This window comes from Rhodanobacter thiooxydans LCS2 (assembly GCF_000264375.1).
Classification (GTDB): Bacteria; Pseudomonadota; Gammaproteobacteria; order Xanthomonadales; family Rhodanobacteraceae; genus Rhodanobacter; species Rhodanobacter thiooxydans.
In genome coordinates, this window is the sequence record NZ_AJXW01000037.1 from 1 (window position 1) to 57671 (window position 57671).

Genomic DNA, 57671 nt, shown 5'->3' on the forward strand with positions numbered 1-57671 from the left:
CAACTGCGCTATCTGGTAGCCATCGCCGATTCCGGCCTCAACATCACCCTGGCCGCCGCGCGCGTCCATGCCACCCAGCCCGGCCTGAGCAAACGGCTCAAGCAGCTTGAGGACGAGCTGGGTTTCCAGCTGTTCGTGCGCAAGGGCAAGAGCCTGGACGCGGTGACCCACGCCGGCCAGCACGTGCTGGAACGCGCCCGCATCATCCTCGCCGAAACGGTCAACATCCGCGCGATCGCCGCCAACCTGCGCAACGAGGCGCGCGGCGAACTGCGCATCGCCACCACCCACACCCAGGCCCGCTTCGCCCTGCCCGCCGCGATCGGCGCGCTGAGCCGGAGCTATCCGCAGGTCAGCGTGCACCTGCAGCCGGGCCGCGACAGCGAAGTACTGGCTCAGCTGGAGGCCGGCCGCGTCGACCTGGCGGTGATCAGCACCGCCGGCGCGCCCCCGGCCACGGGCATCGCGCTGCCGGCCTACCGCTGGCACCGGGTAATCGTGGTACCGCAAGGACATCCGCTGGGCGCGGGCGGGCAACCGCCCACGCTCGACCAACTGGCCGCGTTGCCGCTGGTCAGCTACGACTCCTCGCTGAAGCCCGACTCGTCGCTGCGCCGTGCGTTCGAAGCCGTCGACCTGCATCCGCAGATCGCGATGACCGCCGGCGACGCCGACCTGATCAAGACCTACGTGCGCGCGGGCCTGGGCATCGGCGTGCTGGCCGAGATGGCGATGCTGGAAAGCGACACCGACCTGCGCGCGCTGCCGGCCGACCATCTGTTTCCCCAGTGCACGACCTGGATCGTGCTGCGCCGTGAAAGCGTGCTGCGCGAATACGTGCTGGAGTTCATCGCGCAGTTCGCGCCGCACCTGGATCGCCGCGACGTGGTGCGCGCCCTCGCCGCCGACGCCGCGGCAACCGAGTGGCCAGCCGTGCCGCACTGGCGGGAGCGCCCGACCTCCACGCCGCCAGACGCCGCCTGAACCGGCGCGTGTCACGTAGGGCGGGCACCCCCCGCCGCCCTTTCGGCAGCTTTCGACGAAGTGCGGGGAGAGCGGCGGGCGGTGCCCACCCTACGGCCTTAAGCCGGCCTTGGGGGAATGGCGCGGAGAGAACCTACGCGATGCTGTGCAATCCGCATTCGCGCTTGAGCCCGAAGAAGCGGGTGTCCTCGGCGTCCATGCCCGGCTCCCAGCGACGGGTGGTGTGGCTGTCGCCGATCGAGACATAGCCCTGCTGCCATAGCGGGTGGTACGGCAGGCCGTGGCGTGCGAGGTACTGGCCGATGTCGCGGTCGCTCCAGTCGGCCAGCGGGTAAAATTTCCAGTGGTCCTGGCGGTGCTCGGCGAAAGCGATCGCCGCCCGGCTGCGCGACTGCCCGCGGCGCAGGCCGGCGAACCATCCGACGGCGTGCAGTTCGGCCAGCGCACGCTGCATCGGCTCGACCTTGCGCAGCCGGTTGTAGTGGTCCAGCCCGGTCACGCCCTGCTCCCACAGTCGCCCGTGGCGCGCTTCCATCCAGGCGGGGCTGAGCGGTGCGCTGTAGACCTTGAGGTTCAGCGCGAGCCGTTCGGTCAGTTCGTCGACGAAACGGTACGTCTCGGGGAACAGGTAGCCGGTGTCGATCAGCACCACCGGAATGTCCGGCCGCTGGCGGGTCACGAGGTGCAGCGACACCGCCGACTGCGCGCCGAAGCTGGACGACAGCACGTGCTCGCCGGCGATATGTTCCAGCGCCCACGCCACCCGGCGCTCGGCACTGAACCGGGACAGCATGGCGTTCAGTTCGGCCAGCGCCCGCGGCTCGTGCGGCGCCTGTTCGAACAGCGCGGCGCTCATGCCACCAGCTCCGAGGGAATGCGCCGCGACGGCAGCGGCACAAGAATGCCGCCGCGCAGCAAGAAATCGCCGAAGCCCTCGCCGTCCGCACGTTCGGCGGCGTAGCGCGCGAACAGCGGATCGAGCGCGGCGAGGATCGCCGCTTCATCCACGTTCTCGCGCCAGACCTGGTTCAGCCGCTGGCCGCTGAAGTCGGCGCCCAGGCGCAGGTCGTAGCGGCCCGGCCCGCGGCCGACCAGCGCGATCTCGCCCAGGTACGGCCGCGAGCAGCCATTCGGGCAACCAGACAGGCGCAGCAGGATCGGCGCGTCGGCGAGGCCGTGCCGATCGAGCAACGCCTCCAGCTTCGGCAGCAGCGCCGGCAGGTAGCGCTCGCTTTCAGCCATCGCCAGCCCGCAGGTGGGCAGCGCCACGCAGGCGATCGCGTGGCGGCGGATCGCGCTCTGCTTGCGGTAGCCGTCCAGCCCATGCTCGCGCACGATCGCGTCGATGCGCCCGCGCTCGTCCGTCGCGACGTTCGCCACGATCACGTTCTGGTTGCAGGTCAGGCGAAAATCGCCGGTATGCGCCTTCGCCAGCTCGCGCAGGCCGCTGAGCCAGCGCCGTTCGCCCACGTCGGCGAGCCGGCCCGATTCGATGTGCAGGGTGAGATGCCAGCGGCCGTCGTGGCCTTCGACCCAGCCGTAGCGGTCGCCGTTGTGTTCGAAGCGGTACGCGCGCGGCGCGGCCAGCGCGTAGCCCAGGCGCGCCTCCAGCTCGGCCTTGAATGCGTCGAGGCCGCGCCGGTCGAGCGTGTATTTCAGCCGTGCGTGCTGGCGTTCGGTGCGATCGCCCCAGTCGCGCTGGATGCCGATCACCGCCTCGGCCACGCCGAACAATTGTTCCGGCGTGGCGAAGCCGATCACGCTGGCCAGCCGCGGGTAGGTGCTGGCGTCGCCATGGGTGGCGCCCATGCCGCCGCCGACGGCAAGGTTGAAGCCGCGCAGCGTGCCCTGCTCGACGATTGCGATCAGGCCCAGATCCTGCGCGAACACGTCGATGTCGTTGAGCGGCGGAATCGCCAGGCCGATCTTGAACTTGCGCGGCAGGTAGGTGGCGCCGTACAGCGGCTCGCTCTCTTCCACGGGATCGCCGTGCAGCTTCTCGCCGTCCAGCCAGATCTCGTGATAGGCGCGCGTCTTCGGTGCCAGTTCAGTCGAGAGCCGCGTGGCCCAGGCATACGCCTCGGCATGCGCGGCCGATTCCACCGGGTTCGCCGTGCTCACCACGTTGCGCACCACGTCGCCGCAGGCGGCGATGGTGGTGGCCAGCGCCTCATGGATCGCCGCGATGGTCGGCTTCAGCTTGCGCTTGATGATGCCGTGCCACTGGAAGGTTTGTCGCGTGGTGATGCGCAGCGTGCCGCTGGCATGCTCGCGGGCGATGCGGTCGAACACCAGCCACTGCGCCGGCGTCACCACGCCACTGGGCAGGCGCGCGCGCAGCATGAAGGCGTAGGCCGGTTCCAGTTTCTGCTTGCGGCGCTCCTCGCGCAGGTCGCGGTCGTCCTGCTGGTAGCTGCCGTGGAACTTCAGCAGCTTGTTGTCGTCGTCGCCGATCGCGCCGGTGACCGGGTCGGCCAGGCCCTCGGCGATCGTGCCGCGCAAGTGGCGGCTGGCTGACTTGATGTGTTCGAGATGAGAGGGTTTCGTACTCATATCAATAAACATCGCGGGCGTAGCGGCCCTGTTGCAGAAGTTCGCCGAGCCAGGCGTTCGCTTCGTCGGGCGACTGGTTGCCATGGGCCACGATCACGTCGACCAGTGCGGCGTGCACGTCGCGGGCCATGTGTTTCGCATCGCCGCAGACATAGAGATGCGCGCCGTTCTTCAGCCACGCATGCAGTTCGGCGCCGTGCTCATGCAGGCGATCCTGTACATAGGTTTTGTGTTCCGCGTCCCGCGAGAACGCCAGGTCGAGCCGGTGCAGCGAACCGTCCTGCAACGCCTGCTGCCACTCCACCTGATAGAGGAAATCGCTGGCAAAGTGGCGGTTGCCGAAGAACAGCCAGTTGCGGCCCGTGGCACCGCTTTCGCGCCGTTCCTGCAGGAACGCGCGGAACGGCGCCACCCCGGTGCCCGGCCCGATCATGATGATGTCGCGCGAACCGTCGGCCGGCAGGCGGAAGCGCTCGTTCGACTCGATGAATACCGGCAGCTTGCTGTCCTCGTCGGTCGCGGCAAGCAACGAGGAGGCGGCGCCCCAGTGCGTGCTGCCGTGCGCTTGGTAATCCACCACGGCCACGGTCAGGTGCACCTCCTCGCCCACCGCCTTCGTGCTGGAGGCAATCGAGTACAGCCGCGGCGCCAGTGGCCGCAGCGTCGCGAGCAGCGTCTCGGGTTGCCATGTCGCCGGGTAGCGGCGCAGCAGGTCGATCGGCTGCTCGTCGGCCAGCACCGCCGCGAACTGCGCCGATTGCTCCGGCTGCAGCAGCCGGGCCAGTTCGTCGTGGCCGCCGGCGGTCGCCAGCGCACTGATGAAGCCGCGGTGCAGCCGGGTGATCTCGCGCTCGCGGCCCAGCCACTGCCGCAGCGGCAACGCGCGCTGCTGATGGGTCACCGGCTGCGCGCCGTCCAGCTGCAGTGCTTCCAGCCATTGCTCGACCAGTGCCGACGGATTGTGCGGCCACACGCCCAGCGCATCGCCCGGCTGGTAGTGCAGGCCGGAGCCTTCCAGCGACAGCTCGACATGGCGCACGTCGCGCGCGCTGTCGCGCGCCACGATGCGCTGGTTGGCCAGCACGGTCGCGGCGAACGGCTGTTCGCGCGACCAGGCGCTGCGGCTCGGCACCACGTGCAGCGGGGTCGCCCGCGCCGGCGCGCCGGCCTGCCGCAGCCGCTCCCGCGCCTGCTCCAGCGCCTGCTCCACCCACGGCGCGGCGACGGCCTCGATCTCCACGTCCGCTTCGCCGAAGGAAGCGAGGCGGCTGCCGCCCAGCTCGGCCAGGCGGGCGTCGAGCTGGCGCCCGATCGTGCAGAACTGCGGGTAGCTCGAATCGCCCAGCCCCAGCACGGCGAACTGCAGCGCGGGCAGTTTCGGCGCGCGTTTGCCGCTGATGAACTCGAACAGGCCGCGCGCGTCGTCTGGCGGCTCACCGTCGCCCTGGGTGCTGATCACCAGCAGCAGATGGCGCTCCTGCGCCAGCTCGCGCTGCGGGTAGGCATCGGCACGCAGTAGCCGCACCGGCAGGCCAGCTGCCTCGCCACGACTGGCCAGCTGCTCGGCGATGCGCTTCGCATTGCCGGTCTGGCTGCCATAGACGATCGTCAGCCGACTGGCCGGTTGCCCCGCCGGTGCGGGAGTCGCCACGCCGCCGCGTTGCACCTGCTCGGCCTGCGCCGCACTCCACGCGGCGATCCAGTACAGCTGGGCGGCAGTCAGGCTTTCCAGCTCCCAGGTCAGCCTGGCCAGCTTGTCCGCATCGAGGCTTGGCGCTGGAAGGTTCGGCACGACGACGGTATTCACGGTGACTCCATCTGGACGTCTATACTTCTCGACGTCCAAATTATTTTTTAACCGCAGGATCCGGAAAGGATATGTCGACATGTACTTATGCCGAGGGCTTATTTCCGCGCAATGAGCCCGTTCCCGATACTTGCTACACTTCCGTATCGCGCACGGATGCCCCACCGCCCATGCCACCGTTGTCCGAATTCCTCACCTTCGCCGCCGTGGGCGCACTCGCCCAGCTGGTCGATGGTGCGTTGGGTATGGCTTACGGCGTCGTCTCCGCGGCGATGCTGCTGGGGCTGGGCCTGCCGCCGGCAGTGGCCAGCGCGAGCGTGCATTACGCGGAGACTTTCACTTGCGGCGCCTCCGGCCTCAGCCATCTCGCGGCCGGCAACGTGCGACGACAGCTGTTCTGGACGCTGGCCATTCCCGGCGCCATCGGTGCGGTGATCGGCGCCTATGTGGTCATCCACGTCCCGGCCGACGGGATGCGGCTGGCGCTCACCATCTACATGCTGGGCATGGGCGTATTCCTGCTGTGGCGGGCGACCCGGCCCGACCGTGGCCACGACGACGTGGTGCCGCGCGCCACTCGCCCGCTGGGGCTGGTCGCCGGCTTTGCCGATGCCGTGGCCGGCGGCGGCTGGAGCGCGCTGACCGTGACTACTCTGGTCGCCCGCGGCGCCACGCCGCGCACGGTGATCGGCACCGTGCACCTGGCCAAGTGCGTGGTCAGCGCCGCCGCCAGCGTCAGCTTCCTGCTGCATCTTGGCGCCGCCCATGGCACGGCCGTGCTGGGCCTGATCGTTGGTGGTATGGCCGCCGCCCCGCTGGGCGCCCTGCTGGTCCGGCGCATGCCGGCCCGGGCCGCGACCCTGCTGGCCGCCACCGCCGTGCTCGCGCTGGGGCTCAGCAACGTGGTGAAGGCGTTGCACTGACGTCGCCGGCAGCGGTCACCGCTACAATGCGCGCATGACCAAGCCAGCCTCCTTTCCGATCGAAGTCCGCGGCTCCGCGAAGCAGCCGCTGGGCATGCCGCCTGCCCGCTTCCTGCGCGACTACTGGCAGAAGCGCCCGCTGCTGGTCCGCCACGCCTTCCCCGGCTTCCAGCCGCCGCTGCAGCCGGACGACCTGGCCGGCCTGGCCTGCGAGCCGACGGCGCTGGCGCGGCTGATCGTGCGCGACACGAAGCGCGACCGCTGGCAGGTCAAGTCCGGCCCGCTCGACGAAGCCGACTTCGCCCGCACGCCCGACCATGACTGGACCTTGCTGGTGCAGGACGTCGACAAGTGGGACGCGGACGTGGCGCAGCTGCTGGAGCACTTCCGCTTCCTGCCGAGCTGGCGGGTGGACGACGTGATGGTGTCCTACGCCGAGCCGGGCGGCGGGGTCGGCGCCCACATCGACCAGTACGATGTGTTCCTGATCCAGGGCCTGGGCCAGCGCCACTGGGCGATCAGCGACGATCCGCTGGCGCCGAAGGCGTTCCGCCACGACGTGGAACTGAAGCAGCTGGTGCAGTTCGAGCCGACCCACGAATGGCTGCTGGAACCGGGCGACATGCTGTACCTGCCGCCCGGCGTGCCGCACGACGGGGTAGCCTTCGGCGGACCGTGCATGACCTTCTCCGTCGGCATGCGCGCGCCGTCGCAGGCCGAGCTGACCGGCGACCTCGCCGACTACATCGCCGAACACCTGCCGGAGGAACTGCGCTACGCCGACCCGGACCTGAAGCCGGCCACCGCGGGCGGCGAGATCGACCGCGCCGCGATCGAGCGCCTGAAGGATGCGCTGCCGTTTGCCGCCGCCCTGCGCGACGACCTGCTGCGCGACTGGTTCGGCCGCTTCATCACCCGCTACCGCAGCGCACAGGCACCCGCTGCACCCGACAAGCGGCTGAGCGAGGCCGCGCTGGCCAGGCAGCTCGATGCCGGTGCGCGGCTGCTGCGCCATCCATGGTCGCGGCTGGCGTGGAGTCGCGGCAAGTCCGGCTGCACGTTGTACGCCAACGGCCAGGCCTATCCGGCCACGCCGGCGCTGGCGCAGCGGCTGTGCGAACAGCGCACGCTCAGCGTCGAGCGCAAGCCCGACGCCGTCGAACGCGCCCTGCTGCTGGCCCTGGTCAACGATGGTCACCTGCTGCCGCGCAAACACCGCCGCCGATGAAGCTGCAGGACTTCCACGTCGAGATCGCCGACTGGTCGCGCGCCGAGCAGCGCAGCGCCCTGCTCGACCTGCGCGAGGTGGTGTTCATCCGCGAACAGGGCGTGTCCGAACAGCGCGAGCGCGACGGGCTGGACGCGGACTGCTGGCACGTGCTGGCACGCGACGAGGCCGGCCAGCCGATCGGCTGCGGCCGGCTCACCCCGGCGCACAAGATCGGCCGCATGGCCGTGCTGCGGGAATGGCGCGGCCGCGGCGTCGGCGTGGTGCTGCTGCGTGAACTGGTGGCCCGCGCCCGCGCGCAGGGCTGGCCGGAAGTGGCGCTGGACGCCCAGGTCAGCGCGCTCGGTTTCTACCAGCGCGAGGGTTTCGTAGCGCACGGCGAGGAGTTCGAGGACGCCGGGCTGATGCACCGGGCGATGCGCCTGTCGCTGTCCGCAGCGGCGGAGGAAGCCGCCCCGCCGCGCGACATCGACGCGCTGCCGGCCGGCACCCGCAGCGAGACCGCCGCCGCCCGCCTGCAACTGCTGGCCGACGCACGCCACCAGCTGTCCATCCACCTGCCGCTGCTGGGCAGCGACAGCTACGCCAGCGCGGAAGAACTGGCCGAGCTGCGCCGCATCGCGACTTCCGGCCGCGGTGCGCTGATCCGTATCCTGCTGCACGATCCGGCCGCCGCCCTGCGCAACGACCACCGACTGGTCGCGCTGGCGCAGCGCCTGCCCAGCTCGATCCAGGTGCGCACACCGGTGGAGGAAGCCGACCGCGCCAGCATCTCGGCCTGCCTGCTCAACGATGCCGGCGGCTATCTGTTCCTGCCCGAGGCAGACCGCCCGCAGGGCCGCGCCGCGCGCCGCGACCGCGCCAGCCAGGCGCCGCTGCAGCAGCACTTCGACGAGCTGTGGGAGCGCGCCGAACGGGCCAGCGAGTTGCAGGCGCTGGGCCTTTAGCCGGGCCGGTCGAGCGGACGTTCAGCCGGCTGCCATGGCGCCGGACGCCGCAAATCGCGGGAAACCGCCGGGTGCGACAAAACACGCCTTAGACCATCGTCGGAGATGCCTGCCGAAAGGGCGTTCCCGGCAGCCCGCAGCTTGCCGCGTCGCAGCAGCCAAAGGCTATAATCGTCAGGATTCTCCCCAGCCATCCGTATGGGCGACCGGTCGGGCTTGAAAACCGGACGGAAGCCGCGACCTCAAAGGTCACACGGATGGCCGCAAGCCTCCCTTCCCTGCCGGTGGTGATGTGACTACAAACCTGATTCGCGAGTTCTTCGAATCCTCCCAACTCGCTGGCGGCAACGCCGATTACGTCGAATCCCTCTACGACACCTGGCTGGCCGACGCCTCGTCGGTACCGGCCGAATGGGCCAGTTACTTTGCCTCCTTCAAGGGCCGCGAAGCGGGAGACGTCTCCCACGCCGCGGCCATCGCGCGCATCGAGGCGGCGCAGAAGCGGCGCCACAACGGCGTCGCCGCCGTGCCGGTGAGCGACGAGCACGCGCGCAAGCAGGCCGGCGTGCTGCGCCTGCTCACCGCCTACCGCTCGCGCGGCCACCTCGCCGCCGACCTCGACCCGCTCGGCCTGACCGAGAAGATGCCGGCGCCGGACCTCGGCCTCGCCTTCCACGGCCTCGCCGACGCCGACCTCGACACCGAATTCGATACCGGCAACTACGCCGGCGGCGGCCAGCGCCTGAAACTGCGCGAGCTACTCGGCCGCCTGCAGAAGACCTACGCCAGCACCATCGGCGCCGAGTTCATGCACATCAGCAACCACGAGCAGCGCAACTGGATCTACAGCCGGCTCGAGCAGGCCACCGGCCGCAGCGGCCTGGACAAGGCCGGCAAGCAGCGCGTGCTGGACGGCCTCACCGCCGCCGAGGGCCTGGAGCGCTACCTGCACACCAAGTACGTCGGCCAGAAGCGCTTCTCGCTGGAAGGCGGCGACAGCCTGATCCCGATGCTCGACGACGTGGTGCGTGCCGCCGGCGACAACGGCATCAAGGAGCTGGTGATCGGCATGGCCCACCGCGGCCGCCTCAACGTGCTGGTCAACATCCTGGGCAAGCCGCCGAAGACGTTGTTCGACGAGTTCGAGGGCCGCTTCGACCACCCCGACGATCCGGCCCACTCCGGCGACGTGAAGTACCACATGGGCTTCTCCGCCGACGTCAAGACGCCCAAGGGCGGCGTGCACGTGGCGCTGGCGTTCAATCCCTCGCACCTGGAAATCGTCAACCCGGTGGTGACCGGCTCGGTGCATGCGCGCCAGACCCGTCGCCGCGACACCGCGCACACGCAGTCGATGGCCGTGCTGATCCACGGCGATGCCGCGCTGGCCGGCCAGGGCGTGAACATGGAACTGTTCAACATGTCGCAGGCGCGCGGCTTCAAGATCGGCGGCAGCCTGCACATCGTCATTAACAACCAGGTCGGCTTCACCACCTCCAACCCGCAGGACGCGCGCTCAACCATGTACTGCACCGACCTGGCCAAGATGGTCAATGCGCCGGTGCTGCATGTAAATGGCGACGACCCGGAGGCGGTGATCCTGGTGACCCGGCTTGCCTACGAGTTCCGCAAGCAGTTCCGCAAGGACGTGGTGATCGACTTGGTCTGCTACCGCCGCCACGGCCACAACGAGGCCGACGAGCCGGCGGCCACCCAGCCGGTGATGTACCAGATCATCAAGAAGCGCCCGACTGCGCGCGACCTGTACCAGCAGCAGCTGGTGAAGGAAGGCGTGCTCGCCGAGGGCGAGGCCGCCAAGCAGTTCGACGCCTACCGCGCACGCCTGGAAGCCGGCGCACCGATGACCGAGCTGGACCTGGCGCCCAAGCGCGACGGCCACGTCGACTGGGCCCGCTTCCTCGGTGGCAAGCTGTCGATGCCGGCCGACACCACGGTGCCGAAGCCGAAGCTGCTGGAGCTGGCCGGCAAGATCCTCACCGTGCCGGCCGACGTCACTCTGCAGGCGCGCGTGGCGAAGATCTACGACGACCGCCGCAAGATGGCCGCAGGCGAGCTGCCGGCCGACTGGGGCTTCGCCGAGAACCTCGCCTACGCCACCCTGGTCGAGGACGGCTACGACATGCGCCTGGTCGGCCAGGACTCCGGCCGCGGCACCTTCTTCCACCGCCATGCGGTGCTGCACGACCAGAAGGACGGTCACACCTGGATGCCGCTGGCCACCGTGCGCGGGGGCGCCGACGTCGAGGTGATCGACTCGCTGCTCAGCGAGGAAGCGGTGATGGCGTTCGAGTACGGCCACTCCACCACCGACCCCGACACGCTCAACATCTGGGAAGCCCAGTTCGGCGACTTCGCCAACGGCGCACAGGTGGTGATCGATCAGTTCATCAGCTCCGGCGAGGCGAAGTGGAACCGCCTGTGTGGCCTGGTGCTGCTGCTGCCACACGGCTACGAAGGCCAGGGCCCGGAGCACTCCTCCGCGCGCCTGGAGCGCTTCCTGCAGCTGTGCGCGATGGACAACATGCAGGTCTGCGTGCCGACCACGCCGGCGCAGGATTTCCACATGATCCGCCGGCAGATGCTGCGCGCGGCGCGCAAGCCGCTGATCGTGATGACGCCGAAGTCGCTGCTGCGCCACAAGCTGGCGGTATCCACGCTGGACGAGCTGGCCAACGGCAGCTTCCAGCTGGTGATCGGCGAGCATCGTGAGCTGCCCGCGAAGAAGGTCAAGCGCGTGGTGCTGTGTTCCGGCAAGGTCTACTACGACCTGCTGGAGGAAGCGGAGAAGCGCGGGCTGGCCGACGTGGCGATCGCGCGCGTCGAGCAGCTGTACCCGTTCCCGCGCGAGGAAGTGACGGCAGAACTGGACAAATATCCTTCCGCCAAGGAAGTAATCTGGTGCCAGGAGGAACCGATGAACCAGGGCGCCTGGTTCCAGATCCGCCACCACCTGCAGGCTTGCATCGGCAGCAAGCACAGTCTCTCCTACGCGGGGCGTGCGCGCTCGCCGGCACCAGCCGCCGGCCACCACAACACCCACGTTGCGGAACAGACGGCGCTCGTCGAGCAGGCGCTGGCCGCCCCGGTGGGCACCGACCACGCCGCGGAATAAAGCAGCTGCCCTGAACAGTGCGGCCAGGATGGCCGCTTCTTGATCTCCGCGATCATGGATGAGCGCACCAACTCAAGGATTCCCATGTCCATCGAACTCAAAGTCCCCGTCCTGCCCGAGTCCGTCTCCGACGCCACCATCGCCAGCTGGCACAAGCAGGCCGGCGACGCGGTGAAGCGCGACGAGAACCTGGTCGACCTCGAAACCGACAAGGTGGTGCTGGAGGTGCCTTCGCCGGTCGACGGCGTGCTGAAGGAAATCCGCCACCAGGTCGGCGACACGGTGAACAGCGAGCAGATCATCGCGATCATCGAGGAAGGCGCCGTGGCCGCCGCGCCGGCACCGGCACCGGCAGCGGCTGCCGCCGCTCCGGCCCCGGCCGCCGCAGCTCCCGCCCCGGCCGCGCCGAAGGCCGCCGCCACGCTTTCGCCCGCCGCGCAGCGCGTCGCCACCGAGAACAAGGTCGACACCTCCACCGTCGCCGGCACTGGCCGCGACGGCCGCATCATCAAGGAAGACGTGGTCAACGCCGGTTCGCGCCCTGCCGCAGTCCCCGCCGCCGCACCGGCAGCGAAGCCGACCCCGGGCGCGCGCCCGGAAGAGCGCGTGCCGATGACCCGCATGCGCGCGCGCATCGCCGAACGCCTGATGCAGTCGAAGAACTCGATCGCCATGCTCACCTCGTTCAACGAAGTGAACCTGGCCGAGGTGGTGAAGATGCGCAAGGCGCTGGGCGACGCGTTCCAGAAGGAACACGGCATCAAGCTCGGCTTCATGAGCTTCTTCGTCAAGGCCGCCGCCGAGGCGCTCAAGCGCTACCCGTACGTCAACGCCTCGGTCGACGGCAACGACGTGATCTACCACGGCTACCAGGACATCTCGATCGCGGTGTCCACCGACAAGGGCCTGGTCACGCCGGTGCTGCGCGACGTGCAGGACATGAGCTTCGCCGACGTCGAGAAGGCCATTGCCGATTACGCCACCAAGGCGCGCAACAACAAGCTCACCCTGGACGACCTGCAGGGCGGCACCTTCACCATCACCAACGGCGGCACCTTCGGCTCGCTGTTCTCCACCCCGATCGTCAACCCGCCGCAGAGCGCCATCCTCGGCATGCACACGATCAAGGAACGCGCCATCGTCGAGAACGGCCAGATCATCGCCGCGCCGATGATGTACATCGCGATCAGCTACGACCATCGCATCATCGACGGCAAGGACGCGGTGCTGTTCCTGGTCGACATCAAGAACCAGCTGGAGAATCCGCAGCGCATGCTGCTGGGCCTGTAACCGCCTGAGCCCCTCTCCCGCGGGGAGAGGGGCCGGGGTGAGGGTCCGCTGATACCACAACGCCTCACCCCATCCGAACCCTCATCCGGCGCTTCGCGCCACCTTCTCCCGGCGGGAGAAGGAAAGAGCAAAGAGGAAAACCATGAGCGACAAATTCGACGTCATCATCATCGGTGCTGGCCCGGCCGGCTACGTGGCCGCGATCCGCGCCGCGCAGCTGGGCCTGAAGACCGCCTGCGTGGACGCCTTCACCGGCAAGGACGGCAAGCAGGCACTGGGCGGCACCTGCCTCAACGTGGGCTGCATCCCGTCCAAGGCGCTGCTGGATTCCTCGCGGCAGTACTGGAACATTGCGCACAACCTGCCGGCGCACGGCATCAGCGTCGACAATCCGAAGGTCGACATGGCCACCTTCATCGGCCGCAAGGACAAGATCGTCAAGCAGTTCACCGGCGGCATCGGCCAGCTGTTCAAGGCGAACAAGGTCACCCCGTACTTCGGCACCGGCAAGCTGCTGAAGGGCAACAGCGTCGAGGTCACCGCCGCCGACGGCAGCAAGCAGACGATCAGCGCCACCAACGTGATCCTCGCCTCGGGTTCCATTCCGATCGAACTGCCGTTCGCGAAGTTCGACGGCAAGACCATCGTCGACAACGCCGGCGCGCTGGACTTCACCGCAGTGCCGAAGCGCCTGGGCGTGATCGGCGCCGGCGTGATCGGCCTCGAACTCGGCAGCGTGTGGCGCCGCATGGGCGCGGAAGTGACGATCATCGAGGCGCTGCCGGACTTCCTCTCGGTGGCCGATGCCGACATCGCCAAGATTGCGGCGAAGGAGTTCGCCAAGCAGGGCCTGGACATCAAGCTCGACGCCAAGCTCAACAAGGCCGAGGTGAAGAAAGACGGCGTGCACCTCACCTACACCGACAAGAGCGGCGAGCAGAAGCTCGTCGTCGACAAGCTGCTGGTAGCCGTGGGCCGCCGCGCCTACACCAAGGACCTGCTAGCCGACGACACCGGCGTGAAGCTGGACGAGCGCGGCCGCATCCTGGTCGACGAGCACTGCCACACCGGCGTGGACGGCGTGTGGGCGATCGGCGACGCGGTGCGCGGCCCGATGCTGGCGCACAAGGGTTCCGAGGAGGGCGTGGCGGTGGCCGAGTGGATCGCCGGCAAGGCCGGCCACGTCAACTACGACACCATCCCGTTCGTGATCTACACCGAGCCGGAAGTGGCCTGGGCCGGCAAGACCGAGAAGGAACTGAAGGACGCCGGCATCCCGTACAGGGTCGGCACCTTCCCGTTCGCCGCCATCGGCCGCGCCGTGGCGATGAACGAGGCGGTGGGCCAGGTGAAGATGCTTGCCCACGCCGAGACCGACCGCATCCTCGGCGTGCACATGGTCGGCCCGGGCGTGTCCGAGCTGATCGCCGAGTGCGTGGTGGCGATGGAGTTCAAGGGTTCGTCGGAGGATCTGGCGCGCATCGTCCACGCGCACCCGACCTTGTCCGAGGCCGTGCACGAGGCCGCGTTGTCGGTCGACAAGCGCGCCATCCACAAGGGCAACTGAGGTCAGGATGGCCTCATCCCGGACAGCACATGGATGTGCGTCGATCCGGGATCCAGAGAGCCCCCGGCCAGGTACAACGGTCCGCTCGTGGCAACATGGGCGGGCCGTTTCGTCTGCCATCACCCGTAGGAGCCCGCTTGCGGGCGATGCTTTGAAAGCCGGGATTCGGAATTCGGGATGGCAAAAGCATCGCCCGCAAGCGGGCTCCTACAAAAAGGAACACGCATGCCACAACCCACCGCCATCTGCGTCTACTGCGGCTCCAACAGCGGCCGGCATCCCGAATACGCCGAACAGGCCCACGCCTTTGGCACCGAAATGGCCCGGCGCGGCATCGCGCTGATCTATGGAGGCGGCAACGTCGGCCTGATGGGTGTGGTGGCCGACGCGGTGCTGGCCGGTGGCGGCAGGGTGGTTGGCGTGATTCCGCGCCAGCTGGTGGAACTGGAAGTGGCCCACCCTGGCCTCACCGAACTGGTGGTGGTCGAGACCATGCACCAGCGCAAGACGCGCATGTACGAACTGTCAGACGCCTTCGTCGCCCTGCCCGGCGGCTTCGGCACCATGGACGAGATGTTCGAGATGCTGACCTGGGCCCAGCTCGGCCTGCACCGCTACCCCTGCGCCTTCCTCGATGTGCGCGGCTACTACCGCGACCTGCGCACGCTGATGGAGCACATGGTCGACGAGGCCTTCGTGAAGGCGGCGCAGCGCGACAGCATATGGTTCGGCGACGACATCGCCGCGTTGTTCGACTGGATGCGGGACTACGAAGGCAGCTACACGCCCAAGTGGATTTCCTCCCGCAGCGTCCACGCCTGATTCTGCAGGAGGTCGAGATGCCCCGTTTCCGTGCTTTCCGCATCCACAACGACGGCGCCGGCTACCGCGCCAACATCGACACCATGGACACCAGCGCGCTGTCGTCCGGCGAAGTGCTGGTCGAGGTCGCGTATTCCTCGGTCAACTACAAGGATGCGCTGGCCGGCACCGGCAAGGGCCGCATCCTGCGCCAGTACCCGCTCAACGGCGGCATCGACGTGGCCGGCCACGTGGTCGCCTCCACCGACCCCGCCTTCAAGGAAGGCGACGCCGTGTTGTGCACCGGCAGCGGGCTGTCCGAGACGCGCGACGGCGGCTACGGCGGGTACGCGCGCCTCGACGCACGCTGGACGATCCCGCTGCCGGCCGGCTTGAGTCTGCGCGAAAGCATGATCATCGGCACCGCCGGATTCACCGCCGCACTGGCCCTGCTGCGCATGCAGGACAACCGGCAGTCGCCGACGCTGGGCCCGATCGCGGTGACCGGCGCGAGCGGTGGCGTCGGCATGCTGGCGATCGACATCTTCAGCCGCGCCGGTTACGAGGTGCATGCGATCAGCGGCAAGGCCGACCACTTCGACTTCCTGCGCGGCCTCGGCGCCAGCGCGTGCATCGACCGCCACCAGTTCGCCTTCAGCGGCAAGCCGATGGACTCCGCCCGCTTCGGCGGCGCGCTGGACAACGTCGGCGGCAGCATGCTCGGCGGCCTGTTGCCGCTGATCGCGCCGTACGGCAACGTGGCGATCTGCGGTAACGCCGGCGGCATCGCCATCGACAGCACGGTGATGCCGTTCATCATCCGCGGCGTGAGCCTGCTCGGGATCGCCTCGGCTGGCACCGCCCGCCATCTGCGCGACCGGATCTGGCAACACCTTGCCGGCGACTGGAAGCCGCGGCACCTGGAGCGCATCGTCACCCGCGAGACGAGCCTCGAGGAGCTGCCCGAGGTGTTTGCGCACATGCTCGCGGGCGAGTCGTTCGGTCGCACCCTGGTGCACGTCGACGGTGCCGTTTGACGAAACCGCGCTTGGAAGTCACGCCACCACGGCTTAGAATCAACGAAACTCGCAGGGGATTATCACCTTATGGCACGCATCCTGATCGTCGACGACTCTCCGTCGCAACTGCTTGGCATCAAGCGGATCGTCGAAAAACTCGGGCATGAGACCCTCTCGGCCGAAGACGGCGCCGCGGGCGTGGAAGTGGCCAAGGCGGAGAAGCCCGACCTGATCCTGATGGACGTGGTCATGCCCAATCTCAACGGCTTCCAGGCCACCCGCACGATCAGCAAGAACGCGGAGACCGCGCACATTCCGATCATCCTGGTAACCACCAAGGACCAGGAGACCGACCGCGTCTGGGGCATGCGCCAGGGCGCCAAGGCCTACGTGACCAAGCCGATCAAGGAAGAGGAGCTGCTCAAGGCGCTGCAGGAGTTCCTGCCGGGTTGATCCCCGCCACGCTTCGTGAAAAACGGCGCCCGCAGGCGCCGTTTTTGTTTATGCCGCCCGCAGCTCAGCGGCGCGGATCGAAGTTCGCGAATGCCTCGTGCAGCGCTTCGTACGCAGCGCGCTGTTTGTCGCTCTCCGCCGCCGGCGCACGGATCGACAGCTCCACCAGCTGATCGCCCGGATTCGCGCCCGGCATGCCACGCCCCTTCAGGCGCAGCTTGCGCCCCGATTGCGAGCCCGCCGGGATGCGCAGGTCGACCGTACCGGCCAGCGTCGGTACCGGCACGGTGGCACCCAGTGCGGCTTCCCACGGTGCGATCGGCAACACGTGCACCACATTGCGACCGTCCAGCCGGAAACGCGCGTCGTCGCGAACACCCACCTCCAGCAGCAGGTCGCCATTCGGCCCGCCGGCCGTGCCGGGATGCCCCTGGCCGGACAAGCGGATCACCTGGCCCGGCTGGATGCCCGCCGGAATCTTCACCTCCAGCACGCGCTCGCCACCCACCTGATCCTGCATGGCCAGCCGCGTGCGGCCACCGTCGAACGCCGTCTGCAGGTCGATCTGCACCGATGCCTGCACATCCCGGCCGCGACGCGACCGCGGCTGGCCATGATGGCTGCCGGCGGCACCGCGGCCGAACAGGCTCTCGAAGAAATCGCTGAAGTCGCTGTCGCCACCACCGAAACCCTGCTGCCCCTGCCAGCCCGGCGGCGGCCGGAACTGCTCGCCCTGCCGGTAGCCGCCGGCACGCAGCTGGTCATAGGAACGCCGCTTCTCGGCGTCCTTGAGCACCTCGTTGGCCTCGTTGACCGCCTTGAATTTCTCCTCGGCGCCGGCTTCCTTGTTCTTGTCCGGATGGTATTTGCGCGCCAGCTTGCGATACGCGGCCTTGATCTCGGCCTCGCTCGCCTCGGGCTTCACACCCAGAATGTCGTAATAGTCTTTGAATTCCACGCACCGCTCCCGCCGGTTCGATCTCTTCCACACGCAACGACCTGCCGCGGATCATGGTCCGCGGCAGGTCGCCCGCGCAATACTCGCGGAAATGTTTCAGCTGCCGGTATTGATGGTGATGCGGCGTGGTGTGGTTTCCGCCTTCTTCGGAATGACGATTTCCAGCACGCCATCCTTGCCATGTGCGGTGACGCCGTCGGCATCGGCACTGTCGGGCAGCGCGAAGCGCCGGTAGAACACGCCGTGCGAACGCTCCAGCCGGGTGAACTTGCCGTTCTGCTCGCGGTTCTCCACGGTGCGTTCGCCCTTGATGGTGAGGATGCCCTTCTCCATGCTCACCTCGATCTTCTCCGGGTCCACGCCAGGAATGTCAGCGTAGATCACGAAACGCTTGTCCTCTTCCTTGATGTCCACGCGCGGCGCCCACTGGCTGGTCACCACGTTGGACTGGTCCGCCTCGGCCGGGTTGCCCAGCAGGCGATCGAACGCCTCGCGGATGTCGCCGATGTTGGCCGTGCCGGCCGGATTCCATGAAAAATTGCGACTCAGATTCATGTTCGTATCTCCTCGTCGATAAAGGTCTGCGGCTCGATGCCGCCCGCCCAGGAAGTGGGTTTGCAGGGTTCCCGATTCAAGGCGACAAGCTTCGTTCCGCGGCGCTAGCATGGCGTGGTTGCCAACGAAGGAAGCCCGCACCATGACCATCCAGATCGGCCAGTCGCTGCCGGATATCGAGCTGTCGGTGGTCGGCGAGGAGATCCGCCCCTGCCGGACCGGCGAACTGTTTGCCGGAAGCCGCGTGGTGCTGTTCGCCGTCCCTGGCGCCTTCACGCCGACCTGTTCCAGCCGGCACCTTCCCGGCTACGCACAACGCTACGCCGACTTCCAGGAAACCGGGGTGAAGGTGATGTGCCTGGCAGTCAACGACGCCTACGTGATGCAGGCCTGGGCCCGCGCCCAGCAGGTTCCCCCGGGCCTGTTGATGCTCGCCGACGGCAACGCCAGCTTCACCCGCGCGCTGGGCCTGGAACTGGACGGCAGCGCCTTCGGCATGGGCCTGCGCGCACGCCGCTTCGCGCTGTATGTGGAGGGCGGCGTGGTGCGCCTGTTGCGGGTGGAGGCGCCGGGCGAACTGCGCGTTTCCAGTGCCGAGGCGATGCTGGCCGCTATCGGCGGGTGACTTGCAGATGCATCACTTGATCGGCGATGCATGAAACGAGTGGCGAGATGAGGTAAACCGGCAGGTCGTTTACTCATATGTAACCCATAGGTTTCTTAATGGAACCCATAGGTTCTATTCTTGCCACTGAGCACCATGGCTCACAACGTTCCCGGGAAAAACAACCATGCAAGACACGGATAACCAGATAGACAAGCTGGTGAGGAATGAGCGCCACGGTGTGTTGTTCGCCCTGCTGGTTGTCCTCGCTCTGGCAGCGGTACTGGTGCTGGGCAGCGACACCCGACGTGCGTTGTTGCTGGCGCTGGCCATCGGCATCGTGTTTGTCGTCGCCTGGCTGGGCCAGCAGCGCACGCCTGGCCCGAAAGACGCCATAGCGAAAAGCGTGACGCCGTGATGCACGATGAATTGCGGCAGGCCGCGATCGCACACGCCTACAAGTGGGCGTTCTTTACGGTAATAGGGGCATTGGCAGCGTTCTGCCTGTCAAGCATCTTCGTAACCATCAGCATCTCTGGCCAGATGATGGCGGCGCTCACCATTGCGCTGGCCGCAACCGTTTTTCTTGCCATCTTTCTGCTGCTCGACCGAGCTTGACCCATGCAAGGAGAGCGCCTGGCCAACCGCCTGAAAGTCCTGCGCGCCGAGAAGGATCTCACCCAGCAGGCGTTGGCAGAGCTGATCGGAACCACCCGCAAGTCGATCAACGCGATCGAAATGGAGCGAATGGTTCCTTCGACCCTGCTCGCGCTCAAACTGGCGCGTGCCTTGGATACCTCAGTCGAGAAACTGTTCCACCTGGCGGAGCCACACCACAAGCGAGAGCATCGCCAGGTCGCACGGTAACCGGCACTGCATGGTCCAAAGAAAATCCCCGGCACGCCGGGGATTTTTTCGTTTCAAGCCGGACTCACTCGTCAGTTGCCGATGGCTCGATGGCCACGGAGCCGTCATCATCGGATGGACTTGCGACACCGACGACCTCGGCATCCTCGCCGTTGTCCTCGTCCGCCTCCAGCCGCATCACGCTGACCAGCGTTTCGTCTGCCGGCAGGCGGATCAGGGTGACACCCTGGGTATTGCGGCCCAGCTGCGAGACTTCGGCCACGCGGGTACGCACCAGGGTGCCCTTGTCGGAAATCAGCATCAGCTCGTGCGCCTCGCTGACCTGCACCGCGGCGACCAGCGCGCCGTTGCGCTCGGAGCACTGGATGCCGATCACGCCCTGGGTACCGCGGCCTTTCTTGGTGAACTCGGCCAGTTGGGTGCGCTTGCCGTAACCGCGTTCCGTCGCGGTGAGGATGTCGCCCTCCGCCGCCACGATTAGCGAGACCACCTGCGCACCTTCGGCCAGCTTCATGCCGCGCACGCCGGTGGCGGTGCGCCCCATCGAACGCACGGTGTTCTCGTCGAAGCGGTTGACCTTGCCGTTGGAGGCGAACAACAGGATGTCGCTGTTGCCATCGGTCAGCTCGACGTTGACCAGCGCGTCATCATCGTTCAGCTTGATGGCGAGCTTGCCCTTCTGCAGCTGGAACGCAAACTCGCTCAGCGGGGTCTTCTTGACCGTGCCGTGCTTCGTCGCGAAGAACACGAAGCGGTCATCGCTGTATTCGCGGATGGGAAGCACCGCCTGCACCTTCTCGCCGTCGCCCAGCGGCAGCAGGTTGATGATCGGCTTGCCACGCGCGCCAGGACCCGCTTCGGGGATCTGATAGACCTTGAGCCAGTAGACGCGGCCGGTGCTGGTGAAGGCAAGCAGGGTGTCGTGCGTGTTGACCACCCACAGCTGCTCGACCACGTCCTCGTCCTTCAGCGCCGAGGCCGAGCGCCCCTTGCCACCGCGCTTCTGCGCGCGGTATGTGCTGGCCGGCTGGCGCTTGATGTAGCCGGTGTGCGACAACGTGACCACCATGTCTTCCGGCGCGATCAGGTCGAGTACGTTGAGGTCTTCCTGCGAATGCTGGATCTCGGTGCGGCGGGCATCGCCGAACTCGACCTTGATCGCCTCCAGTTCCTCGCGGATCACCTGCAGCAGGCGGTCCGGATTCTCCAGGATCTCGATCAGGCCGCGGATGGTTTCCAGGATCTGGCGGTATTCGTCGGAAAGCTTTTCCTGCTCCAGCCCGGTGAGGCGGTGCAGGCGCATCGCCAGGATTTCCAGTGCCTGCGCCTCGGACAGCTGGTAGCCATCGGCCTTCAGGCCATCGCGCGGATCCATGTCCTCCGGTCGCGAGGCACCGGCGCCGCTGGCGGACAACAGGGTCCGCACCAGGCCGGCTTCCCAGCGCCGCACCACCATGCGCTCGCGCGCCTCGGCCGGCGACGACGAGGTCTTGATCAGCTCGATCATCTCGTCGATGTTGGCCAGCGCGACGGTGAGGCCTTCGAGGATGTGCGCGCGGGCACGCGCCTTGCGCAGGTCGAAGATGGTGCGACGGGTGACCACCTCGCGCCGATGGCGGATGAACGCCTCGAGGATGTCCTTGAGATTGAGCAGCTTCGGCTGGCCGTCCAGCAAGGCCACCATGTTGATGCCGAAGGTGACCTGCAGCTGGGTCTGCTGGAACAGGTTGTTCAGCACCACGTCGCCCATCGCATCCTTGCGGATTTCGATGACGACGCGCATGCCGTCCTTGTCGGATTCGTCGCGCAGCTCGCTGATGCCTTCGAGCTTCTTCTCCTTGACCAGCTCGGCGATCTTCTCGATCAGCCGGGCCTTGTTCACCTGGTACGGCAGCTCGTGGACGATGATCGTCTCGCGGCCGTTCGGCTCGGTCTCGATCTCGGCCTTCGCGCGCACCAGGATGCGACCGCGACCGGTGCGGTAGGCCTCGATGATGCCGGAGGACCCGTTGATGATGCCGTGGGTCGGGAAATCCGGGCCGGGGATGTAGTGCATCAACTGATCGATCGACAGCGCGGGCTCGTCGATCAGCGCGATCGTCGCGGCGATCACCTCGTTGAGGTTGTGTGGCGGGATGTTGGTGGCCATGCCGACCGCGATGCCGGCCGAGCCGTTCACCAGCAGGTTCGGCACGCGCGTGGGCAGCACCAGCGGTTCGTGCTCGCTCTCGTCGTAGTTCGGACCGAAGTCGACGGTTTCCTTGTCGATGTCGGCCAGCAGCTCGTGACTGAGCCGCGACATGCGCACCTCGGTGTAACGCATGGCGGCGGCGCTGTCGCCGTCGACCGAACCGAAGTTGCCCTGGCCGTCGACCAGCATGTAGCGCAGCGAGAACGGCTGCGCCAGGCGTACGATCGCGTCATACACCGACTGGTCGCCGTGCGGATGGTACTTACCGATGACGTCACCGACCACGCGGGCCGACTTCTTGTACGGCTTGTTGTAGACGTTGCCCAGCTCATTCATCGCGAACAGCACGCGGCGATGCACGGGTTTCAGACCGTCGCGGACATCCGGGAGGGCGCGGCCCACGATCACGCTCATGGCGTAGTCGAGGTAGCTCTGGCGCATCTCGTCTTCGATGTTGACGCGAATCACTTCTTTGGCGAGCTCTGCCATCAATCGGCTTCCCTGATAACAAAAAAAAGGGCCTCGACACCGCGCCTCAAGCGCATGCGCCAGCAACCTGAAATCAACCTTGAAAGTGTAGCATGAACGGCATCAAAAAGACAGGATTTAGTCTTTGTTAATCAATAGCTTGCAACATCATGCGCAAGTGCAGGACAAGCCTCGGGCAGGCTGCCGGAAAATTGAGCAAGGTGGCGAACGGCGCTTGCCGGAACGAGATTCCCGGCGCGCGCAAACCGCGGCTTCCGCGTGAGGGCGTTTCAGCGCCCGAACATGGCCTGCATCGCCATGCCGTTCGGCCGCTCGATCACGCCGCGCTCGGTCACGATGGCGTCGATCAACTCCGCCGGGGTCACGTCGAACACCGGGTTCCAGGCCTGCGCGCCCTCGACCACGGTGCGGCGCCCGGCGGTGCCGAGCAGCTCGGCCGGGTCGCGCAGCTCGATCTCGATCTCCTCGCCGCTGCCGGTGGCCATATCGACGGTGGAGGATGGCGCCACCACCATGAACTTCACGCCGTGGTACTTCGCCGCGATCGCCAGCTGATAGGTGCCGATCTTGTTGGCGACGTCGCCATTGGCAGCGATGCGGTCGGCGCCCACGACCACCCATTGCACCGCACCGGACCTCATCAGATGCGCGGCGGCGGAATCGGCGATCAGCTGCGCAGGGATACCGTCGCGCACCAGTTCCCACATGGTCAGTCGCGCGCCCTGCTGCCAAGGCCGGGTTTCACCGGCATAGACCCGCGCGATCCGACCTGCCGCCACGCCGGCGCGGATCACCCCCAACGCGGTGCCGTAGCCGGCGGTGGCCAGCGAGCCGGTGTTGCAATGGGTCAGCACGCCCGAGCCCGGCGCGATCAGGCCAGCGCCCAGCTCGCCCATGCGCCGGTTCGCGGCAAGATCCTCGTCCTGGATCGCCTGCGCCTCGCGCAGCAACGCATCGGCATCGGCGCCGGCGGCGAGGCGTCGCTTCATCCGGTCCAGCGCCCACATCAGGTTTACCGCGGTGGGACGCGCGGCGCGCAGCGTGGCCAGCACCGGTTCCAGCGCCATGCCCTGCTGCGCCGCCATCGCCACGCCCCAGGCCGCGGCGATGCCGATCGCCGGCGCGCCGCGCACGGCCAGGTCGCGGATCGCCTCGGTCACCTGCGCGGCGTCGCGGCAGTCGACCCAGCGTTCCTCGCCGGGCAGCAGGCGCTGGTCGAGCAGGCGCAGATGGCCGCCCTGCCACTGCACGGCGCGGATGGAATCGTGGGCTTCAGCGGTAGTGGTCATCCGGCCATTATCGCCCGCCGCGCACGCATTGCGCGCGGTAGGCGGCGACGAATCAGTCGCGCTGGTGCAACCACTGGTGGATCGCCGGCGGCACTTCGCGCTGCGCGCGACTGGACACGTAGATGCCGATGTGGCCGCCCTTGAATGCGAGCTGGGTGTAGTCGGTGGTGCCGACGTACTTGCCCAGCGCGCGCGCGGCGTCCGGCGGCACCAGGTGGTCCTGCTCGGCGAAGATGTTCAATACCGGCTGGGTGATCATGCCCAGATCCACGTTCTGACCACCGATCTGAAGCGTGCCCTCGACCAGCTTGTTGCCCTGGTAGAAATCCTTGATGAACTGGCGGAACGCCTCACCGGCCTGGTCCGGTGAATCGAAGATCCAGCGCTCCATGCGCAGGAAGTTCTCCAGCTCGGCAGGTTTGTCGAGGATATCGACCATGTCGATGTACTTCTGCTGGGTCAGCCGCAGCGGCTTCAGCGTGAGGTAGACATAGTTCATCAACCCGGCCGGGATGTTGCCCATGGTGTCGACGAACAGGTCCACGTCCATGCGGCGGCACCAGTGCGACAGCATGTTGTCCGGCGTGTGGAAATCCACCGGGGTGACCATGGTGATCAGGTTCTTCACCTTGTCCGGGTGCAGCGCGGTGTAGCACAGCGAGAACGCGCCGCCCTGGCAGATGCCGAGCAGGCTGATCGCGTCCAGGTCGTGCCGCGCGCGCACCGCGTCGACACAGCGGTCGAGGTAGCCGTTGATGTAGTCGTCCAGGGTCAGCCAGCGGTCGGCGCCGTCGGGATAGCCCCAGTCGATCAGGTAGACGTCCTCGCCCTGCTCCAGCAGGTTGCGCACCATCGAACGGTCGGTCTGCAGGTCGGTCATCCACACCGTGTTGACCAGCGCGTAGACGATCAGCAGCGGGGTCTTCGCGGTGGGCTTGCCGTGGCCGGTGAAGTGCCAGACCTTCAGCTTGTCCTCGCTGTAGACCAGTTCGCGCGGCGTGTTGGCGTATTCGGGCTCGCGCATGCTGCGCAGGTTGCCCATGCCGGCAGCCAGCTTGTGCTGGAAGGTGGCGATGTCGGCGAGTGCCCTGGCCGGGTCGATGCGCAGTGGCGTCTGCATGGTTCAGGTCTCCTTACTTGCGCTTGCGCGGACTGGGAGCGGGCGCGGCGGTCGGTTTGCGTGTCGCTTTTGCCGGCACCTTCTTCGCTGCCGCCACGGATTTCGCGGGCGTGCTCTTCTTCGGTGCCGACGCCGCGATTCGGCCACTGGCCAACTGGCGTTTCAGCGCCGCCAGCTCGCCGCGCAGGGCCATGATCTCGTCAGCATGGTCGGCGGATGCACCGGATTGGCGGCTGGCGTGAAACTCGCGGCGCAGGGCCTGCAGCCGCTCGCCGAGGCTGGACACCTCGCTGCGCGTCGGCATGCCGAGCTGCTGGCACATCTGCTCGGTCTGCTGCTGCTGCAGCTGGCGCACGCGCATCTGCGTGTCGGCCATCTCGCCGTAAACGTCGCGGAACTCGTCGGACAACGCGATCTCGGCGTAGGCCTCTTCGGAGGCGTCCACCCACAGGTCGTACAGCACTTTCAGCGAATCGACCTGGCGACCCGGCTCGGCCAGCTTGTCTTGCAGACGCTGCATGCCTTGCGTGTTGGCGCGCTGGATCAGCTCCTGGTAACGTGCGATGGCCTGTATCGAGGCCATCAAGGCGATGGCCAGTGCCTGCTGCTGCATCTGCTGCTCACGGTTCAGGCCGAAAGCCGGCGTCGGCCCTTGTACTCCCGCCAGGTCGGCAAAACCGCTGTGTCGAGCCGCCTGCATCCACGCCTGCCATTGCCGCGCAAAACCTTCGGCAGCAGCGCTGTCGATGCCGCCGAACGCCTGCGTGAATGGTTGGCTGGCACCGCCGAACATCTGCTGCAGTTGCTGACGCCAGCCCGTTGCCGGCTGGGCCGCACCGCCGCTGGCGGCCGCCTGCATCCAGTCGAAATACCCCTTCAACCCGGCCAGCGTGCGCTCCAGCGTGTCGTTGCCAGCGGCTGGCGCTGGCGATGACGCAAACGGATTGGCTGCCGACGGCGGCTGGAACTGGCGCGTCCAGGCATCCCAGGATTGCTGCGCCAGCGCCTGATAGTCCTTGATGAAATCGTTCGCCGGGTCGGCCATCGGTGCATCCTCTTGCAGGGTCCACCCATCCTAGCAAAAGCAGGTTGCACAAAATCACTGGTGCCCAAACGCACGAGGCCCGGCATCAGCCGGGCCTCGCGGAATGGCCTTGTCCGGAAACTCAGACGCCGGCGCGCTCTTCCTCGGTCACGGCCTTCATCGACAGGCGGATGCGACCCTGCTTGTCCACTTCGAGCACCTTGACCTTGACGATGTCGCCTTCCTTCAGCTTGTCGGATACCTTCTCGACGCGCTCGTCGGAGATCTGCGAGACGTGCACCAGACCATCCTTGCCCGGCATGATCGTGACGAAGGCGCCGAAGTCCATCAGCTTGGCCACCCTGCCCTCATAGATGCGGCCCGGCTCGACGTCCGAGACGATCTGCTCGATGCGCTTCCTGGCCGTTTCGCCCGCCTCGCGGTTGACCGAGCCGATGACGATGGTGCCGTCGTCGCTGATGTCGATGGTGGTGCCGGTCTCCTCGGTGATCGAGCGGATGGTGGCGCCGCCCTTGCCGATCACTTCGCGGATCTTGTCCGGGTGGATCTTGATGGTGATCAGGCGCGGGGCATACTCGCTCATCTCGGCGCGGGCGGTGCTGATCGCCTTGGCCATCTCGCCGAGGATGTGCAGGCGACCGCGCTTGGCCTGGGCCAGCGCCACCTTCATGATCTCCTCGGTGATGCCGTCGATCTTGATGTCCATCTGCAGCGCGGAAATGCCTTCGGCACTGCCGGCCACCTTGAAGTCCATGTCGCCGAGGTGATCCTCGTCGCCCAGGATGTCGGACAGCACGACGAAGTCGCTGCCTTCCTTGACCAGGCCCATCGCGATGCCGGCCACCGGCGCCTTCAGCGGCACGCCGGCATCCATCATCGCCAGCGAGGAGCCGCACACCGAGGCCATCGACGAGGAGCCGTTGGACTCGGTGATTTCCGAGACCACGCGCACCACGTACGGGAATTCCTCGATGCCCGGCTTGACCGCCTGCACGCCGCGCTTGGCAAGACGGCCGTGGCCGATCTCGCGGCGCTTCGGCGCGCCGAAGCGGCCGGCCTCGCCCACCGAGAACGGCGGGAAGTTGTAATGGAACAGGAACGGATCCTTCGACTCGCCGCCGGGTGCGTCGATGATCTGCGCGTCACGCGTGGTGCCCAGCGTGATCACGACCAGGGCCTGCGTCTCGCCGCGGGTGAACAGCGCGGAACCATGCGTACGCGGCAGTACCCCGACGCGGGCGGTGATCGCGCGCACGTCGTCGAGCTGGCGGCCGTCGATACGCACCTTGGTCTTCAGCACGCTGTCGCGCATGGTGTGGTATTCGAGTTCCTCGAATTCCTTGGCCATCGCGGTGGTGGACCAGCCGTTCTCTTCGGCCTGCGCCTTGAGACCAGCCAGCACATCAGCCTTGATCGCGGAGATCGCGTCGCGACGCTCCAGCTTGTCGCGCACCTGGAACGCTGCGGCCAGCTGATTGCCGACCGCGCCCTTGACGGCGGCGACCAGAGACTCGTTGCGCGCCGGTGCCCGCCAGTCCCACGACGGCTTGCCGGCTTCGGTGGCCAGCTCGGCGATCGCGCGGATCGCGGTCTGCATCTGCTGGTGGCCGAACATCACCGCGCCTAGCATCACGTCCTCGGACAGCAGCTGCGCCTCGGATTCCACCATCAACACGGCACCGGCGGTACCGGCGACGACCAGGTCCAGCTGGGAAGTCTTCAGCTCGGTGGCCGACGGGTTCAACAGGTACTTGCCACCCGCGTAGCCGACGCGGGCGGCGCCGATGGGACCCTTGAACGGGATCCCGGCCAGGCTCAGCGCGGCGGATGCACCGATCAGCGCCGGAATGTCGCCGTCGATCTCGGGGTTGAGCGAGACGACCTGGGCGATGACCTGCACCTCGTTCTTGAAATCGTCCGGGAACAGCGGGCGCACCGGGCGATCGATCAGACGCGAGGTCAGCGTCTCCTTCTCGGTCGGGCGGCCTTCGCGCTTGAAGAAGCCGCCGGGAATGCGGCCGGCGGAGTAGAACTTCTCCACGTAGTCGACGGTGAGCGGGAAGAAGTCCTGCCCTTCCTTCTGCTTGGCAGCGGCCACGGCGGTGACCAGCACCACCGTGCCGCCCATGCTGACCATGACCGCACCGGATGCCTGGCGGGCAATTTCGCCCGTCTCCAGCGTGACTTCGTGATTACCGTACTGGAATGACTTGGTTACTTTTGCCACGTGCTTAATTCCTGATCTGATTGAGAAGTGCGCTCACGGGTGGGCGCCTCTTGATCTTTGCGTTCACGGATGAACGCATGGATTACCGCCGCAGGCCGAGGCGTTCGATCAGGGTCTGGTAGCGCGCAAGATCGCGATCCTTCAGATAGCTGAGCAGGCGCTTGCGCTGGTTGACCAGCTTCAGCAGGCCACGGCGGGAGTGATGATCCTGCTTGTGGTCCTTGAAGTGGCCAGTGAGATGGTCGATGCGGGCGGACAGCAGGGCCACCTGGACCTCGGTCGAGCCGGTGTCGTTGGGCACGCGGCCGAAATCAGCGATGATCTTGCCGGTCTGTTCTGCGGTAAGAGACATGGTTGTACGTTTCCTTGAAAGGCGATGCGAAGCTTGCGCTTGCGTCATCGCGATGACGCAAGCGCAAGCTTCGCCTAGGTGAGTGAAAGTGTTGAAATAACTTGTCTATTCTACTGATGGGAGTGGTGCTTCAACAAGAGCGCCGCCTGCCGTCGGAGCAAATCGGTCAACCCGGCGGCAGATTGAAGCCGCGCACGATGCGCGCACGCCCTTCAGCATCGGCTTCCAGCAACGCCAGCAGCGCGCCGTCACTGGCGTATGCCGCGCAATGCCCGACTTCCGGCAGGCCCGGCAGCACAATCTGCTGGCCGCGCGATATGGCCATGCTCTGCGTCTCATCGAGCCGCAATACCGGCAGATCGGACAGGCCGGCCGATACCGGCAGCAGCCATGCTAGCAAAGCCTCGTCGCCCTGCTCCACCGCCTGCTCCAACTGCGTCAGGGTGACCATCCGCGGCTCGCGGAACGGCTCGACCCAGATCCGGCGCAACGCGGTCAGGTGGGCGCCGCAGCCCAGGTCCTCGCCCAGGTCCACCGCCAGCGAACGGACATAGGTACCCGAGCCGCACTCCACCCGCAGCTGCAGCGTATCGCCTTCGCGCGCCAGCAGCTCCAGACGGTGCACCTCCACCTCGCGCGGGGCCAGCTCGACGGTTTCACCGCGGCGTGCCTTGGCATACAGTCGTTCGCCACCCTGCTTCAGCGCGGAATACATCGGCGGCACCTGCAGGATGCGCCCGCGCAACCTGGCCAGCGCCGCCTCGACCCTGGCGTCATCGAGCTCCGGTACCGGGCGCTGCTGAACGACTTCGCCTTCACTGTCGGCGGTATCCGTGGTGACGCCGAGCCGGCACTCGGCCAGATAGGCCTTGCGCGCGCCCAGCAGGCTGCCGGCCAGCTTGGTCGCCTCGCCGAAGCACAGCGGCAGCAGGCCGGTGGCCAGCGGATCGAGCGCACCGGTATGGCCACCCTTGGACGCACGCAGCAGCCGGCGCACGGTCTGCAGCGCCTGGTTGGAACTCAGGCCGGGCGGCTTGTCGAGCAGCACGATGCCGTGCAGGTCACGGAACGGGATGCGCGGCGAACGCTTCATCGACTCGGTGGAATTCCGTACTGGCGATTCAATCGCGCTCGCCGCCATCCGGAGGCGCCAGATCGCGCACCTGCTGGCGCAGCAGCGACTCGATGCGCTCGCCCTTGTCGACCGAATCGTCGTACTTGAACTTCAGCTCCGGCACCCGGCGCATGCGCATGCCGCTGTGCGCCAGCGCGTGGCGGATCTCGTGGCTCATCTCGTTGAGCGCCTTCACTGCCGGCAAGCCCTGCTCCGGCAGCATGGTGGTCACCCACACCGTGGCCCAGTCGAGGTCACGGGTGATCTCCACGTCGCTTACGCTGGTCGACGGCAGCCCGTGGTCGCGCACCGCCGCGTGCACCAGCAAGCCCAGCTCGCGGCGCAGCTCGGCGCCAATGCGGTCAGTACGTTTGAAATCGCGGGAAGGCATGGGGAAAGGCCGGGAATGGGGAGTCGAGAATAGGGAATAGAAGAGCCAAAGCACGCCACACGGGCAATGATCGGGAATAGGGACAGCCGCCTTGGCTATTCCCTATTCCCTACTCCCGCGCCGCAACGCCCGAGGGCGTTACAGCGTACGTGCCACCTCGGTGCGCTCGAAGCACTCGATCTGGTCGCCCGGCTTGACGTCGTTGTACTGCTTCACGGCGATGCCGCATTCCATGCCCGCACGCACTTCGTCGACCAGGTCCTTGAAGCGGCGCAGCGATTCCAGTTCGCCCTCGAAGATCACCACGTGGTCGCGCAGCACGCGGATCGGCTTGCTGCGCTTGACCGAGCCTTCGGTGACCATGCAGCCGGCCACCGCACCGAACTTGGAGCTGCGGAACACATCGCGGACCTCGGCGATGCCGATGATGTCCTCGCGCACTTCCATGCCGAGCAGGCCGGTGGCCGCCTGGGTCACCTGGTCGATCACGTCGTAGATGATCGAGAAATAGCGCACATCCACGGCGTTCGTCTCGATCACCTTGCGCGCCGAGGCGTCGGCACGCACGTTGAAGCCGATCACCAGCGCCTTCGAGGCCGCCGCCAGGGTGGCATCGGATTCGGTGATGCCGCCGACGCCGGAGGCGACCACGTTGACGCGAACCCGATCGTTGCCGATCTGGGTCAGCGACTCGCGCAACGCCTCGACCGAGCCCTGCACGTCGCCCTTGACCAGGATGTTGAGCGTCTGCTGCTCCTCTCCCTGGCCCATCTTGGCGATGATGTCCTCGAGCCGGTTGCTCTTGCTGACCATCCGCGTCTCGCGCCGCTTCAGCTGGCGCTCCTCGGCAACCTCGCGGGCCAGCCGCTCGTCCTCGACCGCGACGAAGTCGTCGCCGGTCTCCGGCACGCCGGACAGGCCCAGCACCTGGACCGGAATCGACGGGCCGGCTTCGGCCACCTGCTTGCCGGTTTCGTCGACCAGCGCGCGCATGCGGCCGTACTCGATGCCGCAGACCACGAAGTCGCCCTTGCGCAGCGTGCCCTGCTGCACCAGCACGGTGGCCACCGGACCACGGCCGCGGTCCAGACTGGATTCGATCACCACGCCGGAGGCGCGGCCGTCGACGACCGCCCTCAATTCCATCACTTCGGCCTGCACCGAGATCGCGTCGAGCAGGTCCTCGATGCCCATGCCGGTCTTCGCCGACACCGGCACGAACTGCACGTCGCCGCCCCAGTCCTCCGGCACCACTTCCTGCGCCACCAGGCCCTGCTTGACGTTGTCCGGGTTCGCGCCGTCCTTGTCCATCTTGTTGACGGCCACGATCAGCGGCACCTTGGCGGCGCGCGCGTGCTTGACCGCCTCGATCGTCTGCGGTTTCACGCCGTCGTCGGCGGCCACCACCAGGATCACGATGTCGGTCGATTGCGCGCCGCGGGCGCGCATCGAGGTGAACGCGGCGTGGCCGGGGGTATCCAGGAAAGTGATCACGCCCTTCGACGTTTCCACGTGGTACGCGCCGATGTGCTGGGTGATGCCGCCGGCTTCGCCGGAGGCGACCTTGGTGCGGCGGATGTAGTCGAGCAGCGAGGTCTTGCCGTGGTCGACGTGACCCATGATGGTCACCACCGGCGGCCGCGGCACCTTCTCGCCTTCCAGTTCAATGGTCTGGGTATGCGCCGCCAGCGTCTCCTCGGCGTTGTTCTGGGCGTCCGCCACCGGCGTGTGGCCCAGCTCCTCCACCACCAGCACCGCGGTGTCATGGTCGATCGTCTGGTTGATGGTCGCCATCACGCCCATCTTGAACAGCGCCTTGACCACTTCCGACCCCTTCACCGCCATCTTCTGGGCGAGGTCGGCCACCACGTTGGTATCGCTCACCACCACCTCGCGCACCACCGGCGCGGTGGGCCGCGAAAAGCCGTGCGGACCGGCCGCCGCCGCACCGCCGCCGCGCAATGCTTCGCGGCCGCCGCTGCGGCCGGGCTTGGCGCGCTTGCTGCTGGAAGAGCGACGGGCGCGATCGGCTTCGCTCAGATGCATCTGGCCGCCGGCAAAGCGCTTGCCGGCCTCGCGGTCTTCCTTGCCAAGGTTCTCGCTGCGCTCACGCGGATGCTTGGGCTTGCCGCGAGCGGCCTCGCCGGCCGCGGCCGGAGCCGTCGCACCGACCGCCGCACCACGCGCCGCAGGAGCAGCCGGTGCGGCCGGTGCCGCGGGCGCCGCCGCCGGCTTGACCAGCTTTTCGCGTTTGCGCGGCTCATGGATGCGCGGCAGGATCATGCCCAGGTCGCGCTGATCGATGCGCTGGACGGTCCCGGAGGCGTCGTCGGCGGCCGCTGCAGGCGCCACTTCGGCCGCCGGTTCCGGCGTCGCCTCGACGCGTTCGACCGCCGCCGGCTCGGGCGCGCTGGCCAGTTCCGCCTCGCGCTGCTCCTTTTCGGCCTTGCGGCGCTGTTCGTCCAGAGCGTGCTGCGCCTCCGCCTGGCGGCGCTGCTCGGCCTCGACCCGCTCGCGCTCTTCCTGCTCGCGCTGCTGCTGCGATTCCTGCAGCTTGCGCACGGCATCCTCGCGCTCGGGTTCGGCGCTGGCTTCCTCGGCGATCACGCTGCGCTTGACGTAGGTGCGCTTGGCGCGCACCTCGACATTGACCGTCTTGGCCGTGCCCGCGGCGCCGCGGCCGCCGGGCGCCGCCACCTTCAGCTCGCCGACCGTGCGGCGCTTCAAGGTGATCTGGCGCGGCGCGCTGTCGTCGACCTCGCTGGCGGCTTCGCCCTTGCCATGCGTACGGCGCAGGAAGCCGAGCAGCTTCACCTTCTCGGTGCTGCTGATGACCTGCTCCTGGTCGGAGAATTTCATGCCTGCCTCGCCCAGCTGCGTCAGCAGCCGGTCGACCGGCATGCCCAGTACCTGGGCGAGTTGTTTGATCGTGACATCCGACATCGTGTTGTTTGCTCCGCCGTTCCCGCGCCTATCGTCCGTGCGGCATCATCTGCGCCGCCACCTCCATCCGTGGTGAAAGGCTTCGGAGGAAGCCTTTCCCGGCAACCCCTCCGGGGTTGCCGCCGCCTGCGGTCAGCCACCCTTCTCCAGCCGCGCGATCATCGGCGCACGTGCAGCCATGATCAGTGCCGCGGCACGCTCCTCGTCCATACCTTCGATGTCGATCAGGTCGTCCACCGCCAGGTCGGCGAGGTCGTCGACCGTGGTCACCGCACGTGCGGCCAGCGCAAAGGCCGTCTCCTCGTCCATGCCGTCCAGCGCCAGCAGCTCCTCGGAAGGCTGATGTTCGTCGACGCCCTCCTCCACCGCCAGTGCCTCGGTCAGCAGCGCGTCGCGGGCGCGGGCGCGCAATTCCTCGACGATGTCCTCGTCGAAGCCCTCCACCGCGAGCAGCTCGGCGCTGGGCACGTAGGCGATCTCCTCGATGCTGGAGAAGCCTTCCTGCACGAGGATCACGGCGATCTCCTGGTCCACCTCGAGCTTGTCCATGAACAGCTGGCGCGCGGCCTCCTGCTCGGACTCGCTCTTGGCGGTGACCTGGTCCTGGGTCATTACGTTGAGCTGCCAGCCGGTCAGCTTGCTGGCCAGGCGCACGTTCTGGCCGCCGCGGCCGATCGCCTGGGACAGCTTGTCCTCGGCCACCGCAATGTCCATCGAGTGCTTTTCCTCGTCCATGATGATGGACTGCACTTCCGCCGGCGCCATCGCATTGATGACATACTGGGCCTGGTTCTCGTGCCACAGGATGATGTCGACGCGCTCGCCGTTGAGGTCGTTGGACACCGCCTGCACGCGCGAACCGCGCATGCCGATGCAGGCGCCGATCGGATCGGTGCGGCTGTCGTGCGCGAGCACGGCAATCTTGGCGCGGTCGCCCGGATCACGGGCGCAGCCCTTGATCTCGACCAGCCCCTGACCGACTTCCGGCACCTCCAGCTTGAACAGCTCGATCATGAACTCCGGCGCGGCACGCGACACGAACAGCTGCGGGCCGCGCGCCTCGGAGCGCACCTCGTACAGGTAGCCGCGCACGCGATCGCCGACACGGGCCGATTCGCGCGGAATGGTCTTGTCGCGCGGGATGAACGCCTCGGCGTTACTGCCCAGGTCGAGATAGATGTTGCCGCGCTCGACGCGCTTGACGATGCCGGTGACCAGCTCGCCCACGCGGTCGGCGAACGCGTCGACCACCTGCTGGCGCTCGGCCTCGCGCACGCGCTGCACGATCACCTGCTTGGCGGCCTGCGCGGCGATGCGGCCGAACTCGGCGTTCTCGATCTGCTGCTCGATGTACTCGCCCACCTTGGCGTCGGCGCGCTCGTCCAGCGCATCCATCAGGCGCAGCTGGTACGACGGCGATTCCATCTCGCCGTCGTCGGCGATGATTTCCCAGCGGCGGAACGTCTCGTATTCGCCGGTGTTGTGGTCGATCGACACGCGGATATCGGGCTCCTCGTCCGGATAGCGCTTCTTCGCGGCCGAGGCCAGCGCGGCCTCCATCGCCTCGAAAATCACTTCCAGCGGTACGCCCTTTTCATTGGCAACCGCGTCGACGACCAGCAAAAGTTCTTTGCTCATTACTGCAACTCCGTAGGCACCCCGTCCGGATGCCGATGGTTGAATTGTTACGCTCATCCAGGAACACAAAACCTTGAACGCGACCCCGGATGGCCGCACCGATTATTTCTTGTCGGGCATCTTGCCACCGGGCTTGGGTTGCGGCGCATAACCGAGCGCCACCCAGTCCGGCACCACACGCGCACTTTCCACCAACGCGTGCTCGAATTCGAATGTCTTGCCTTCGGCGTCCAGCACGACGTGCCCACCTTCCGCCGAAACCAGCTTGCCACGCAGACGACGGCGGCCTTCCAGCGGCGCCCGCAGCAGCACCTTCACTTCCTGCCCGCTGGCCCGCGCAAACTGCGCAGCGGTGAACAGCGGCCGATCAAGTCCCGGCGAGGAAACTTCCAGCACGTAGTGGCCGGGAATCGGATCCTCGACGTCCAGCAAGGCGGACAGCTCACGGCTTGCGGTCTCGCAATCCTCGATGCCGACCTCGCGACGTTCGCCGTCGCCCGCCTCCCGGTCCAGCAAGTCCAGGTAGACGCGCAGGGTACTCTGCCCTTGCGACGGGGTGAACTCCACACCGAGGCATTCCAGGCCCAGATCGGCCAGAACCCCGCTGAAACGTTGCGCCAGTGCCTGTGTATCCATGGGTCGCCTTCCCACCGTGAGAACCGCAGAAACAAAAAATGGGCTCCAACGGCCCATTTCCCTATCTCGCCGATGTCCCACTCCATGCAGCTCTTTCCGCTGCGGGCGCCGCGTGAGCCAGCCCCGCGCAGCGCATCCCTTGCGCCCAACAAAAAAGCCTCACGAGGAGGCTTTCTTGCATCAAGAAAGATCTGGTAGCGGGGGCAGGATTCGAACCTGCGACCTTCGGGTTATGAGCCCGACGAGCTGCCAGACTGCTCCACCCCGCATCAGAGTCCACGAAGTTTACCGGGATGGCGGGTTTCTTGCAAGCACGAAGATCGCCGCAGCCGCTGGAAAACCATCCACCACCGGCGCCGCGGTCAGACGCCGAACGCGCGCTGGCACCACGCCAGCAAGGGTCCCCAGTACAGACCGAGCGCAAGCAGGGCCAGTGCGTTCACGGACAGCACCACGCGCAGCGACGTGTCGGCCTTGACCTCCACCACCGCGCCCTCCTCCGCCGTATCGAAGTACATCACCTTGATGACATACAGGTAGTAGTAGAGCCCGATGAACGCCGCGACGATACCGACGATGGCCAGCCACAGCATGTCGGCGTGGATCGCCGCCTCGAGCACCAGCACCTTCGCCCAGAACCCGAACAGGGGCGGCACGCCGGCCAGCGAGAACATCGCCAGCAACATCAGGAACGCCATCCACGGTGCTTTCTGGTTCAGGCCCTTGAAGTCGCTGATCTCTTCACACTCGAACCCGGCGCGGGTGAGCACCAGCATCACGCCGAACGCCGCCGCGCTCATCAACGCGTAGCAAATCACGTAGAACAGCGCGGCCGAGTAGCCCTCCGGAGTTGCCGCCGAAAGCCCCAGCAGCACATAGCCCATGTGCGAGATGGTCGAGTACGCCATCATGCGCTTGAAGTTGGTCTGCACGATGGCGACCAGGTTGCCGAGCACCAGCGATGCGGTGGCCAGCGCGGCCAGCATCGGCTGCCAGTACCGGCTGAGGTCGCCCATGCCGACCTCGAGCAGGCGCCAGGCCAGGCCGAAGGCCGCCAGTTTCGACACCGCACCGATGAAGGTGGTCACCGGCGTCGGCGCACCGTGGTAGACGTCCGGCAGCCACATGTGGAACGGCGCGACGCCCAGCTCGAAACCGATGCCCACCAGCATGAAGATCAGGCCCAGCAGCAGCAGCTTCGGTGCCGTGGTGTAGGCCATCACGTCGTGCAACTTCGCCAGATCCAGCGTCGGCGTACCGCCCATGCCGGAAGCGCCGTAGACCATCGACATGCCGTACAGCAGCATGCCGCCGGCGAGCGCGCTCAGCACGAAATACTTGATCGCCGCCTCCGGTGGCAACAGGGCATCGCGATTCAGTGCGACCAGTGCATAGGACGACAACGACAGCAGCGCCAGGCCGAGGTAGATCGTCACCAGGTTGCCGGCCGACACCAGCACCATCACGCCGAGCACGGCGAAGATCATCAACGAATAGAACTCGCCGCCGAACAGCTTGCGGTCGATCATGTATGGCCGCGCGTACACGAACACCACGGCGGTGAGGCCCAGCGCGAAGACCTTGAGGATCTCCGCCACGTGGTCGCGCACGAACATGCCGTTGAATGCCGTCGCGGTCTGCTCGGGCTGGCCGGCGACCACCAGGTAGATCGCCACCAGCAGCACGACGATGGAGATCCAGTGCAGCTGCGGCCGCTGCGCCGGTTTCATGAATGCGTCCAGCAGCAGGATCAGGCACACCGCCGCCACCAGGTAAAGCTCCGGCAGCAGGGTCAGGATGTCATAGAGAGTGGGCATGTTCGCTTCTGCTCAGATCTTGTGGACGGCAAGTTGCTGCACCAGGTGCGCCACCGAACTGTCCATCAGGTGGACCAGCGGCTGCGGCCACATGCCGATGGCCAGGACCGCAACGGCAAAGCCGATCAGCACCCAGGTTTCCCGCGCGGTCATCGGCGTCATGTGCCTGACGTGTTCGGTGGTCACCGGACCCCACAGCACGCGCTTGACCAACCACAAGGTGTAGCCAGCGCCGATGATCAGGGTGAACGTGGCAAACAACGCGATCCACGGACTGGCGCTGAAGCTGGCCAGGATCACCATGAACTCGCCGACGAAACCACTGGTGCCCGGCAGGCCGCAGTTCGCCATCGCGAACAGCACGTAGAAGAAGCCGAACCACGGCATCATGTTGATGACACCGCCGTAATCCTTGATCTGGCGCGTGTGGGTTCGGTCGTACATCACGCCGATGCAGGTGAACATGGCGCCGGAGACGAAACCGTGCGAGATCATCTGCACCATCGCGCCCTGCATGCCCAGGCTGGCCATCTCGGTGTTGCCGCCTTCGCGCACCAGCATGAACGCCATGAAGATGCCCAAGGTGACGAAGCCCATGTGCGCCACGGACGAATAGGCCACCAGCTTCTTCATGTCCTCCTGCACCAGGGCGACATAGCCGATGTAGATGATCGCGACCAGGCTGAGCACGATCACGATCCACGCGAAGTGCGCACCGGCATCGGGGGTGATCGGCAGGATGAAGCGCACCATGCCGTAGGTGCCGATCTTCAGCATCACCGCGGCCAGCCACACCGAGCCGCCGGTGGGGGCCTCGACGTGGGCGTCGGGCAACCAGGTATGCACCGGCACCATCGGCACCTTGATCGCGAAGGCAATCAGGAACCCGAAGAACAGCCAGGCCTGCTCCTTGAACGTCAGCGGCAGGGCGGCCAGCGTCGCCAGGTCGAACGTGTGCGCCTTCTGGTACAAGTACAGCAGCGCGATCAACATGAACACCGAACCGGTGAACGTGTAGATGAACAGCTTCAGCGTCGCGTACACCCGTCGCGGGCCGCCCCACATGCCGATCAGGATGTACATCGGGATCAGCACCGCCTCGAAGAAGGCGTAGAACACCAGCGCGTCGGTCGCGCAGAACACGCCGATCAGCAGGCCCTCCAGCAGCAGCATGCAGGCCATGTACTGGTGCGGCCGGTTCTGGATGACCTTCCACGCCCCGCCGATGACCAGGATGCCGACAAAGGTCGTCATCAGGATCAGTGCGACAGAGATGCCGTCCACCGCCAGGGTGAAATGCACGCCCCAGGTGGCGATCCAGACATGGGTTTCCTGCAGCTGCATCACCGACCCGTTCGGGTCGTAGCGCAGCAGCCACAGGCTGATCACGAAGGTCGCGATGGTAATCAGCAGCGCCAGCCAGCGCGCCAGCATCGGCCGGGCAGAGCCGGCCAGCAGCACCGGTACCGCGCCAACGATGGGCAGCCAGATCAGCAGACTGAGAAGATGAGTGAACATGGAGCCTGCTTCCCCTAGTTGCCGAACAGTCGATAGCCACCAAACAGCACGATCACGCCGATGATCATGGCGAACGCGTAGTGGTAGAGGTAGCCGGTCTGAAGTCGCCGCATCAGCGCCGCGCTGCGATGGATCAGCCGCACCGACCCGTTCACCGCCACGCCATCGATCACGCCGGCGTCACTGAACTTCCAGAACAGGCGCCCCATTTTCTGCCCGCCGCTGGCGAACAGCGCGTACTCCACTTCATCCACCCAGTACTTGCGGTCAAGCACCGTCCACAACGGCTTGAGCGCCCGCTTGATCCGATCGGCCAGCGCGGGATTGAACACGTAGATGTAGGTGCAGATCACGAAGGCGACCACCACCAGTACGAACGGCAGCTGGGTGAAGCCATGCAAGGCCATCGCCGCCGCGCCGTGGAACTCCTGGCCGAGCTCGGCCAGCACGTCGTTGGCCTCGTTCACGTGGATCGCACCGCCGAACCAGTTGCCGAACAGCATCGGTCCCACGGTGACGTAACCGATCAGCAGCGACGGGATCGCCAGCAGGATCAACGGCACCGTGACCACCCACGGCGATTCCTTGGGCGGGTGATGCAGCACGCCGGGCTGGCCACCGCTGTGGTGCTCGTCCTCGTGCGAGTCGGCCGAGACGTGCACGTCGTAGACGACGTCGCTGGAAGCCGTCTCATGATCGTCACCATGGGCGGCGACGACGGTGAAGCGCTCCTTGCCATGGAAGGTCAGGTACATCTGGCGGAACGTGTACAGCCCCGTCACCAGCACGCCGGCCATCACGCAGAAGTACGCGTAGTTCGCACCCCAGCGATGCGACAGGCCGACCGCCTCGATGATCGCGTCCTTCGAGTAGAAGCCCGAGGTGAACGGCCCCGCCACCAATGCCAGCGAACCGATCCACATGGTGATCCAGGTGATCGGCATGTACTTGCGCAGGCCACCCATGTAGCGCATGTCCTGCTCATGGTGCATCGCGATGATCACCGAGCCGGCGCCGAGGAACAGCAGCGCCTTGAAGAACGCGTGGGTCATCAGGTGGAACACCGCGCCGGAATACATCGACACGCCCAGTGCCACCGTCATGTAGCCCAGCTGCGACAGCGTGGAGTACGCGATCACCCGCTTGATGTCGTTCTGCACGATGCCGATCAAGCCGGTGAACAGCGCGGTGGTGGCACCGATTACCAGCACGAAGCTCAGCGCGGTCGACGACATCTCGAACAGCGGCGACATACGCGCCACCATGAAGATGCCGGCGGTGACCATGGTCGCGGCGTGGATCAGCGCCGAGATCGGGGTCGGGCCTTCCATCGAGTCGGGCAGCCACACGTGCAGCGGCACCTGCGCCGACTTGCCCATCGCGCCGACGAACAGCAGGATGCAGATCACGGTCGCCGCATCCCATTGCATGTTTGCGGTGATCTGCAAGACTTGGCCGGCCAGGCCCGGCGCCGCGCTGAACGCACTGGCATAGTCCAGCGTGTGCAGGAAGGTCAGCACCGCCGCGATGCCCAGCAGGAAGCCGAAGTCGCCCACGCGATTGACCAGGAACGCTTTCAGGTTGGCGAAGATCGCGGTCGGCCGCTTGTACCAGAAGCCGATCAGCAGATACGACACCAGGCCCACCGCTTCCCAACCGAAGAACAGCTGCAGGAAGTTGTTGCTCATGACCAGCATGAACATCGAGAAGGTGAACAGCGAGATGTAGCTGAAGAAGCGCGTGTAACCCGAGTCGTCGCGCATGTAGCCGATGGTGTACAGGTGCACCACCAGCGAGACGAAACCCACCACCACCAGCATCATCGCGGTGAGCCGGTCCACCATGAAGCCGATGCTGGCGTTGACCTGCCCGACCTGGAACCAGGTGTAGATGTTCTGGTTGTAGTTTTCCGCGCCACCCAGGGTGAGCTGATACAGCACCTGGAAGGACAGCGCGACCGACACGATCATGCACGCGATGGTGACGCTGTGGGCGACCGCGCGGCCCGCGCGGCCAAGGAACGGGCTGACGAAACCGGCCACCAGCGAACCAAACAGCGGCGCCAGTGCGATGGTCAACAGGACGCTCGTGGAAAGACCCATGGGTTCAGCCCTTCATGCTGTTGATGTCGGCGATGTTGATCGTGTTGCGCGTACGGAACAGCAAGACCAGGATCGCCAGGCCCACGGCAGCTTCCGCCGCGGCCACCGTGAGGATGAAAAACACGAACACCTGCCCCGATACGTCGCCCAGGAAGCGCGAGAACGCGACAAAATTCATGTTGACCGCAAGCAGCATCAGCTCGATCGACATCAGCAGCACGATCACGTTCTTGCGGTTGATGAACAGGCCGGCGACGGCGATGCAGAACAGCACCGCGCCGAGCACGATGTAGTGCGCGAGCGAGATCATGGCTGCGGCTCCTGAGGGGCGGTCGGTTCATCGGGACGGGCGGCGGCCATCTTCACGATACGCACGCGGTCGCGCGGATCGACCTTGACCTGCTGGCTGGCGGATTCGTAACGCGCGTCACGACGCTCGCGCAGGGTCAGCGCCACCGCCGCCACCAGCCCCACGGTGAGCACCAGCGCAGCCACTTCGAACGGCAGCAGGAACTTCGTGTACAACGCCTGGCCCAGCCACGCGGTGTTCGACACACCGGCCACCGCGGCCGGGTCGGCACCCAGATCGCGCGCATGCATTGCCCGCACGCCGATCAGGCCGAGCATCTCGGCCAGCATGACGACGGCCACGATCACGCCGACCGGCAGGAACTTCACGAAGCCCTCGTGCATTTTCTCCAGGTCGATGTCGAGCATCATCACCACGAACAGGAACAACACCATCACCGCGCCGACGTAGACCACCACCAGCGCCAGCGCGAGGAACTCGGCATCCAGCAGCAGCCACAGGCAGGCAGCGCTGAAGAAGGTGAGCACCAGCGCCAGCACGGCGTGCACGGTGTTCTTCAATGTGATCACCGAGAGCGCGGCCGCCACGGCGACGAGGCTGAAGGCGTAGAAGCAGATGATTTGCAGCGTTTGGGGATTCATCGAAGGGCCTCAGCGGTACGGCGCATCTTGGGCACGATCCGCAGCGATCTGCTGTTCGAAGCGATCGCCGATGGCAAGCAGCTTCTGCTTGTCCACCACGTTCTCGCCGCGATTCTCGAAGTGGTATTCGTGGATCGAGGTTTCGACGATCGAGTCGACCGGGCAGCTTTCCTCGCAGAAACCGCAGTAGATGCACTTGAACAGGTCGATCTCGTAGCGCGTGGTGCGGCGCTGGCCGTCGCTCTCGCGCGGAGCCGAGTCGATGGTGATCGCCAGCGCCGGGCAGACCGCCTCGCACAGCTTGCAGGCGATGCAACGCTCCTCGCCGTTCTCGTAGCGGCGCAGCGCATGCAGCCCGCGGAAGCGGTTCGACTTCGGAATGTGCTCCATCGGGTAGCGCATGGTGTACTTGGGCTTGAACATGTAGCGGATCGTCACGCCCATGCCGGCAACCAGCTCGGCCAGCATCAGACTCTTGAGATAACGGGTTATCACGTTCATGGCTTACGCTCCCACCCCAGTGCTGACCAGGCCGTAGTACTTCAACAGGCCGGCGACGAACACCCAGGCGATGGCAATGGGAATGAATACCTTCCAGCCCAGGCGCATGATCTGGTCGTAGCGGTAGCGCGGGAACGTGGCGCGGAACCACAGGAAGAAGAACGACATCACGAACGCCTTGATAAACAGCCAGGCGAAGCTGCCGGCTCCCAGCCAGCTGATCCAGCCGGGTGCGTCGGCGGAGATCCAGCCCTGCAGGGGGCTGAGCCAGCCGCCGAGGAAGAAGATCGCCGACAGGAAGCTGACCAGGATCATGTTGGCGTATTCGGCCAGGAAGAACAGCGCGAAGGCCGAACCGGAATACTCCACATGGAAGCCGGCGACGATCTCCGACTCGCCTTCGGCCATGTCGAACGGCAGGCGGTTGGTCTCGGCCACGCCGGAGACGAAATAAATAACGAAGACCGGCAGCAACGGCAACCAGAACCACTCGAACAGGCCCTTGCCGCCGGCCTGCGCGTTGACGATTTCGCTGAGGTTGAGGCTGCCGGCCAGCACCATCACGCAGACCAGGCACAGACCCATGGCCAGTTCGTACGAGATCACCTGGGCCGCCGAACGCATGGCACCCAGCAATGCATAGCGCGAGTTGGACGCCCAGCCGGCGATGATGATGCCGTAGACGCCCATCGAGGTCATCGCCAGCAGGTAGAGGATGCCCGCGTTGGCGTTGGACAACACCATCTTGCCGCTGAACGGGATCACCGCCCAGGCCGCCAGCGCGGGGACCAACCCGATCAGCGGCGCCAGGAAATACAGGAAGCGGTTGGCCTTGGTCGGCAGGATCACTTCCTTGATCAGCAGCTTCACCACGTCGGCGAAGGCCTGCAGCACGCCGCCGGGGCCGATCTTGTTCGGCCCCAGGCGCACGTGCATCCAGCCGATGACCTTGCGCTCCCAGTACACGAACATCGCCACCGCGATCACCAGCGGCAACACGATGCACAGGATGTAGATCAGCGGCCACACGACCTGGTTGATGAGTTGATCAGCCATGATGCCTATGCCTTGCTCAAGGTGATGGCTGCGCCGTGCGGCGGCAGCGTGGCGGTAAGGTCGTGGGCCGCCTCGATCCACACAGCGCCGTCGGGCACGGCCGCATCGATCAGCACCGGCAACTGCACCTCGCCGATGGTCGCCTGGGCGCCAGCGACCAGGCCTTGCCGCCGGGCCTCGGCCTCGTTGAGGCGGATCGCCGGCGCACGATTGAGCGGGTGGGCATTGAGTGCCGTGGCCCGGCGCAGCACCGCATCGAGGCGATAGATCGGCCAGGTGGCCAGCCGGGTGAGCGCGGCGGGCGCGGCACGCGTCGACAGGCCCTGGCGCGGTACCTGCGCGCGCGCGCTGATGCCTTCGCGCAAACCGGCGATGTCATCGAACTCGAAACCCGCCAACTGCATCGCCCCGCCTAGGGCACGCAGGACCTTCCAGCCCGGTCGCGCCTCGCCTGGCGCCTTCGCCCCGGCCGCCACGCCCTGGGCCAGCCCGTCGACGTTGACCAAGGTCGCGTCGATCTCCGGCAGCAGCGCGATCGGCAGGATCACATCGGCCACTTCGCGCAATGCGGCACCGGCATAGGCGCTGAACGCCACCACCTGGTCCGCACCATGCAGCGCCCGCAAGGCCGCGCCGCCATCGGCGAAATCGTGCGGCGGCTCGACCCCGTACAGCAGGTAGCTCTTGCGCGGCTGCGCCAGCATCGCCTGCGCATCCAGCCCGCCGTTGCCCGGCACCACACCGAGCTGCGCCAGGCCGACAGCATTCGCGCCGACCGGCAGTTCATCGTAACCGGCACCGGTGGCGTCGGCGATGAAACGGGTGATCGCGCGCAGCCAGGATGCCTGCGGATGGGTCACTGCGGCTTCGCCGACGATCACCACGGCCTTGCCCGACTTCAGTGCGGCGATCGCGTCGCTGTCGCCTTGGTCGCTCTGCGCCGACGCAATCGCCTCGGCCAGTGCCGCCGGCGCATTCGCACCAGCAGCCACGGCGGCCTTGGCCAGCGCCAGCAGCGCATCGACCATGGCCTGTGGCGCCACCACTGCCTCGCCGGCCAGCTTGTAGTTGAAATCGAAGTGCGCAGGATTGACCGCGTAGACCCTTGCACCCTTCTTGGTCGCCTGATGCAGGCGATGGTTCAGCAGCGGCATCTCGTAACGCAGGTCGGAGCCGACCAGCAAGGCCGCCCGGACTTGTTCTACCTCGGCCACCGGCAGCGTAAACGGCTGCGCCACGGCGTTGTCGGCGAAATCGAGCTGGCGCAGGCGATGATCGACGTGGGCGCTGCCCAGGCCGCGGGCCAGCCGCATCAGCAGATCGCCCTCCTCGTTCGAGGTGGCCGGGTGCAGCAGGATGCCCAGCTCGCTGCCCGGCGCCTTCTTCAACGCCTCACCGGCGAACTGCAGTGCATCTTCCCAGGTGGTCGCCTGCCACTGGCCGTTGCGCTTCACTTCCGGTGCGCTGATACGGTCGGCGGCGTACATGCCCTGGTGGCTGTAGCGGTCGCGGTCGGACAGCCAGCACTCGTTGACCGCCTCGTTGTCGCGCGGCACCGTGCGCAGCACTTCGCCGCGGCGGGTGTGCAGCCACAGATTGGAGCCCAGCGCGTCGTGCCAGGCGATCGACGGCTTGGCGATCAGCTCCCACGCGCGTGCCTTGAACTGGAACGGCTTGTTGGTCAGCGCACCCACCGGGCAGACGTCGATGATATTGCCCGACAGCTCGCTCTCGACGTTCTTGCCGATGTAGGTGCCGATCACGTGGCGGTCGCCGCGATCCATGCTGCCGAACTCGTAGGTGCCGGCGATCTCGCTGATGAAGCGCACGCAGCGCGTGCAGTGGATGCAGCGCGTCATCTCGGTGGCCACCAGCGGGCCGATGTCCTCGTCGGCGATGGTGCGCTTGCGCTCGGTGAAGCGCGACACGCTGCGGCCGTAGCCCAGCGCCATGTCCTGCAGCTCGCACTCGCCGCCCTGGTCGCAGATCGGGCAGTCCATCGGGTGGTTGATGAGCAGGAACTCCATCACGTTGCGTTGCGCGTGCAGCGCCTTGTCCGAACGGGTGAGCACCTTCATGCCTTCGGCCACCGGTGTGGCGCAGGCCGGCTGCGGCTTGGGCATCGGGCGTCCGCCCATCTCCACCTCGACCAGGCACTGCCGGCAGCTCGCCGCGATCGGCAGCTTGCGGTGGTAGCAGAAACGCGGAATGGGAATGCCGGCCTTATCGGTGGCCTCGATGATCATCGAGCCCTTGGGTACCTGGATCGGCTTGCCGTCGACCTCGATGTTGACCAGGTTCGGCGCGGTGTTCTGGGTTGGCTGCGCGCTCATGCGGCGGCTCCAAGCTTGTCGTCGACCATGGAGCGACCGTGCTCGACGTAGTATTCGAATTCGTGCCAGTAGTGGTGCAGGAAGGCCTGCACCGGCCATGCCGCCGCCTCGCCGAACGCGCAGATGGTGTGACCCTCGATCTGGCCGGCCACCGCCTTCAGGCGATGCAGGTCGTCCGGCACGCCCTTGCCGGCGACGATGCGGGTGAGCACGCGATGCATCCAGCCAGTGCCCTCGCGGCACGGCGTGCACTGACCGCAGGATTCCATGTGGTAGAACTGGCTGATGCGCTCGCAGGCCCGCACCATGCAGGTGGTCTCGTCCATCACGATCACCGCACCCGAGCCCAGGCCCGAACCAGCCTTCTGGATCGAGTCGTAGTCCATCGTGCAGGCCATCATCACCTCGGCCGGCAGCACCTTCATCGAGGTACCGCCCGGGATCACCGCCTTGAGCTTGTGCCCGTTGCGCACGCCGCCGGCCATCTCCAGCAGGTCCGCGAACGGCGTGCCCAGGCGGATCTCGAAATTGCCCGGGCGGTTGACGTGGCCGGATACCGAGAAGATCTTCGGGCCGCCGTTGTTCGGCTTGCCCAGGTTGAGGAACCAGTCGGCGCCGTTGCGCAGGATCGCCGGCACCGAGGCGTAGGTCTCGGTGTTGTTGATCGTGGTCGGCTTGCCGTACAGGCCGAAGTTGGCCGGGAACGGCGGCTTGAAGCGCGGCCAGCCCTTCTTGCCTTCCAGCGACTCCATCAGCGCGGTTTCCTCGCCGCAGATGTAGGCGCCGGCGCCAAGCGCCGCATGGATGTCCACGTTGATGCCACTGCCGCCGATATTCTTGCCAAGCAGGCCGGCCGCATAGGCTTCCTTCAGCGCCGCCTCGAAGTGCTCGAACGGCTCGTGGTGGAACTCACCGCGCAGATAGTTGTAGGCCATGGTGGAACCGGTGCAGTAGCACGCGATGGCCAGGCCCTCGATCACTGCGTGCGGGTTGTAGCGCAGGATGTCACGGTCCTTCGCGGTGCCCGGCTCGGACTCGTCCGAGTTGCACAGGATGTACTTCTGCATGTCGCCCTTGGGCATGAAGGACCACTTCAGGCCGGTGGGAAAGCCCGCGCCGCCGCGGCCGCGCAGGCTGGATTTCTTGATTTCCTCGACCAGCGAGGCCGGGTCGGGCTTCTCGGCGAGGATCTTCCGCCACGCCTTGTAGCCATCGACCTTCTCGTAGCTCTCCATCGACCACGGCGTGTCGAAATGCAGCGTGGTGTAGACGACCTGGTGTTCCTTGGGGGCGGGTCCGACGGCCATCAGTGCTTCCTCTCGGCGTCGTGGGCGTGATCCGGGCCATCCATGCTCAGGCCGTCGAGGATCTCGTCGAGCTTCTCGATGGTCAGGCGTTCGTGGTAATGCCCGTTCACGGTCATCGCCGGCGCGTAGACGCAGGCCGCGATGCACTCCTCTTCCTTCTTCAGGTAGACGCGGCCGTCCGGCGTGCTCTCGCCCAGCTTGATGCCCAGCTTCTTCTCGCAGTGGTGCACCAGGCTATCGGCGCCGTTGAGCCAACAGGAGATGTTGGTGCAGATCGCCACGTTGTTGCGGGCCACCGGCTTGGTCTCCAGCATCGAGTAGAAGCTGGCCACCTCGTACGCCCAGATCGCCGGCAGGTCGAGGTACTTCGCCACCGCGGCGATCAGCTCGTCGGTGAGAAAGCCCTTGTTCTGCTCCTGGGCGCCGAACAGCGCCTGGATCAGCGCCGAGCGCTTGCGGTCGGGCGGAAACTTGGCCACCCAGTGGTCGATGTGCTGGCGGGTGTGCTCGGTGAGTACGACGAGGGGATCGACGTTCCTGACCTGCTCGTAATGTCCGGTGGCTTTCATGCTTGGAACTCCGGGAATCGGGAATGGAGAATAGGGAATGGGCAAGAGCCAACCCGCATCACAACGATTCCGACTCCATTGCGGCAGTCGCGGCTGTTCGAGGTGTAAAGGTTGGAGCCGCCGCGACGCGCTCTACCCATTCCCGACTCCCGATTCCCCATTCCGGTATTCATCGATCCACTTCGCCGAACACGAGGTCGTAGGTACCGATCATGGCCACCACGTCGGCGAGCATGTGGCCGCGCACGAGGGTGTCCATGGATGACAGGTGGGCAAAGCCCGGGGCGCGCAGGTGCACGCGGAACGGCTTGTTGGCGCCGTCGGAAACCAGGTAGCAGCCGAACTCGCCCTTGGGCGCCTCGACCGCGCAATAGGTTTCCCCGGCCGGCACGCAATAGCCCTCGGTGAACAGCTTGAAGTGGTGGATGAGCGCTTCCATGTCCTGCTTCATCTCGACCCGCGACGGCGGCGCCACCTTGAAGTTCTTCACCATCACCGGGCCCGGGTTGGCGCGCAGCCACTCCACGCATTGGCGGATGATGCGGTTGGACTGGCGCATCTCTTCCACGCGCACCAGGTAGCGGTCGTAGCAATCGCCGTTGACGCCGACCGGGATGTCGAAATCCATCTCGGCGTACTTCGCGTAGGGCTGCTTTTTGCGCAGGTCCCACTCGACGCCCGAGCCGCGCAGCATCGCGCCGGTCATGCCCCACTGCTGGGCCAGTTCCGGGCTGACCACGCCGATGCCGACGGTGCGCTGCTTCCAGATACGGTTGGTGGTGAGCAGCACCTCGTATTCGTCCACCTTCGAGGGGAAGTCGGCGGTGAACGCGTCGAGGAAGTCGAGCATCGAGCCTTCGCGCCAGCTGTTGATGCGCTTGAGGTCGGCGCCCTTGTGCCACGGCGACTCGCGGTACTGCGACATCTGCGCCGGCAGGTCGCGGTAGACGCCGCCCGGGCGGTAGTACGTGGCGTGCATGCGCGCACCCGACACCGCCTCGTAGACGTCCATCAGCTCCTCGCGCTCGCGGAACGCGTACAGCATCACCGCCATCGCGCCCAGGTCGAGCGCGTTCGAGCCGATCCACATCAGGTGGTTCAGGATGCGGGTGATCTCGTCGAACATGGTGCGGATGTACTGCGCGCGTTCCGGCGCCTCGATGCCCAGCAGGGTTTCGATCGCGCGCACGTAGGCGTGCTCGTTGCACATCATCGACACGTAGTCGAGCCGGTCCATGTAGCCGATGGACTGGTTGAACGGCTTGGACTCGGCCAGCTTCTCGGTACCGCGATGGAGCAGGCCCACGTGCGGATCGACGCGCACGATGGTTTCGCCGTCCATCTCCATGATCAGGCGGAGCACGCCGTGCGCGGCCGGATGCTGCGGGCCGAAGTTCATCGTGTAGTTGCGGATTTCCTGCATGCTCAGTTCTCCCGCCAGTGGTCGGCGGCTTCGGCCTTGGCCTGCATCAGGTCGGCATCGTCGCGGATGGTGCGCGGCACCAGCACGCGCGGCTCGATCGACACCGGCTCGTAGATCACCCGCTTCTGCTCGGGGTCGTAGCGCACCTCGACATTGCCGATCAGCGGGAAGTCCTTGCGGAACGGATGGCCGACGAAACCGTAGTCGGTGAGGATACGGCGCAGGTCGGGATGGCCGTCGAAGATGATGCCGTACAGGTCGAACGCCTCGCGCTCGAACCAGTTCACGCCCGGCCACACCGCGGTCAGCGACGGCACCAGCGGCAGGCTGTCGTCCTCGCAGAACACGCGCAGGCGCAGCCGGCGGTTGTGCTCGATCGACAGCAACTGGATTACCGCCGCGAAGCGGCGCGGCCGGCGCTCACCGCGCGGGCGGCCGGCCCAGTCGAAACGCCCCTGCGCCTGACCCTCCACGCCGCGCGAAAAACCGGTACTGGAAACGGTCTCGGTGTCCCACTCGATCTGGCCGTAGCCGAGGTAGTCGATGCCGCACAGGTCGATCAGTTCGCTGAAGCGGAACGCCGGCTCGTCGCGCAGCGCAGTGGCCACCGTGATCAGGTCGCCGGCGGCCAGTTCGGCGACGGTTTCGTTGCGCATGCTGCTGATGGCCAGCGTGTCGCCGAAACGCGCGGCAAGCTGCCCAGCCAGCGAGGTCTTTGGGGTGTCGGTCATGGACTGCGCCTTCAGGGATGTGCCGCTCAAGAGCGCGCGATGGTGCTGGTGCGGCGGATCTTCTTCTGCAACTGCAGGATGCCGTGGATCAGCGCTTCGGCCGTGGGCGGGCAGCCCGGCACGTAGATGTCCACCGGCACGATGCGGTCGCAGCCGCGCACCACGGAATAGGAATAGTGGTAATAGCCGCCGCCGTTGGCGCAGCTGCCCATCGAGATGACCCACTTCGGCTCGGGCATCTGGTCGTAGACCTTGCGCAGCGCCGGCGCCATCTTGTTGACCAGGGTGCCGGCCACGATCATCACGTCGGACTGGCGCGGGCTGGGGCGGAAGATCACGCCGTAACGGTCGAGGTCGAGTCGCGCCACGCCGGCGTGCATCATCTCCACCGCGCAGCAGGCCAGGCCGAAGGTCACCGGCCACATCGAGCCGGTGCGCGCCCAGTTCATCAGCGCATCGACGCTGGTGGTGGCGAAGCCGCGTTGCACGACGGGATTGTCACCGGCCGGCCGCAGGATGTCGTCGACCAGGTTCAGCGGCTCCGGGTTGTGCATCACCCGGCTGATGGAATCGATCACTCCCATTCGAGCGCTCCCTTCTTCCACACGTAGGCGAAACCGACGACCAGCAGCAGCAGGAACAGGCCCATTTCGATCAACGCAACGAGGCCGATCTGCTTGAACACCACCGCCCACGGAAACAGGAAGGCAATTTCCAGGTCGAAGATGATGAACAGGATGGCGAGCAGGTAATAGCGCACGTCGAAGCGCATGCGGGCGTCTTCGAATGCCTCGAAGCCGCACTCGTAAGGCGCAAGTTTTTCCGCCTCGGGGCGGCGTGGACCGGCCAGCAGGCCGATGACCAGCAATGCCACGCCAAGGCCGACGGCAACGCCGATGAACAACAGGACAGGCCAGTATTCGGCAAGCACGATGCAACTTACCTCCGCGCCAGTGGCGCATCAGTGACCGCGGGGATTTGCATCCAGCAACGCACGGTCCGGCGACTTCGATTCAGCAGGCCGACACAGCCATGGGCTTTCCAGCCATGCCTGCAGGCTCTGCCGCCGCGCGCAGGCATCCGATGTTTCGCGGAATGGATCCGCGAATCCCGCCATTGTATCAGTGCGCATGGGCACAACAAGCCTTGACGACCGATGTGATGCGCATTAACACCCGACTGCATACAAATGGAGTGACGACGGCATCACATGGTGTGAGTGGGGCGCTCGGAGTTGAGCGTGCCGGCGAGGATGTTCTCGATCCGGCTGCGGGCGGCCTCGGCATCGCCCGATTCGTTGAAGTGGATGCCGATGCCGGCGGTGCGGTTGCCCTGCGCACCGACCGGGCTGATCCACACCACCTTGCCGACCACCGACAGGCGCTCGGTTTCCTCGGCCAGGGTCACCAGCAGCACGACCTCGTCGCCCAGCGAATACGACTGCGCCGTCGCCGCGAACAGGCCGCCATGCTTGAGGAACGGCATGTAGGCATTGTACAGCGAGGCCGCATCCTTGATTTTCAGCGAGATGATGCCCTGCCGGGCTGCAACGACTTTCATGGGAGGCTCCTGCCGGACGTTCGAATGCCGCGGTCGATGGCCCGATCTTAGAGCCTGTGCGAGGCTTCCGCATAGCCGCACCTGCGCGCATCCATGGCCATGGCGGTCATCGCTAGCCGGCCAGGTCCGCGACGATGCCGGTCATGTCGGTTTCCGGTCGCGAAATATTACGCAGCGTCCAGCGCCATGGAGGTCGCGCACGAAGCGCTGGCCGGGCCCTCGGCGGCCGATGCCGGAGCGGTCAAGCCGTCGGCGTGGGCGCCGAACCGGCGCCGGCAGACAGCTCGCACCAGCCCCAGTGGTCGAAGATCCAGGGCGAGCGCAAGGTCAATGCCAGGCGCACGAAACACGGCAAACCCTCCGCCGCCGCTGGCGTCGAAAGATGGAAGCCGCCGACCCGGTCGCGCCACAGTGGCGCATCACGCCAACGCCAGCTGCGCGCTCCCGCCTGGTCCACCACGCTGAGCCGCAGCCATGGCCGCAGCCAGAACGGTGGTCGCCATGGCAACGCGCCCAGCGGCGTCGACAGCCCGGCGGGGCGCTCGGGGCGGGCAGCCAGGCGCAGCATGCGTTTGCCGCTCAGCGCCATCTGGCTGCGATGCTCGGCCAGTGCGGCGCGCTTGCACGCCAACTGCTGCGCCGTGCCATGCACCTCGAAGACTTCGCCGTCACCGCCGCGACCATGCACGAGATAGTTCAGCAACACCGGCGGCTCGGCCTGTTCCGCCAGTGCCAGGCGCACCAGCACATGCGCCGCGGCGTGATCGGGGTGACGGTCGGCCAGTGCCGGCGCCACCACCAGACTGGGGCCGAACTGGCTGATCGCCGCCGCCAGCGCCGATACCGACGGACTGGGCGACTGCAGCAACGTATCGGTGAGACCAAGATCCGCCCAGCCCAGCGATTGCAGCGCCGGCGCCGGCACGCCCAGGCAGGCCAGTGCCTGCAATATCTCCGCATGGCGGCGACACCCCCAGCGCTGGCGGTCGGCGGCGCGGATACGCACGCGCTGCTCCAGCCAGCGTTGCGGCCAGGGGTTGTTGTCGCCTTCGGTCAGCAGCACGATCCGCACCTCGCCGCCGGCCGCCTGCACCTGCTGGATCAGCAGCCCGGTCGCGATGGTCTCGTCATCCGGATGCGGTGCCACCACCAGCACGCGGGTCTGCGCCGAAAATACCGGCACCCCGCTCGCTGGCGCCAGCGCCGGCGATGAGCGGACGCCGCTGCCGCTCATCGCCACTGCGCCAGCAGTTCCAGCAGCAGCAGGTCGGCGCGCAGCGGGCCGCGCAGGCCCTCGCGGGTGCGATTGGCCGCGTCGTACCAGTGACCCAGCGCCTCGACGTCCAGCGCGCTGGCCAGCGGCCCCGCGCGTTGCGCCGAGCGCGCCTTGATCTCGTCGGCACTGGCCTGCGCGGCAAACCACAGCCGCTGCGACGGCTCGCTGTCCAGCCAGCGCTTGACCACCTCGGTCGGCTGGCCGCGGCCGGCCGCCAGCGCGGCCAGGTCCTTGCGCACTTCCTGCCGGCGTTCCAGCGCACCCTCCGCGGCCCAGATCCTGGCCAGGCCGGGATTGCCGCCGGCAGCGACGAGTGCGTCCGGGGCATCGCGCACACCTTCGGCCTGCAGCCAGGTCAGCGCGTCGGCGCTGGCGGGCAGCTGGAATTCGATCCGCTGGCAGCGGCTGCGGATGGTCTGCGGCAGCCGCCACGGCGCATCGGCCAGCAGGATCAGCATGGTCTGCGCGGCCGGTTCCTCCAGCGTCTTCAGCAGCGCATTGGCGGCTGCGGCGTTCATCGCGTCAGCCGGGTCGATGAGCGCCACCTGCCAGCCGCCGAACTGACTGCTCATGGCCAGCCGTGCCGACAGTTCGCGGATCTGGTCGACCACGATCTCGCTGCGCTGCACGCCATCCTTGCGCAAACCGAAGCTCAGCGTGACCACGTCCGGATGCGAGCCGGCGGCGAGCAGCAGGCAGCTGCGGCAATGCCCGCAGGCGTCGCCGCCCACCGGTTCGGCGCACAGCAGGCCCTGCACGAAACGCTGCGCGAACGCGCGCTTGCCCAGGCCGGTGGCGCCGCACAGCAGCAGGGCATGCGGCAGCGCGTCGCGCTGGCGGCGCGCCTGCAGGCGCGCCCAGTGTTCGGCGTGCCAGGGCAGTCCGCTCATGCCGGCGATTCCTCCAGCAACGCCGCCAGCGCCCGGGTTGCCGCCTGCAGTACGGCGGCAGGCGACTGGCTGGCGTCGATCACCCGGAAGCGCTGCGGCTCGGCCGCGGCGCGTTCGCGATAGTTGGCGCGCACCCGCTCGAAGAACGCATCGACCTCGGTCTCGATGCGATCGGCGTCGCCGCGGCCAGCGGCGCGGGCGCGTCCGGTTGCCACCGGCAGGTCGAGCAGCAGGGTCAGATCGGGCTTCACGCCGGCGCAGGCCCAGCGCTCCAGTTCCGCGATGCGCTCCGCCGGCTGCCCCCGGCCGCCGCCCTGGTAGGCGTAGCTGGCGTCGGTGTAGCGGTCGCACAGTACCCATTGCCCGGCAGCCAGGGCCGGTTCGATCACCTCGCGCACCAGCTGCGCGCGCGAGGCGAACATCAGCAGCAGTTCGGTCTCGGCGGCCAGCCCTCGCTGGGCCGGATCAAGCACGATCGCGCGCACCGCCTCGCCCACCGCGGTGCCGCCGGGTTCGCGCGCCTGCACCAGCGCAATGCCGTGCCGTTCGACGTATTCGCACAGGCCGGCCAGCAAGGTGCTCTTGCCGGCGCCCTCGCCGCCCTCGAGGCTGATGAATTTTCCGCGCGGGCTGGTCATCGGCAGCGCTTCCGCTGGTAGCAGTCGACGTTGCGATTGTGTTCCTCCAGCGTGCTGGAGAACACGTGGCCGCCGTCGCCGCGCGCCACGAAGTACAGCGCATCACCGGCAGCCGGGTGCAAGGCTGCCACCAGTGCCGGCCTGCCCGGCAGCGCGATCGGCGTCGGTGGCAGGCCGGCGCGGGTATAGGTGTTGTATGGCGTATCGGTGGTGAGGTCGCTCTTGCGGATGTTGCCGGCGTAGTGCACGCCCATGCCGTAGATCACGCTGGGGTCGGTCTGCAGCAGCATGTGGTTTTCGAGCCGTCGCACGAACACGCCGGCGATCTGCGCGCGCTCCGCCGGAATGCCGGTTTCCTTCTCCACGATCGAGGCCAGGATCAGCGCCTCGTACGGCGTGGCCAGCGGCAGGTCCGGCGCACGTCCCGCCCACAGTTCGTCGAGCGTCTTCACCATCGCCGTATGCGCGCGGCGCAGGATGTCCAGGTCGCTGTCGCCCTTCACGTAGGCGTAGGTCTCGGGCAGGAAGCGGCCTTCCGGAGCTTCGCCGCCGGCGCCGATCTTCTGCATAACCGCGGCATCGTCCAGTGCGGTGCTGTCGTGGTTCAGCTTCTCGGCCCGGGCCAGCGCCTGGCGCAGCTCGCCGAAGGTCCACCCGTCGACGATGGTGAAATTGCGCTGCAGCACCCGGCCGGCAGCCATGTTCGCCAGCAGCTGGCGCGGCGTGGTGCGGGGCTCCAGCGCGTATTCGCCGGCATGCAGCTTGCCGGCCACGTGCATCTGTTCGGCCAGCAGCCGCCAGTACCACGGGCTGGCCGTGCTGAATCCGCGCTGGTGCAATTCGCCCACGATGCCCTTGAAGCTGCTGCCGCGGCCGATGTCGATGCTGTCGCCCTGCGCCGCCACGTTCAGCGGCGCGGAACCGAAGCGGGCGTAGTCGAGCCAGCCGTAGGCCAGCGCACCGGCCGCCAGCAGCAGCACGATCAGCAACAGTCGCCGTGGCCATGTGCGCCTGCGCACCGGTTGGTCGCTCATTCGCCCTGCTCCATCGAAAATCCCAGATCACACCAATGCTGCTGCAAGCGGCGCGTCGTTGCGCCCGGCGCATAGCTGCCGTCATCCAGCGAACGCACCGGCAGGATGCCGCGCACGCTCGAACTCAGGAACACCTCGCCGGCGCCGCGCAGAGCCGCCAGCGTCAGCTCGCCGACCCGCACCTGCGGGCACGCCGCCAGCACTTCGGCACGGGCCACCCCGGCCACGCCGCAGCGATCCAGCGCCGGCGTCAGCAACTCGCCGTCGACCACCGCGAACAGATTGGCCATGGTCGCCGAAATCACCCGCCCGTGGCTATCGAGCAGCACGCCTTCGGCGATCGCCGGATCGTTCCACTCGGCGCGCGCCAGCACCTGCTCCAGCCGGTTGAGGTGCTTGAGGCCGGCCAGCAGCGGCTGTTCCGCCAGTCGGATATTACATACGCGCATACGCACGCCTTGCGCGTAGACGCCGGCGGCGACCGGCGGCGGCGCGAAGGCGGCTACCACCCGGGTTGGCCGCGGCGCCGCCGGCAGACCGTAGCCACGCTCGCCGATACCGCGGGTGACCGTGATGCGCAGCACCGATGCCGCCATGCCGCAGCTGACCTCCAGCGCCTCGCGCCATAGCTGCGCCGGATCGGGCGCCGGGATATACAGACGCGCGCAGCCTTCGGCCAGCCGCCGCATATGGCGCGACCATAGCGGCGCGATCGTGCCGATCAGACGGATGCTCTCGAACAACCCGTCGCCATAGGCCAGGCCGCGATCCAGCGCCGACACCTGCACCGATGCCACGCCGTCGACCAGCATGCGCGCTGTCATCAGTCCGGCACTCCCAGCGCACGCAGCAAGCCGCGCGCCTTGGCGCGGGTCTCGTCCAGTTCACTGGCGGCCACCGAGTCGGCCACGATGCCGGCGCCCGCGCGCAGGCTGACTTCGTCGTCGGCCAGGGTCAGGGTGCGGATCAGGATGTTCAAGTCGAGCTCGCCGTTGCGATCGAGATAGCCCAGCGCGCCGGTATAGGCGCCGCGCGGCGCGTCTTCCAGCGCGGCGATGATTTCCATGCAGCGCACCTTGGGACAGCCGGTGATGGTGCCGCCGGGAAACGTGGCGGCGATCACCTGGCCGGGCGTCACCTCGGCGCGCAGGCGTCCGCGTACATTGGAGACGATGTGGTGAACGTGGGCGTAACTCTCCACCGTCATCAGCTCGTCGACCTCGACCGTGCCCGGCACGCAGACGCGGCCGAGGTCGTTGCGCTCCAGGTCGATCAGCATCACGTGCTCGGCGCGTTCCTTGGGGTGCGCGCTCAGCTCGCGGATGCGTGCCGACTCGTCATCGCCGGGCAGCCGTGGACGCGTGCCGGCGATCGGCCGCGTCTGCGCCACGCCATCGCGCACCTCGACCAGCCGTTCCGGCGAGGAACTGGCCACCGCCCAGCCCGGCTGCTGCAGCAGGCCGGCGAACGGCGCCGGGTTGGCCTGGCGCAGCACCGCGTACAGCGACGCCGGCACCGGCGGCTGCACATAGCGCGCGCGCCAGGCACGCGACAGGTTCACCTGGAAGATGTCGCCGGCGTAGAGGTACTCGTGGATGCGCGCCACGCCGTCGAGGAACCGTCGCGGCTCGTCCTCTTCCCAGGCGATCGGCGCAGGCAGCGGCGGAATCGACGGTGCAACGGCGAGATCGGCTTCCAGTGCGTCGAGCAGATCCTCGAGGCCGGCCTCGGCGACCAGGATCGTGCAGTCGCGCAGGTGGTCGACGATCGCCGCGGCGGGACAGCGCACGGCCAGCGCCAGCGGCAGCGTCGATGGCGGCCGCAGTTCCAGTGTCGGCTCGATTTCGCCGGCCAGTTCGTACGTCAGCAGCAGCACCCAGCCGCCGTGGAACGGCAGGCCATCGTGCTCCGGCGGCAGTCGCTCGGCCTGCCAGGCGGCATCCAGCGCATCGAGAAAACGCCCTTCGCGCACGGTACCGTCGTCATCGCGCAGGCCGCCGTCGGCATGCAAGGTCAGCCGTTCGCGCGGGAACGCGAACAGGATGTCGTAGCGCGACTGCGCGGTACCATGCACCGCGCTTTCCAGCAGGCAGGGATAGCGCCCGGGAAACGAAGCGGCCGGCGCGAGCAGGTCGCGCCGGCCGTCCAGGATACGGCGATGGCAGGTCACGCCCAAGCGATCGGTCAGACGCGACGGAAGGCCAGCGTGCCGTTGGTGCCGCCGAAACCGAACGAGTTGGAGATCGCCACCTCGACCTTCGCCTCGCGTGCGGTATTCGCCACGAAATCGAGGTCGCAGCCTTCGCCGGGCTCGTCCAGGTTGATCGTCGGCGGCAGCACCTGATCGCGCAGCGCCAGGATGCTGAAGATCGCCTCGACGCCGCCGGCCGCACCGAGCAGGTGGCCGGTGGTGGACTTGGTCGAGCTCATCGCCAGCTTGTACGCATGGTCGCCGAACACCTTCTTCGCCGCCATCACCTCGCCGAGGTCGCCCAGCGGCGTGGAGGTACCGTGCGCGTTGACGTACTGCACGTCAGCCGGATTGAGGCCGGCGTCGTCCAGTGCGGTCTGGATGCAGCGCGCTGCGCCTTCGCCGCCCTCGCTCGGCGCGGTCATGTGGAACGCGTCGCCGCTCATGCCGAAGCCGACCAGCTCGGCGTAGATGCGCGCGCCGCGGGCCCTGGCGTGCTCGTACTCCTCCAGCATCAGCACGCCGGCACCGTCGGACAGCACGAAACCGTCGCGGTCCTTGTCCCACGGACGGCTGGCCTTGGCCGGCTCGTCGTTGCGGGTGGACATCGCCTTGGCCGAGCAGAAGCCGGCCATCGCGGTGCCGGTGGT

The 57671-nt window shown here is 67.0% G+C and carries 52 protein-coding genes and 1 tRNA gene (1 of these 53 running past the window's edge); 14 read left to right on the forward strand and 39 right to left on the reverse strand.

The window, feature by feature from the left end; genetic code table 11:
• Positions 1–984 (forward strand): LysR substrate-binding domain-containing protein (locus UUA_RS07405; RefSeq protein WP_008435555.1); only part of this gene is annotated, 984 nt, incomplete at its 5' end.
• A 133-nt stretch (positions 985–1117) separates the two neighbouring features.
• Here the strand turns inward: UUA_RS07405 and UUA_RS07410 are convergent.
• Genes UUA_RS07410 through UUA_RS07420 form a run of 3 tightly spaced genes read right to left on the reverse strand, consistent with a single transcriptional unit; the run spans position 1118 to position 5344 of the window.
• Positions 1118–1840, reverse strand: a complete 723-nt coding sequence (locus tag UUA_RS07410; RefSeq protein WP_008435556.1) for a phosphoadenylyl-sulfate reductase — start codon at positions 1838–1840, stop codon at positions 1118–1120.
• Complete coding sequence (gene cysI / locus UUA_RS07415; RefSeq protein ID WP_039953690.1) at positions 1837–3537, reverse strand: assimilatory sulfite reductase (NADPH) hemoprotein subunit; 1701 nt, start codon at positions 3535–3537, stop codon at positions 1837–1839. Before cysI ends, UUA_RS07410 begins: the two co-directional genes overlap by 4 nt.
• A 1-nt stretch (position 3538) precedes the next feature.
• Entirely contained in the window at positions 3539–5344 is a 1806-nt protein-coding gene (locus UUA_RS07420; protein WP_008435559.1) for an assimilatory sulfite reductase (NADPH) flavoprotein subunit, read from the reverse strand.
• 170 nt (positions 5345–5514) lie between these two features.
• Between UUA_RS07420 and UUA_RS07425 the strand changes: the two genes are divergently transcribed.
• The 9 genes from UUA_RS07425 to pilH all read left to right on the forward strand — a co-directional run bounded on the left by UUA_RS07425 (position 5515) and on the right by pilH (position 16705).
• Positions 5515–6267: a sulfite exporter TauE/SafE family protein gene (locus tag UUA_RS07425; RefSeq protein WP_008435562.1), complete on the forward strand. Its 753-nt coding sequence runs from the start codon at positions 5515–5517 to the stop codon at positions 6265–6267.
• 34 nt (positions 6268–6301) lie between these two features.
• Positions 6302–7495 (forward strand): cupin domain-containing protein, encoded by a 1194-nt coding sequence (locus tag UUA_RS07430; RefSeq protein WP_008435563.1) that lies wholly within the window; start codon positions 6302–6304, stop codon positions 7493–7495.
• Positions 7492–8442: a GNAT family N-acetyltransferase gene (locus tag UUA_RS07435; protein WP_008435564.1), complete on the forward strand. Its 951-nt coding sequence runs from the start codon at positions 7492–7494 to the stop codon at positions 8440–8442. The genes UUA_RS07430 and UUA_RS07435 overlap by 4 nt, the downstream gene beginning before the upstream one ends.
• Positions 8443–8734: 292 nt before the next feature.
• Complete coding sequence (locus UUA_RS07440) at positions 8735–11575, forward strand: 2-oxoglutarate dehydrogenase E1 component (RefSeq protein WP_008435566.1); 2841 nt, start codon at positions 8735–8737, stop codon at positions 11573–11575.
• A gap of 84 nt (positions 11576–11659) precedes the next feature.
• On the forward strand, positions 11660–12865 hold the full coding sequence (gene odhB, locus UUA_RS07445; protein WP_008435568.1) for a 2-oxoglutarate dehydrogenase complex dihydrolipoyllysine-residue succinyltransferase: 1206 nt from the start codon (positions 11660–11662) through the stop codon (positions 12863–12865).
• Positions 12866–13007: 142 nt separating this feature from the next.
• Positions 13008–14432 (forward strand): dihydrolipoyl dehydrogenase, encoded by a 1425-nt coding sequence (gene lpdA / locus UUA_RS07450; protein WP_008435570.1) that lies wholly within the window; start codon positions 13008–13010, stop codon positions 14430–14432.
• A gap of 225 nt (positions 14433–14657) precedes the next feature.
• Positions 14658–15254, forward strand: a complete 597-nt coding sequence (locus UUA_RS07455; RefSeq protein ID WP_008435571.1) for an LOG family protein — start codon at positions 14658–14660, stop codon at positions 15252–15254.
• A 17-nt stretch (positions 15255–15271) separates the two neighbouring features.
• Positions 15272–16270 carry a YhdH/YhfP family quinone oxidoreductase gene (locus UUA_RS07460; protein WP_039953695.1) on the forward strand — a complete coding sequence of 333 codons (999 nt, stop codon included), beginning with the start codon at positions 15272–15274 and terminating at the stop codon, positions 16268–16270.
• A 69-nt stretch (positions 16271–16339) separates the two neighbouring features.
• Entirely contained in the window at positions 16340–16705 is a 366-nt protein-coding gene (pilH, locus tag UUA_RS07465) for a twitching motility response regulator PilH (RefSeq protein ID WP_008435575.1), read from the forward strand.
• A gap of 64 nt (positions 16706–16769) precedes the next feature.
• Here the strand turns inward: pilH and UUA_RS07470 are convergent, their stop codons facing one another.
• Together UUA_RS07470 and UUA_RS07475 are read right to left on the reverse strand one after the other, a co-directional pair.
• Positions 16770–17663 (reverse strand): DnaJ C-terminal domain-containing protein, encoded by an 894-nt coding sequence (locus UUA_RS07470; protein ID WP_008435582.1) that lies wholly within the window; start codon positions 17661–17663, stop codon positions 16770–16772.
• 96 nt (positions 17664–17759) lie between these two features.
• Positions 17760–18218 (reverse strand): Hsp20/alpha crystallin family protein, encoded by a 459-nt coding sequence (locus tag UUA_RS07475; protein ID WP_008435583.1) that lies wholly within the window; start codon positions 18216–18218, stop codon positions 17760–17762.
• A 142-nt stretch (positions 18219–18360) separates the two neighbouring features.
• On the opposite strand from UUA_RS07475, the gene UUA_RS07480 reads away from it, so the two are divergent.
• The 4 genes from UUA_RS07480 (at position 18361) to UUA_RS07490 (ending at position 19689) form a co-directional block, all read left to right on the forward strand.
• Positions 18361–18843 (forward strand): peroxiredoxin, encoded by a 483-nt coding sequence (locus UUA_RS07480; RefSeq protein WP_008435584.1) that lies wholly within the window; start codon positions 18361–18363, stop codon positions 18841–18843.
• Between the two features lie 166 nt (positions 18844–19009).
• On the forward strand, positions 19010–19240 hold the full coding sequence (locus UUA_RS19970; protein WP_008435585.1) for a hypothetical protein: 231 nt from the start codon (positions 19010–19012) through the stop codon (positions 19238–19240).
• Positions 19240–19440: a hypothetical protein gene (locus UUA_RS19975; RefSeq protein WP_008435586.1), complete on the forward strand. Its 201-nt coding sequence runs from the start codon at positions 19240–19242 to the stop codon at positions 19438–19440. Before UUA_RS19970 ends, UUA_RS19975 begins: the two co-directional genes overlap by 1 nt.
• 3 nt (positions 19441–19443) lie before the next feature.
• Complete coding sequence (locus tag UUA_RS07490; protein ID WP_008435587.1) at positions 19444–19689, forward strand: helix-turn-helix transcriptional regulator; 246 nt, start codon at positions 19444–19446, stop codon at positions 19687–19689.
• Positions 19690–19753: 64 nt separating this feature from the next.
• On the opposite strand, the gene gyrA is transcribed toward UUA_RS07490, so the two are convergent.
• The 34 genes from gyrA to fabF form a co-directional block, all read right to left on the reverse strand.
• Positions 19754–22369 carry a DNA gyrase subunit A gene (gyrA, locus tag UUA_RS07495; RefSeq protein WP_008435588.1) on the reverse strand — a complete coding sequence of 872 codons (2616 nt, stop codon included), beginning with the start codon at positions 22367–22369 and terminating at the stop codon, positions 19754–19756.
• Positions 22370–22638: 269 nt separating this feature from the next.
• Positions 22639–23658, reverse strand: coding sequence for an S-methyl-5-thioribose-1-phosphate isomerase (gene mtnA, locus UUA_RS07500; RefSeq protein ID WP_008435589.1), 1020 nt, complete (start codon positions 23656–23658; stop codon positions 22639–22641).
• A gap of 52 nt (positions 23659–23710) precedes the next feature.
• A complete protein-coding gene (locus tag UUA_RS07505) occupies positions 23711–24778 on the reverse strand; it encodes a class III poly(R)-hydroxyalkanoic acid synthase subunit PhaC (protein ID WP_008435590.1) in 1068 nt (355 codons plus the stop codon).
• Between the two features lie 13 nt (positions 24779–24791).
• The gene (locus UUA_RS07510; protein ID WP_008435591.1) at positions 24792–25823 is read right to left on the reverse strand and encodes a poly(R)-hydroxyalkanoic acid synthase subunit PhaE; all 1032 of its coding nucleotides are present in this window, start codon (positions 25821–25823) and stop codon (positions 24792–24794) included.
• A 121-nt stretch (positions 25824–25944) separates the two neighbouring features.
• Positions 25945–28050, reverse strand: a complete 2106-nt coding sequence (gene pnp, locus UUA_RS07515; protein WP_008435592.1) for a polyribonucleotide nucleotidyltransferase — start codon at positions 28048–28050, stop codon at positions 25945–25947.
• An 82-nt stretch (positions 28051–28132) separates the two neighbouring features.
• Positions 28133–28402 carry a 30S ribosomal protein S15 gene (gene rpsO, locus UUA_RS07520; protein WP_008435593.1) on the reverse strand — a complete coding sequence of 90 codons (270 nt, stop codon included), beginning with the start codon at positions 28400–28402 and terminating at the stop codon, positions 28133–28135.
• A 166-nt stretch (positions 28403–28568) separates the two neighbouring features.
• The gene (gene truB / locus UUA_RS07525) at positions 28569–29495 is read right to left on the reverse strand and encodes a tRNA pseudouridine(55) synthase TruB (RefSeq protein WP_008435594.1); all 927 of its coding nucleotides are present in this window, start codon (positions 29493–29495) and stop codon (positions 28569–28571) included.
• Between the two features lie 28 nt (positions 29496–29523).
• A complete protein-coding gene (gene rbfA / locus UUA_RS07530) occupies positions 29524–29907 on the reverse strand; it encodes a 30S ribosome-binding factor RbfA (protein WP_008435595.1) in 384 nt (127 codons plus the stop codon).
• A gap of 138 nt (positions 29908–30045) precedes the next feature.
• Positions 30046–32850: a translation initiation factor IF-2 gene (gene infB / locus UUA_RS07535; protein ID WP_008435596.1), complete on the reverse strand. Its 2805-nt coding sequence runs from the start codon at positions 32848–32850 to the stop codon at positions 30046–30048.
• Between the two features lie 132 nt (positions 32851–32982).
• The gene (nusA, locus tag UUA_RS07540) at positions 32983–34488 is read right to left on the reverse strand and encodes a transcription termination factor NusA (RefSeq protein WP_008435598.1); all 1506 of its coding nucleotides are present in this window, start codon (positions 34486–34488) and stop codon (positions 32983–32985) included.
• 102 nt (positions 34489–34590) lie between these two features.
• Complete coding sequence (locus UUA_RS07545; protein WP_008435599.1) at positions 34591–35124, reverse strand: ribosome maturation factor RimP; 534 nt, start codon at positions 35122–35124, stop codon at positions 34591–34593.
• A gap of 192 nt (positions 35125–35316) precedes the next feature.
• Positions 35317–35393 (reverse strand) — tRNA-Met (locus UUA_RS07550).
• Positions 35394–35486: 93 nt separating this feature from the next.
• Entirely contained in the window at positions 35487–36941 is a 1455-nt protein-coding gene (gene nuoN, locus UUA_RS07555) for an NADH-quinone oxidoreductase subunit NuoN (RefSeq protein ID WP_008435600.1), read from the reverse strand.
• Between the two features lie 12 nt (positions 36942–36953).
• Positions 36954–38459, reverse strand: a complete 1506-nt coding sequence (locus UUA_RS07560; protein ID WP_008435601.1) for a complex I subunit 4 family protein — start codon at positions 38457–38459, stop codon at positions 36954–36956.
• Positions 38460–38473: 14 nt separating this feature from the next.
• Positions 38474–40561, reverse strand: coding sequence for an NADH-quinone oxidoreductase subunit L (gene nuoL, locus UUA_RS07565; RefSeq protein ID WP_008435602.1), 2088 nt, complete (start codon positions 40559–40561; stop codon positions 38474–38476).
• A gap of 4 nt (positions 40562–40565) precedes the next feature.
• Positions 40566–40871 (reverse strand): NADH-quinone oxidoreductase subunit NuoK, encoded by a 306-nt coding sequence (gene nuoK, locus UUA_RS07570; protein WP_008435603.1) that lies wholly within the window; start codon positions 40869–40871, stop codon positions 40566–40568.
• Positions 40868–41512, reverse strand: coding sequence for an NADH-quinone oxidoreductase subunit J (locus UUA_RS07575; RefSeq protein ID WP_008435604.1), 645 nt, complete (start codon positions 41510–41512; stop codon positions 40868–40870). The genes nuoK and UUA_RS07575 overlap by 4 nt, the downstream gene beginning before the upstream one ends.
• Positions 41513–41521: 9 nt before the next feature.
• Positions 41522–42013 carry an NADH-quinone oxidoreductase subunit NuoI gene (gene nuoI, locus UUA_RS07580; protein WP_008435605.1) on the reverse strand — a complete coding sequence of 164 codons (492 nt, stop codon included), beginning with the start codon at positions 42011–42013 and terminating at the stop codon, positions 41522–41524.
• A 3-nt stretch (positions 42014–42016) separates the two neighbouring features.
• Positions 42017–43069: an NADH-quinone oxidoreductase subunit NuoH gene (gene nuoH, locus UUA_RS07585; protein ID WP_008435607.1), complete on the reverse strand. Its 1053-nt coding sequence runs from the start codon at positions 43067–43069 to the stop codon at positions 42017–42019.
• A gap of 5 nt (positions 43070–43074) precedes the next feature.
• Positions 43075–45402 carry an NADH-quinone oxidoreductase subunit NuoG gene (gene nuoG / locus UUA_RS07590; RefSeq protein WP_008435608.1) on the reverse strand — a complete coding sequence of 776 codons (2328 nt, stop codon included), beginning with the start codon at positions 45400–45402 and terminating at the stop codon, positions 43075–43077.
• The gene (gene nuoF / locus UUA_RS07595; RefSeq protein ID WP_008435609.1) at positions 45399–46709 is read right to left on the reverse strand and encodes an NADH-quinone oxidoreductase subunit NuoF; all 1311 of its coding nucleotides are present in this window, start codon (positions 46707–46709) and stop codon (positions 45399–45401) included. The genes nuoG and nuoF overlap by 4 nt, the downstream gene beginning before the upstream one ends.
• The gene (nuoE, locus tag UUA_RS07600) at positions 46709–47278 is read right to left on the reverse strand and encodes an NADH-quinone oxidoreductase subunit NuoE (protein WP_008435610.1); all 570 of its coding nucleotides are present in this window, start codon (positions 47276–47278) and stop codon (positions 46709–46711) included. The genes nuoF and nuoE overlap by 1 nt, the downstream gene beginning before the upstream one ends.
• Before the next feature lie 169 nt (positions 47279–47447).
• On the reverse strand, positions 47448–48701 hold the full coding sequence (locus UUA_RS07605; protein ID WP_008435611.1) for an NADH-quinone oxidoreductase subunit D: 1254 nt from the start codon (positions 48699–48701) through the stop codon (positions 47448–47450).
• Between the two features lie 2 nt (positions 48702–48703).
• Complete coding sequence (locus tag UUA_RS07610; protein WP_008435612.1) at positions 48704–49432, reverse strand: NADH-quinone oxidoreductase subunit C; 729 nt, start codon at positions 49430–49432, stop codon at positions 48704–48706.
• Between the two features lie 26 nt (positions 49433–49458).
• Positions 49459–50016, reverse strand: coding sequence for a NuoB/complex I 20 kDa subunit family protein (locus tag UUA_RS07615; RefSeq protein ID WP_008435613.1), 558 nt, complete (start codon positions 50014–50016; stop codon positions 49459–49461).
• Positions 50007–50363 carry an NADH-quinone oxidoreductase subunit A gene (locus UUA_RS07620; protein ID WP_008435614.1) on the reverse strand — a complete coding sequence of 119 codons (357 nt, stop codon included), beginning with the start codon at positions 50361–50363 and terminating at the stop codon, positions 50007–50009. Before UUA_RS07620 ends, UUA_RS07615 begins: the two co-directional genes overlap by 10 nt.
• Before the next feature lie 275 nt (positions 50364–50638).
• The gene (locus UUA_RS07625) at positions 50639–50992 is read right to left on the reverse strand and encodes a PilZ domain-containing protein (protein ID WP_008435615.1); all 354 of its coding nucleotides are present in this window, start codon (positions 50990–50992) and stop codon (positions 50639–50641) included.
• A 241-nt stretch (positions 50993–51233) separates the two neighbouring features.
• Entirely contained in the window at positions 51234–52226 is a 993-nt protein-coding gene (locus UUA_RS07630) for a PIG-L deacetylase family protein (RefSeq protein ID WP_008435617.1), read from the reverse strand.
• The gene (gene holB / locus UUA_RS07635; protein WP_008435618.1) at positions 52223–53158 is read right to left on the reverse strand and encodes a DNA polymerase III subunit delta'; all 936 of its coding nucleotides are present in this window, start codon (positions 53156–53158) and stop codon (positions 52223–52225) included. The genes UUA_RS07630 and holB overlap by 4 nt, the downstream gene beginning before the upstream one ends.
• Complete coding sequence (gene tmk / locus UUA_RS07640; RefSeq protein WP_008435620.1) at positions 53155–53796, reverse strand: dTMP kinase; 642 nt, start codon at positions 53794–53796, stop codon at positions 53155–53157. The genes holB and tmk overlap by 4 nt, the downstream gene beginning before the upstream one ends.
• Positions 53793–54830 (reverse strand): endolytic transglycosylase MltG, encoded by a 1038-nt coding sequence (gene mltG / locus UUA_RS07645; RefSeq protein WP_008435622.1) that lies wholly within the window; start codon positions 54828–54830, stop codon positions 53793–53795. The genes tmk and mltG overlap by 4 nt, the downstream gene beginning before the upstream one ends.
• Positions 54827–55654, reverse strand: a complete 828-nt coding sequence (gene pabC, locus UUA_RS07650; protein WP_039953691.1) for an aminodeoxychorismate lyase — start codon at positions 55652–55654, stop codon at positions 54827–54829. The genes mltG and pabC overlap by 4 nt, the downstream gene beginning before the upstream one ends.
• The gene (locus tag UUA_RS07655; protein ID WP_050981828.1) at positions 55654–57000 is read right to left on the reverse strand and encodes an aminodeoxychorismate synthase component I; all 1347 of its coding nucleotides are present in this window, start codon (positions 56998–57000) and stop codon (positions 55654–55656) included. Before UUA_RS07655 ends, pabC begins: the two co-directional genes overlap by 1 nt.
• Before the next feature lie 14 nt (positions 57001–57014).
• A protein-coding gene (fabF, locus tag UUA_RS07660; protein ID WP_008435628.1) for a beta-ketoacyl-ACP synthase II crosses the window boundary here: on the reverse strand, positions 57015–57671 show its 3' portion. Its footprint extends 582 nt past the window's final position; the window shows 657 of its 1239 coding nt (coding positions 583–1239); its start codon lies off the right edge, out of view — the gene reads right to left on this strand; it ends in the stop codon at positions 57015–57017.

Bases quoted from the DNA above. Each gene is read 5' to 3' on its own strand.
- UUA_RS07410 (WP_008435556.1), bottom strand. From the start codon at position 1,840: ATGAGCGCCGCGCTGTTCGAACAGGCGCCGCACGAGCCGCGGGCGCTG.
- cysI (WP_039953690.1), bottom strand. From the start codon at position 3,537: ATGAGTACGAAACCCTCTCATCTCGAACACATCAAGTCAGCCAGCCGC.
- UUA_RS07425 (WP_008435562.1), top strand. From the start codon at position 5,515: ATGCCACCGTTGTCCGAATTCCTCACCTTCGCCGCCGTGGGCGCACTC.
- UUA_RS07430 (WP_008435563.1), top strand. From the start codon at position 6,302: ATGACCAAGCCAGCCTCCTTTCCGATCGAAGTCCGCGGCTCCGCGAAG.
- UUA_RS07435 (WP_008435564.1), top strand. From the start codon at position 7,492: ATGAAGCTGCAGGACTTCCACGTCGAGATCGCCGACTGGTCGCGCGCC.
- odhB (WP_008435568.1), top strand. From the start codon at position 11,660: ATGTCCATCGAACTCAAAGTCCCCGTCCTGCCCGAGTCCGTCTCCGAC.
- lpdA (WP_008435570.1), top strand. From the start codon at position 13,008: ATGAGCGACAAATTCGACGTCATCATCATCGGTGCTGGCCCGGCCGGC.
- UUA_RS07455 (WP_008435571.1), top strand. From the start codon at position 14,658: ATGCCACAACCCACCGCCATCTGCGTCTACTGCGGCTCCAACAGCGGC.
- UUA_RS07460 (WP_039953695.1), top strand. From the start codon at position 15,272: ATGCCCCGTTTCCGTGCTTTCCGCATCCACAACGACGGCGCCGGCTAC.
- pilH (WP_008435575.1), top strand. From the start codon at position 16,340: ATGGCACGCATCCTGATCGTCGACGACTCTCCGTCGCAACTGCTTGGC.
- UUA_RS07475 (WP_008435583.1), bottom strand. From the start codon at position 18,218: ATGAATCTGAGTCGCAATTTTTCATGGAATCCGGCCGGCACGGCCAAC.
- UUA_RS07480 (WP_008435584.1), top strand. From the start codon at position 18,361: ATGACCATCCAGATCGGCCAGTCGCTGCCGGATATCGAGCTGTCGGTG.
- UUA_RS19970 (WP_008435585.1), top strand. From the start codon at position 19,010: ATGCAAGACACGGATAACCAGATAGACAAGCTGGTGAGGAATGAGCGC.
- UUA_RS19975 (WP_008435586.1), top strand. From the start codon at position 19,240: ATGCACGATGAATTGCGGCAGGCCGCGATCGCACACGCCTACAAGTGG.
- UUA_RS07490 (WP_008435587.1), top strand. From the start codon at position 19,444: ATGCAAGGAGAGCGCCTGGCCAACCGCCTGAAAGTCCTGCGCGCCGAG.
- gyrA (WP_008435588.1), bottom strand. From the start codon at position 22,369: ATGGCAGAGCTCGCCAAAGAAGTGATTCGCGTCAACATCGAAGACGAG.
- mtnA (WP_008435589.1), bottom strand. From the start codon at position 23,658: ATGACCACTACCGCTGAAGCCCACGATTCCATCCGCGCCGTGCAGTGG.
- UUA_RS07505 (WP_008435590.1), bottom strand. From the start codon at position 24,778: ATGCAGACGCCACTGCGCATCGACCCGGCCAGGGCACTCGCCGACATC.
- UUA_RS07510 (WP_008435591.1), bottom strand. From the start codon at position 25,823: ATGGCCGACCCGGCGAACGATTTCATCAAGGACTATCAGGCGCTGGCG.
- rpsO (WP_008435593.1), bottom strand. From the start codon at position 28,402: ATGTCTCTTACCGCAGAACAGACCGGCAAGATCATCGCTGATTTCGGC.
- truB (WP_008435594.1), bottom strand. From the start codon at position 29,495: ATGAAGCGTTCGCCGCGCATCCCGTTCCGTGACCTGCACGGCATCGTG.
- rbfA (WP_008435595.1), bottom strand. From the start codon at position 29,907: ATGCCTTCCCGCGATTTCAAACGTACTGACCGCATTGGCGCCGAGCTG.
- infB (WP_008435596.1), bottom strand. From the start codon at position 32,850: ATGTCGGATGTCACGATCAAACAACTCGCCCAGGTACTGGGCATGCCG.
- nusA (WP_008435598.1), bottom strand. From the start codon at position 34,488: ATGAGCAAAGAACTTTTGCTGGTCGTCGACGCGGTTGCCAATGAAAAG.
- UUA_RS07545 (WP_008435599.1), bottom strand. From the start codon at position 35,124: ATGGATACACAGGCACTGGCGCAACGTTTCAGCGGGGTTCTGGCCGAT.
- nuoN (WP_008435600.1), bottom strand. From the start codon at position 36,941: ATGCCCACTCTCTATGACATCCTGACCCTGCTGCCGGAGCTTTACCTG.
- UUA_RS07560 (WP_008435601.1), bottom strand. From the start codon at position 38,459: ATGTTCACTCATCTTCTCAGTCTGCTGATCTGGCTGCCCATCGTTGGC.
- nuoL (WP_008435602.1), bottom strand. From the start codon at position 40,561: ATGGGTCTTTCCACGAGCGTCCTGTTGACCATCGCACTGGCGCCGCTG.
- nuoK (WP_008435603.1), bottom strand. From the start codon at position 40,871: ATGATCTCGCTCGCGCACTACATCGTGCTCGGCGCGGTGCTGTTCTGC.
- UUA_RS07575 (WP_008435604.1), bottom strand. From the start codon at position 41,512: ATGAATCCCCAAACGCTGCAAATCATCTGCTTCTACGCCTTCAGCCTC.
- nuoI (WP_008435605.1), bottom strand. From the start codon at position 42,013: ATGAACGTGATAACCCGTTATCTCAAGAGTCTGATGCTGGCCGAGCTG.
- nuoH (WP_008435607.1), bottom strand. From the start codon at position 43,069: ATGGCTGATCAACTCATCAACCAGGTCGTGTGGCCGCTGATCTACATC.
- nuoG (WP_008435608.1), bottom strand. From the start codon at position 45,402: ATGAGCGCGCAGCCAACCCAGAACACCGCGCCGAACCTGGTCAACATC.
- nuoF (WP_008435609.1), bottom strand. From the start codon at position 46,709: ATGGCCGTCGGACCCGCCCCCAAGGAACACCAGGTCGTCTACACCACG.
- nuoE (WP_008435610.1), bottom strand. From the start codon at position 47,278: ATGAAAGCCACCGGACATTACGAGCAGGTCAGGAACGTCGATCCCCTC.
- UUA_RS07605 (WP_008435611.1), bottom strand. From the start codon at position 48,701: ATGCAGGAAATCCGCAACTACACGATGAACTTCGGCCCGCAGCATCCG.
- UUA_RS07610 (WP_008435612.1), bottom strand. From the start codon at position 49,432: ATGACCGACACCCCAAAGACCTCGCTGGCTGGGCAGCTTGCCGCGCGT.
- UUA_RS07615 (WP_008435613.1), bottom strand. From the start codon at position 50,016: ATGGGAGTGATCGATTCCATCAGCCGGGTGATGCACAACCCGGAGCCG.
- UUA_RS07625 (WP_008435615.1), bottom strand. From the start codon at position 50,992: ATGAAAGTCGTTGCAGCCCGGCAGGGCATCATCTCGCTGAAAATCAAG.
- UUA_RS07630 (WP_008435617.1), bottom strand. From the start codon at position 52,226: ATGAGCGGCAGCGGCGTCCGCTCATCGCCGGCGCTGGCGCCAGCGAGC.
- holB (WP_008435618.1), bottom strand. From the start codon at position 53,158: ATGAGCGGACTGCCCTGGCACGCCGAACACTGGGCGCGCCTGCAGGCG.
- tmk (WP_008435620.1), bottom strand. From the start codon at position 53,796: ATGACCAGCCCGCGCGGAAAATTCATCAGCCTCGAGGGCGGCGAGGGC.
- mltG (WP_008435622.1), bottom strand. From the start codon at position 54,830: ATGAGCGACCAACCGGTGCGCAGGCGCACATGGCCACGGCGACTGTTG.
- pabC (WP_039953691.1), bottom strand. From the start codon at position 55,654: ATGACAGCGCGCATGCTGGTCGACGGCGTGGCATCGGTGCAGGTGTCG.